Source organism: Listeria tempestatis (assembly GCF_963575625.1).
In the GTDB taxonomy this organism is placed as follows: Bacteria; Bacillota; Bacilli; order Lactobacillales; family Listeriaceae; genus Listeria; species Listeria tempestatis.
This window is the reverse complement of sequence record NZ_CAUYTK010000007.1, coordinates 1-57,671: the sequence shown is the minus strand read 5'-3', so window position 1 is coordinate 57,671 and position 57,671 is coordinate 1. Positions and strand designations below refer to the sequence as shown.

56 protein-coding genes (1 of these 56 running past the window's edge) are annotated in these 57,671 nt (G+C 37.8%); 34 read left to right on the top strand and 22 right to left on the bottom strand.

Annotated features, from left to right (window positions below):
• The 3 genes in view from addB to R8923_RS09690 are tightly spaced (at most 48 nt apart) and all read left to right on the top strand, a layout consistent with a single transcriptional unit that may run on beyond the window.
• Window positions 1–1,461: the 3' portion of a helicase-exonuclease AddAB subunit AddB gene (gene addB, locus R8923_RS09700; RefSeq protein WP_485872580.1), read on the top strand. It extends 2,019 nt beyond the left edge of the window; only the last 1,461 of its 3,480 coding nucleotides appear in the window; its start codon lies off the left edge, out of view; it ends in the stop codon at window positions 1,459–1,461.
• Window positions 1,458–5,141 carry a helicase-exonuclease AddAB subunit AddA gene (addA, locus tag R8923_RS09695; RefSeq protein WP_485872579.1) on the top strand — a complete coding sequence of 1,228 codons (3,684 nt, stop codon included), beginning with the start codon at window positions 1,458–1,460 and terminating at the stop codon, window positions 5,139–5,141. The genes addB and addA overlap by 4 nt, the downstream gene beginning before the upstream one ends.
• A gap of 48 nt (window positions 5,142–5,189) precedes the next feature.
• A complete protein-coding gene (locus R8923_RS09690; protein ID WP_485872578.1) occupies window positions 5,190–5,552 on the top strand; it encodes a YisL family protein in 363 nt (120 codons plus the stop codon).
• Between the two features lie 49 nt (window positions 5,553–5,601).
• Here the strand turns inward: R8923_RS09690 and R8923_RS09685 are convergent, their stop codons facing one another.
• Window positions 5,602–6,408, bottom strand: coding sequence for a Cof-type HAD-IIB family hydrolase (locus tag R8923_RS09685; RefSeq protein ID WP_485872577.1), 807 nt, complete (start codon window positions 6,406–6,408; stop codon window positions 5,602–5,604).
• 133 nt (window positions 6,409–6,541) lie between these two features.
• Here R8923_RS09685 and yjfP point away from each other — a divergent pair, with 133 nt between their 5' ends.
• Window positions 6,542–7,294, top strand: coding sequence for an esterase (gene yjfP / locus R8923_RS09680; RefSeq protein ID WP_485872576.1), 753 nt, complete (start codon window positions 6,542–6,544; stop codon window positions 7,292–7,294).
• Between the two features lie 74 nt (window positions 7,295–7,368).
• Window positions 7,369–7,677 (top strand): metal-sulfur cluster assembly factor, encoded by a 309-nt coding sequence (locus R8923_RS09675; RefSeq protein ID WP_007476542.1) that lies wholly within the window; start codon window positions 7,369–7,371, stop codon window positions 7,675–7,677.
• A 37-nt stretch (window positions 7,678–7,714) separates the two neighbouring features.
• On the opposite strand, the gene R8923_RS09670 is transcribed toward R8923_RS09675, so the two are convergent.
• Window positions 7,715–8,065, bottom strand: coding sequence for a PTS lactose/cellobiose transporter subunit IIA (locus tag R8923_RS09670; RefSeq protein ID WP_485872575.1), 351 nt, complete (start codon window positions 8,063–8,065; stop codon window positions 7,715–7,717).
• 126 nt (window positions 8,066–8,191) lie between these two features.
• Between R8923_RS09670 and R8923_RS09665 the strand changes: the two genes are divergently transcribed.
• Window positions 8,192–8,383: a hypothetical protein gene (locus R8923_RS09665; protein ID WP_485872574.1), complete on the top strand. Its 192-nt coding sequence runs from the start codon at window positions 8,192–8,194 to the stop codon at window positions 8,381–8,383.
• Window positions 8,384–8,840: 457 nt separating this feature from the next.
• Here R8923_RS09665 and R8923_RS09660 read toward each other — a convergent pair whose 3' ends face one another.
• Both R8923_RS09660 and R8923_RS09655 read right to left on the bottom strand, forming a co-directional pair.
• On the bottom strand, window positions 8,841–9,107 hold the full coding sequence (locus tag R8923_RS09660) for a hypothetical protein (RefSeq protein ID WP_485872573.1): 267 nt from the start codon (window positions 9,105–9,107) through the stop codon (window positions 8,841–8,843).
• Window positions 9,108–9,217: 110 nt separating this feature from the next.
• Complete coding sequence (locus tag R8923_RS09655) at window positions 9,218–10,510, bottom strand: NCS2 family permease (protein WP_485872572.1); 1,293 nt, start codon at window positions 10,508–10,510, stop codon at window positions 9,218–9,220.
• 175 nt (window positions 10,511–10,685) lie between these two features.
• Between R8923_RS09655 and R8923_RS09650 the strand changes: the two genes are divergently transcribed.
• The 6 genes from R8923_RS09650 to R8923_RS09625 all read left to right on the top strand — a co-directional run bounded on the left by R8923_RS09650 (window position 10,686) and on the right by R8923_RS09625 (window position 16,957).
• Window positions 10,686–11,327: an HAD family hydrolase gene (locus R8923_RS09650; protein ID WP_485872571.1), complete on the top strand. Its 642-nt coding sequence runs from the start codon at window positions 10,686–10,688 to the stop codon at window positions 11,325–11,327.
• 282 nt (window positions 11,328–11,609) lie between these two features.
• Window positions 11,610–11,918 (top strand): PTS sugar transporter subunit IIB, encoded by a 309-nt coding sequence (locus R8923_RS09645; protein WP_485872570.1) that lies wholly within the window; start codon window positions 11,610–11,612, stop codon window positions 11,916–11,918.
• The gene (locus R8923_RS09640) at window positions 11,919–13,163 is read left to right on the top strand and encodes a PTS sugar transporter subunit IIC (RefSeq protein WP_485872569.1); all 1,245 of its coding nucleotides are present in this window, start codon (window positions 11,919–11,921) and stop codon (window positions 13,161–13,163) included. It begins immediately after the preceding gene.
• Between the two features lie 25 nt (window positions 13,164–13,188).
• Window positions 13,189–13,515 (top strand): PTS lactose/cellobiose transporter subunit IIA, encoded by a 327-nt coding sequence (locus R8923_RS09635; protein ID WP_485872568.1) that lies wholly within the window; start codon window positions 13,189–13,191, stop codon window positions 13,513–13,515.
• Window positions 13,516–13,530: 15 nt separating this feature from the next.
• Window positions 13,531–14,973 (top strand): glycoside hydrolase family 1 protein, encoded by a 1,443-nt coding sequence (locus R8923_RS09630; protein WP_485872567.1) that lies wholly within the window; start codon window positions 13,531–13,533, stop codon window positions 14,971–14,973.
• Between the two features lie 73 nt (window positions 14,974–15,046).
• Complete coding sequence (locus R8923_RS09625; RefSeq protein WP_485872566.1) at window positions 15,047–16,957, top strand: BglG family transcription antiterminator; 1,911 nt, start codon at window positions 15,047–15,049, stop codon at window positions 16,955–16,957.
• Here R8923_RS09625 and R8923_RS09620 read toward each other — a convergent pair.
• The 6 genes from R8923_RS09620 to R8923_RS09595 all read right to left on the bottom strand — a co-directional run bounded on the left by R8923_RS09620 (window position 16,944) and on the right by R8923_RS09595 (window position 22,752).
• Window positions 16,944–18,095 (bottom strand): pyridoxal phosphate-dependent aminotransferase, encoded by a 1,152-nt coding sequence (locus R8923_RS09620; protein WP_485872565.1) that lies wholly within the window; start codon window positions 18,093–18,095, stop codon window positions 16,944–16,946. The two genes, R8923_RS09625 and R8923_RS09620, sit on opposite strands and share 14 nt — an antisense overlap.
• Window positions 18,096–18,156: 61 nt before the next feature.
• Window positions 18,157–18,882 (bottom strand): amino acid ABC transporter ATP-binding protein, encoded by a 726-nt coding sequence (locus R8923_RS09615; RefSeq protein WP_485872564.1) that lies wholly within the window; start codon window positions 18,880–18,882, stop codon window positions 18,157–18,159.
• Window positions 18,875–20,332: an ABC transporter substrate-binding protein/permease gene (locus tag R8923_RS09610; RefSeq protein WP_485872563.1), complete on the bottom strand. Its 1,458-nt coding sequence runs from the start codon at window positions 20,330–20,332 to the stop codon at window positions 18,875–18,877. Before R8923_RS09610 ends, R8923_RS09615 begins: the two co-directional genes overlap by 8 nt.
• 194 nt (window positions 20,333–20,526) lie before the next feature.
• Window positions 20,527–21,033 (bottom strand): hypothetical protein, encoded by a 507-nt coding sequence (locus tag R8923_RS09605; protein WP_485872562.1) that lies wholly within the window; start codon window positions 21,031–21,033, stop codon window positions 20,527–20,529.
• Window positions 21,034–21,121: 88 nt separating this feature from the next.
• On the bottom strand, window positions 21,122–22,120 hold the full coding sequence (locus R8923_RS09600; RefSeq protein ID WP_485872561.1) for an anion permease: 999 nt from the start codon (window positions 22,118–22,120) through the stop codon (window positions 21,122–21,124).
• Window positions 22,121–22,131: 11 nt separating this feature from the next.
• Window positions 22,132–22,752, bottom strand: coding sequence for a DUF47 domain-containing protein (locus R8923_RS09595; protein WP_485872560.1), 621 nt, complete (start codon window positions 22,750–22,752; stop codon window positions 22,132–22,134).
• A 415-nt stretch (window positions 22,753–23,167) separates the two neighbouring features.
• Between R8923_RS09595 and R8923_RS09590 the strand changes: the two genes are divergently transcribed.
• Together R8923_RS09590 and R8923_RS09585 are read left to right on the top strand one after the other, a co-directional pair.
• Window positions 23,168–24,031 (top strand): aldo/keto reductase, encoded by an 864-nt coding sequence (locus R8923_RS09590; RefSeq protein ID WP_485872640.1) that lies wholly within the window; start codon window positions 23,168–23,170, stop codon window positions 24,029–24,031.
• Window positions 24,028–24,696 (top strand): DNA alkylation repair protein, encoded by a 669-nt coding sequence (locus R8923_RS09585; protein ID WP_485872559.1) that lies wholly within the window; start codon window positions 24,028–24,030, stop codon window positions 24,694–24,696. Before R8923_RS09590 ends, R8923_RS09585 begins: the two co-directional genes overlap by 4 nt.
• Before the next feature lie 123 nt (window positions 24,697–24,819).
• Here the strand turns inward: R8923_RS09585 and R8923_RS09580 are convergent, their stop codons facing one another.
• The 5 genes from R8923_RS09580 to R8923_RS09560 form a co-directional block, all read right to left on the bottom strand.
• On the bottom strand, window positions 24,820–25,704 hold the full coding sequence (locus tag R8923_RS09580; RefSeq protein ID WP_485872558.1) for a class I SAM-dependent methyltransferase: 885 nt from the start codon (window positions 25,702–25,704) through the stop codon (window positions 24,820–24,822).
• Between the two features lie 53 nt (window positions 25,705–25,757).
• Entirely contained in the window at window positions 25,758–26,609 is an 852-nt protein-coding gene (locus R8923_RS09575) for an RluA family pseudouridine synthase (RefSeq protein WP_485872557.1), read from the bottom strand.
• 40 nt (window positions 26,610–26,649) lie between these two features.
• The gene (locus R8923_RS09570; RefSeq protein ID WP_485872639.1) at window positions 26,650–27,954 is read right to left on the bottom strand and encodes a hemolysin family protein; all 1,305 of its coding nucleotides are present in this window, start codon (window positions 27,952–27,954) and stop codon (window positions 26,650–26,652) included.
• A gap of 222 nt (window positions 27,955–28,176) precedes the next feature.
• Window positions 28,177–29,049 carry a cation diffusion facilitator family transporter gene (locus R8923_RS09565; RefSeq protein WP_485872556.1) on the bottom strand — a complete coding sequence of 291 codons (873 nt, stop codon included), beginning with the start codon at window positions 29,047–29,049 and terminating at the stop codon, window positions 28,177–28,179.
• A 50-nt stretch (window positions 29,050–29,099) separates the two neighbouring features.
• A complete protein-coding gene (locus R8923_RS09560) occupies window positions 29,100–29,525 on the bottom strand; it encodes a low molecular weight phosphatase family protein (protein ID WP_485872555.1) in 426 nt (141 codons plus the stop codon).
• Between the two features lie 256 nt (window positions 29,526–29,781).
• Between R8923_RS09560 and R8923_RS09555 the strand changes: the two genes are divergently transcribed.
• The 7 genes from R8923_RS09555 (at window position 29,782) to R8923_RS09525 (ending at window position 36,973) form a co-directional block, all read left to right on the top strand.
• Window positions 29,782–31,923 carry a transglycosylase domain-containing protein gene (locus tag R8923_RS09555; RefSeq protein WP_485872554.1) on the top strand — a complete coding sequence of 714 codons (2,142 nt, stop codon included), beginning with the start codon at window positions 29,782–29,784 and terminating at the stop codon, window positions 31,921–31,923.
• A 100-nt stretch (window positions 31,924–32,023) separates the two neighbouring features.
• Window positions 32,024–32,227, top strand: a complete 204-nt coding sequence (locus tag R8923_RS09550; protein ID WP_485872553.1) for a PLD nuclease N-terminal domain-containing protein — start codon at window positions 32,024–32,026, stop codon at window positions 32,225–32,227.
• Window positions 32,224–33,129, top strand: coding sequence for an ABC transporter ATP-binding protein (locus R8923_RS09545; protein WP_485872552.1), 906 nt, complete (start codon window positions 32,224–32,226; stop codon window positions 33,127–33,129). Before R8923_RS09550 ends, R8923_RS09545 begins: the two co-directional genes overlap by 4 nt.
• On the top strand, window positions 33,126–33,914 hold the full coding sequence (locus tag R8923_RS09540; RefSeq protein ID WP_485872551.1) for an ABC transporter permease: 789 nt from the start codon (window positions 33,126–33,128) through the stop codon (window positions 33,912–33,914). Before R8923_RS09545 ends, R8923_RS09540 begins: the two co-directional genes overlap by 4 nt.
• 61 nt (window positions 33,915–33,975) lie before the next feature.
• The gene (gene fumC / locus R8923_RS09535; RefSeq protein ID WP_485872550.1) at window positions 33,976–35,337 is read left to right on the top strand and encodes a class II fumarate hydratase; all 1,362 of its coding nucleotides are present in this window, start codon (window positions 33,976–33,978) and stop codon (window positions 35,335–35,337) included.
• Window positions 35,338–35,425: 88 nt separating this feature from the next.
• Window positions 35,426–36,559, top strand: a complete 1,134-nt coding sequence (locus R8923_RS09530) for a DUF445 domain-containing protein (protein ID WP_485872549.1) — start codon at window positions 35,426–35,428, stop codon at window positions 36,557–36,559.
• Window positions 36,560–36,622: 63 nt separating this feature from the next.
• Window positions 36,623–36,973, top strand: coding sequence for a YlbF/YmcA family competence regulator (locus R8923_RS09525; protein ID WP_485872548.1), 351 nt, complete (start codon window positions 36,623–36,625; stop codon window positions 36,971–36,973).
• 37 nt (window positions 36,974–37,010) lie between these two features.
• Here R8923_RS09525 and R8923_RS09520 read toward each other — a convergent pair whose 3' ends face one another.
• Entirely contained in the window at window positions 37,011–37,466 is a 456-nt protein-coding gene (locus tag R8923_RS09520; RefSeq protein ID WP_485872547.1) for an NUDIX hydrolase, read from the bottom strand.
• 143 nt (window positions 37,467–37,609) lie between these two features.
• Here R8923_RS09520 and R8923_RS09515 point away from each other — a divergent pair, with 143 nt between their 5' ends.
• Genes R8923_RS09515 through yhaM form a run of 3 tightly spaced genes read left to right on the top strand, consistent with a single transcriptional unit; the run spans window position 37,610 to window position 42,522 of the window.
• Complete coding sequence (locus R8923_RS09515; protein WP_485872546.1) at window positions 37,610–38,830, top strand: metallophosphoesterase family protein; 1,221 nt, start codon at window positions 37,610–37,612, stop codon at window positions 38,828–38,830.
• Window positions 38,827–41,535 (top strand): ATP-binding protein, encoded by a 2,709-nt coding sequence (locus R8923_RS09510; protein ID WP_485872545.1) that lies wholly within the window; start codon window positions 38,827–38,829, stop codon window positions 41,533–41,535. Before R8923_RS09515 ends, R8923_RS09510 begins: the two co-directional genes overlap by 4 nt.
• 39 nt (window positions 41,536–41,574) lie before the next feature.
• Entirely contained in the window at window positions 41,575–42,522 is a 948-nt protein-coding gene (gene yhaM / locus R8923_RS09505; protein ID WP_485872544.1) for a 3'-5' exoribonuclease YhaM, read from the top strand.
• A 36-nt stretch (window positions 42,523–42,558) separates the two neighbouring features.
• Here yhaM and R8923_RS09500 read toward each other — a convergent pair whose 3' ends face one another.
• The 4 genes from R8923_RS09500 to R8923_RS09485 form a co-directional block, all read right to left on the bottom strand.
• The gene (locus R8923_RS09500; protein ID WP_485872638.1) at window positions 42,559–43,437 is read right to left on the bottom strand and encodes a peptidylprolyl isomerase; all 879 of its coding nucleotides are present in this window, start codon (window positions 43,435–43,437) and stop codon (window positions 42,559–42,561) included.
• Window positions 43,438–43,569: 132 nt separating this feature from the next.
• The gene (locus R8923_RS09495) at window positions 43,570–44,109 is read right to left on the bottom strand and encodes a DUF3267 domain-containing protein (protein ID WP_485872543.1); all 540 of its coding nucleotides are present in this window, start codon (window positions 44,107–44,109) and stop codon (window positions 43,570–43,572) included.
• Between the two features lie 153 nt (window positions 44,110–44,262).
• Window positions 44,263–44,625 (bottom strand): YtxH domain-containing protein, encoded by a 363-nt coding sequence (locus tag R8923_RS09490; RefSeq protein ID WP_485872542.1) that lies wholly within the window; start codon window positions 44,623–44,625, stop codon window positions 44,263–44,265.
• Window positions 44,626–44,660: 35 nt separating this feature from the next.
• Entirely contained in the window at window positions 44,661–45,089 is a 429-nt protein-coding gene (locus R8923_RS09485) for an HIT family protein (protein ID WP_485872541.1), read from the bottom strand.
• A gap of 180 nt (window positions 45,090–45,269) precedes the next feature.
• Between R8923_RS09485 and R8923_RS09480 the strand changes: the two genes are divergently transcribed.
• A complete protein-coding gene (locus tag R8923_RS09480) occupies window positions 45,270–46,022 on the top strand; it encodes an ABC transporter ATP-binding protein (RefSeq protein ID WP_485872540.1) in 753 nt (250 codons plus the stop codon).
• Entirely contained in the window at window positions 46,006–47,229 is a 1,224-nt protein-coding gene (locus tag R8923_RS09475; RefSeq protein WP_485872539.1) for an ABC transporter permease, read from the top strand. The genes R8923_RS09480 and R8923_RS09475 overlap by 17 nt, the downstream gene beginning before the upstream one ends.
• Before the next feature lie 42 nt (window positions 47,230–47,271).
• On the opposite strand, the gene R8923_RS09470 is transcribed toward R8923_RS09475, so the two are convergent.
• Window positions 47,272–47,775 (bottom strand): antibiotic biosynthesis monooxygenase family protein, encoded by a 504-nt coding sequence (locus R8923_RS09470; RefSeq protein WP_485872538.1) that lies wholly within the window; start codon window positions 47,773–47,775, stop codon window positions 47,272–47,274.
• Between the two features lie 161 nt (window positions 47,776–47,936).
• Here R8923_RS09470 and hemE point away from each other — a divergent pair, with 161 nt between their 5' ends.
• The 7 genes from hemE to gpmA all read left to right on the top strand — a co-directional run bounded on the left by hemE (window position 47,937) and on the right by gpmA (window position 55,857).
• Window positions 47,937–48,998 (top strand): uroporphyrinogen decarboxylase, encoded by a 1,062-nt coding sequence (gene hemE, locus R8923_RS09465; protein WP_485872537.1) that lies wholly within the window; start codon window positions 47,937–47,939, stop codon window positions 48,996–48,998.
• Window positions 48,995–49,924 (top strand): ferrochelatase, encoded by a 930-nt coding sequence (hemH, locus tag R8923_RS09460; RefSeq protein ID WP_485872536.1) that lies wholly within the window; start codon window positions 48,995–48,997, stop codon window positions 49,922–49,924. Before hemE ends, hemH begins: the two co-directional genes overlap by 4 nt.
• Window positions 49,925–50,065: 141 nt before the next feature.
• Window positions 50,066–50,413, top strand: a complete 348-nt coding sequence (locus R8923_RS09455) for a hypothetical protein (RefSeq protein WP_485872637.1) — start codon at window positions 50,066–50,068, stop codon at window positions 50,411–50,413.
• A gap of 297 nt (window positions 50,414–50,710) precedes the next feature.
• Window positions 50,711–51,499, top strand: coding sequence for a GNAT family N-acetyltransferase (locus tag R8923_RS09450; protein ID WP_485872535.1), 789 nt, complete (start codon window positions 50,711–50,713; stop codon window positions 51,497–51,499).
• 99 nt (window positions 51,500–51,598) lie between these two features.
• Entirely contained in the window at window positions 51,599–52,270 is a 672-nt protein-coding gene (locus R8923_RS09445; RefSeq protein ID WP_485872636.1) for a Bax inhibitor-1/YccA family protein, read from the top strand.
• A 139-nt stretch (window positions 52,271–52,409) separates the two neighbouring features.
• A complete protein-coding gene (gene clpB, locus R8923_RS09440) occupies window positions 52,410–55,004 on the top strand; it encodes an ATP-dependent chaperone ClpB (protein ID WP_485872534.1) in 2,595 nt (864 codons plus the stop codon).
• Window positions 55,005–55,167: 163 nt separating this feature from the next.
• Window positions 55,168–55,857 (top strand): 2,3-diphosphoglycerate-dependent phosphoglycerate mutase, encoded by a 690-nt coding sequence (gene gpmA, locus R8923_RS09435; RefSeq protein ID WP_485872533.1) that lies wholly within the window; start codon window positions 55,168–55,170, stop codon window positions 55,855–55,857.
• A gap of 30 nt (window positions 55,858–55,887) precedes the next feature.
• Here gpmA and R8923_RS09430 read toward each other — a convergent pair whose 3' ends face one another.
• A complete protein-coding gene (locus tag R8923_RS09430; RefSeq protein ID WP_007474606.1) occupies window positions 55,888–56,076 on the bottom strand; it encodes a YjzD family protein in 189 nt (62 codons plus the stop codon).
• Window positions 56,077–56,363: 287 nt separating this feature from the next.
• Here R8923_RS09430 and R8923_RS09425 point away from each other — a divergent pair, with 287 nt between their 5' ends.
• On the top strand, window positions 56,364–57,455 hold the full coding sequence (locus R8923_RS09425) for a glucosaminidase domain-containing protein (protein ID WP_485872532.1): 1,092 nt from the start codon (window positions 56,364–56,366) through the stop codon (window positions 57,453–57,455).
• Window positions 57,456–57,671 lie beyond the last annotated feature (216 nt).

Here is a 57,671-nt window from a genome sequence, read left to right as displayed (position 1 = left end):
CTTCCCGCTTCTAATTATGTACGTAAAATAAAAACGGTATTCCCAGCTTTAAAAGAAGAACTATATTTAAGTGACCCATCACTTTTATCAGAAAAAGAGCAAATGGGTTACATTACGGATGAAGTGAGTGTGCTTGGCTTCCTTACGACTCAACTACAAATGTATAAACAAGGATATAAGATTGCGCCCATTTGGTGGGATGTTTATAACTTTTTTATTAAAAGTAAAAATAAACTAGCACTACAAGTACTGGCAAGTTTAAACTATCGAAATAATACAACAAGCTTGAGTGAAGAGACAGCCGCAGAATTATTTGGTGATAAAATTCATGCTAGTGTCTCACGTATGGAGAAATTTTTTAGTTGTGAGTTTCAGCATTTTGCTCAGTATGGTTTGAAGCTTGAAGAAAGAAAAACATATCAGTTGCAGGCTGTAGATATGGGAGAAATTTTTCATGGAGCGATGGAATGGATATCCATTCAGTTAAAAGAACGTGGATTAGATTGGGGTTCCCTTTCTGAAAATGATTGCCAAGTGTTAGCGAATCAGGCGATGGCTTACTTAGCACCAAAACTACAACATGAAATACTTCTTAGCTCAAACAGAATGGCGTATATCCAATATAAATTACTGGCCATTATTTTGCGTGCGACAAATGTTCTAAATGAACAAGCAAAGCAAAGTTCATTCCGACCACTTGGCTTAGAAGTCGATTTTGGTATCGGGAAGAGTATCCCAGCAATGAAGATTCCACTAGAAAAAGAGCGTGAGTTGCTCTTGCAAGGACGCATTGATCGAATTGATTATGCGAGTACTGACGAACGAAATTATCTTCGAATCATTGACTATAAATCTAGCGCCCGAGACTTGCAACTTCCAGAAATTTATTACGGGCTTGCATTACAAATGCTAACGTATTTAGATATTGTTGTCACAAATGCTAAAAAATTAGTAGGAAGCGATGCCGACCCAGCAGGTGTTCTTTATTTTCACATGCATAATAAGCTTGTTAGTACTGACAATCCATTAGCTGATGAGGCGCTTGCTAAAGAATTACAGAAAAGCTTTAAGATGAAAGGACTTATTTTAGGAGACCCGCTTGCTGTGTCACTTATGGATAACTCGGTTAAGGACGGAGGAGCATCTTTAATTGTTCCTGCTGAAATAAAAAAAGATAATACACTTAGCGCACGATCAAAAACAGCTTCTAAAGAAGACTTTGAAGCCATGCGTCATTTTGTTCGTCATAAGTATAAAGAAGCTGGGAATAAGATTTTAAATGGTGAGGTAACGATTAACCCTTATCACTTGAAAGAAGTAACACCGTGTAACTTTTGTCCGTTTCGTTCAGTATGCCAATTCGATCCAGGTTCGCAAAGTGATAAGTATCGATATTTATCGTCTGAAAAACCAGAAGTAATGATTCAAAAAATGAGAGAAGAAGGAGGGGGAAGTCAATGAATCAATTGCCGGCTAAGCCAAAAAATACAACATGGACAGATGAACAGTGGCAAGCCATCCACGCGCGCGGACAAAATGTTCTAGTAGCTGCAGCAGCAGGATCAGGGAAAACGGCTGTTTTAGTAAATAGAATTATTGAACGGCTACAAGATGAAGAAAACCCATGTAATGTTGATGAATTACTTGTTGTCACATTTACTAATGCTTCAGCTGCTGAAATGAAGCACAGAGTAGGGCAAGCGCTAGAGAATGCTTTAACACAAAATCCAGATTCATTACATTTGAAGAAGCAACTTGCACTTTTGAATCATGCATCGATCCAAACTCTCCATTCATTTTGTTTAGATTTAATTCGTAAATATTATTATATTGCAAGCGTTGACCCAGATTTCAGGTTGATGGATAGCATTGAAAGTATGATGTTACGAGATGAAGTAATAGACAAGCTACTTGAGGAAGAATATGCGAAGTCGAACAATGAAGATTTTTTTCATCTTGTGGATAGTTTAACTGACGACAGATCGGATAAAAATTTAACAGAGGTCATTTCGAAACTATACGATTTCTCAAGAGCGAATCCAGACCCTAAAAGTTGGTTAAAAGCACTCGTTAATTTTTATGAAACGAAGGATTTGCAAGGAATAGCTGATTTACCATTTTATGCTGAAATCAAAAACTATATTCAGCTCTCCATTCAACAAGCTTTAGATGCGCTCGAGCAAGGGATAAGTATTTCGAAAATGGCTGGGGGACCAGAAAGCTATATAACAAACTTCACTGAAGATATTGCTGAACTAGAAGCGTTAACGGCGCTACTTGATGGGGACTGGGCCGAACTGCGCGAGGGGTTTTCAAAAGTCGCTTTTGGTCGTTTAAAGCCGATTAAAAATAAAGAGGAAGTCGATGAACAGCTAGTTAAACAAGCCAAAAAAGCTAGAGATCGCGCTAAAAAATATATTCAAGATACAACAGTAGATTGGTTTAAACGTGAAGAAAAAGCATATTTAAACGATTTAGAGCAGATGAAACCAGACATTGCTACACTCATTCAACTTGTCGAGCATTTTTCCGAACAGTTTTTTCAAGAAAAAGAAAGAAAAGGTGTTCTTGACTTTAATGATTTGGAACATTTGGCACTTGCGATTTTATCTGAAAATGGTAAACCATCCTTTGTGGCAAAAGAGCTTCAAACCCGCTATCAAGAAGTATTAATTGATGAGTATCAAGATACTAACCTAGTGCAAGAAACCATTTTGCAATATGTAACCTATTCTGGCGAAGCAGATGGAAATTTATTTATGGTAGGGGATGTAAAACAATCAATATATCGCTTTCGTCTTGCTGAACCTACATTATTCATGCGGAAATATGAAAAGTATCGACTAGACGGAAAAGATACCGGTTTACGCATTGATCTAGCTAAAAACTTTAGAAGTCGAGCTGAAGTTCTAAATGCTACAAACTTTATTTTTAAGCAAATTATGGATAAAAAAGTCGGCGAAATTGAATATGATTCGGCGGCAGAACTTGTGCTTGGTGCCAATTTTGAAGAACATAAGAATGCTGAAACAGAACTTATAGTGGTGGATATGAAGAAAAAATCACTCGAAACAGAAGAAGAGGCTTTATCGAAAGATGAGTTGCAGAAAAATCAGCTGGAAGCACGTGCAATTGCTCGGAAGATTAAACAAATGATAGATGAAAGATTTCCTATCTTTGATAAGGAAATGAAGCAATTTAGACCAATCCGCTACCAAGATATAGTTATTTTATCAAGAGCTATGACTAGCGCACCTGACATTGAAGAAGCTATGAGAGAACAAGATATTCCTTTCTATGCATCCAGTCAGCGTGGCTATTTCGAGGCGATTGAAGTGTCCATTATGATTTCAGTACTTAAAATTATAGATAATCCTTATCAAGATATTCCACTAGCCTCTGTTTTACGCTCACCAATTATTGGATTATCAGAAGAAGAACTTGCCGCTGTCAGGCTGACAAGAAAACGCAGCTATTTTTTCGATGCATTAGAAGAATATGCGAAACAACCTGACCAAACTGCTGAAAAGATACAGACTTTTTTAGGAAAACTAGTAAAATGGCGAGAACTTTCTATTCGCGAGAATCTAACAACGCTTATTTGGCAAATTTATGAAGAAACTGGCTTTTTTGAGTTTGTTGGTGGACTTCCAGGTGGTAAAGTGAGACAAGCCAATTTACTAGCGCTTTATGAGCGGGCAGGACAATATGAAAAAACAGCCTTTCGTGGTCTATTTCGTTTTGTCCGTTTCGTAGAACGTCTAAAGCTTCGTGGCGATGATTTTGGTACAGCGAAGGTATTAGGCGAAAAAGAGGACGTTGTAAGAATGATGACGATTCATTCAAGTAAAGGCTTGGAATTTCCAGTTGTCATTTTGGCAGGAGTGGGACGCAAGTTTAACATGCGTGACATTAATAGTAAAGTATTGCTGGATAAAGATTTTGGATTTGCATCAAGTTTTACAGATATTGAGAAACGAATTACTTATCCGACAATCATGCAACAAGTCTTTCGTAAGAAAAAAATAAATGAGATGATTGCGGAAGAAATGCGTGTCCTATATGTTGCCATGACTAGGGCAGAGGAGAAGTTGATTATTATTGGAACCATTCCAGAATGGGAAGAAACACTAGAAAATACTTTTCAAATTGCAGAAACTGCTGACTGGACTTTGCCACCAAGCGTTAGAGTTCAGGCAAGAACTTATCTCGATTGGATACTGCAGACGTTAGTGCGCCATCCTGATTTCGCAGAACAAGTCAATAAAACTGCTGGAACAAAACTGCCAACAGATATGAAATTGCGTGTTACAATTATTGAGAAAGAAAGTCTAACAGATGATTTCGTTAATGAACAAGCCCAAGCCTATTTGCAGTCACTAGAAACGCTTGAAGAAGTCCCGCTTTCTGGCGGAGCAGAAAGACAAATTGCTGAGATTTTCTCCTTTAAATATGATAAGCAAGTGGCAACTGAAACCCGTTCGAAGCAGTCAGTTACGGAATTAAAGAGGCAATTTCAAATTCAAGATAGTTTTAGTGATGATCGCTTTTTGAAAACGTTAAAACAGTCTTCACTCAAGCGACCAAAATTTATGCAGGAAAATAAATTGAGTAGTACCGAAATTGGAACGGCAATGCATTCGGTTATGCAAGCGATATCGTTTGAAATGGTACCTGATGAAGAAGAGTTAAATCAACTTTTAGATGAAATGGTGGCAGATTACAAATTAACGGAAGCCGAAAGAAAAGCAATTCGAAAACAACAAATTCTTGCTTTTTTTGAAACAGCACTGGGTAAAAAAATGGTTGAGGGTGTGGATCAATTAGCTAAGGAAGTACCTTTTGTGTATCAGCTTCCTGCTAAGCGGGTGTCTGAAGGTGCAGACGATGCGGACACCATTTTAATCCAAGGTGTAGTGGATTGTATGTTGGTAGAAGAGGATGGCATTGTTTTAATTGACTTTAAGACGGATCGTACTAAGGGGAAGTATGCGTCGAAGGATCAATTAGAAAAAACGATGCGTAGTCGTTATCATACTCAACTAGAATTGTATCGCGAAGCTGTGCAAGCTATTACTGGTTTGCCTGTGAAACAAGCTTCATTATATTTCTTTGATTCAGGGGAAATACTGGATTTTTGAGGAGCTTGTGTGGGATAAAAAATAATTTAAAAGAGAAGAGGAATTTGTATGTGGGGATATCTACATTTAATATCTTGGGTGGCTATTTTTGTGTTGACGATTGCAGCATTTATTGTGTATCCAAAGTCAGAGAAAAATTTCACAATGCTTGCCATGATTAATCGTATTTTCTATTTACTTGTTATTTTTAGTGGTATTATGATGATTCAATTTAGTGTTGAAAAAGGTTGGCTTATTGCGATTTTTAAAATTTTAATGGGGCTTCTTACCATTGGAGTGATTGAAATGTTGCTTAGTTACCGTAAAAAGCAAAAACCAACAGGAATGTTTTTTGCGCTGTTCTTTGTGGCAGTTATTGTAACGGTATCGCTTGGTTTTTATCTGTCTGGCGGGGCGCCGCTATTTAATTAGAATAAAAAGGGACTAATGAATACTTTTTAAAGTTTCATTAGTCCAGTGATTATAGAATATTTTCTTCTAAATAAACAGCGATACCATCTTCTTCGTTAGAAAGTGTAACGGTGTTGGCTGCGTTTTTGGCAGCTGGGACTGCATTTCCCATTGCAACACCGATGCCAGCATAGTCCAACATTTGTAAATCATTTGCTTCATCACCAAAGGCAATAATGTTTTTTTGTGAGATACCAAGTGATTTTGCTGCTTTTTGGATTCCGACGGCTTTATGAATGCCGTATTTTACAATTTCAACAGCTGGCCAGCTTGCGCCCCATGTGTGATAGGAAATGACATCTGACAATTGCTCATCGAGATGTTTACCAATTAAAGTTAGTTCTTCGCTTTTTCCAAAGAAAAGGAGTGAAGTTGCGTTGGCGTTAATCGCGTTCCGGATATTTCCGACGATCATGTTATGGACACCTAAATGAAATGTTTCAGGTACGGTATCATCACTACGCTCCAAAAACACGCTATCTTGAACTTCGGCAGCAATATTTGCGAGTGGTAGTTGGTAAGAATAGTCAAGAATCTCTCTAACGATGTTTAAGTCGATAGCTTCGTGGTAGCCATCTTGAAAATTTGCGTTTAGTGGGTGATGTAAGACAGCACCATTAAAATTAACGATAGGTGTTGTAAGTTCTAGTTCGCTATAATAAAAGCTACTCAAACGGTAAGGACGGCCGGTTGCAATCATCACTTCATGGCCAAGCTTCCGTGCTGATTCAAGGGCTATCTTTGTTCGGTTTGAGATGGTTTGATCATCTTTTAAGGTTGTGCCATCTAAATCAAGTACAATTAATTTTTTATCCATAGTTAGCTCCTTTAATTAAGTTGGATATTTTTGTTAAAGTAATCTACTATCATGATAGACTGTAAAAGAATCTTTGTAAATGAAAGAAATTTGATAATCGATAGGAAAAACAAATAGAAATGAGGCTACACAATTGATTCAAGTATTTCATGAAAAAATAAAAGATATTCCGGTTTTACATATTGTGGATAAAAAACATAGTATAGAAGAGGTTAGAACTGTAGTTTTTTATCATGGTTTTCAATCCCAAAAAGAGCTGTATCTTCAATATGGTTATTTTTTGGCTGAAAAAGGAATTCGAGTAATTTTGCCTGATGCGAAGTTTCACGGGGAACGAAAAGGAAAAATTAGCGAGGAAGATCAAGCGATGTATTTTTGGGATACAGTACAGGCGAACATTGAAGAACTAGATGGAATAGTTCATGAGTTTGTCCGAAGAGGGCTTACGAATAAGGAAAAGATTGGTGTTGGTGGTGTATCTATGGGTGCCATTACTTCTCTTGGGATACTTACGAAATATGACTGGGTAAAAGTCGTTGTAAGCTTGATGGGAAGTGCTTATTATGGTCATTTTGCCAAAGCGCTTGTCAAACAATCTGTAGAGTACGGATTAGAGTTTCCTTTTGATGTTGAAAGCAGAATTGCTGCGCTGAACCCATATGATTTAAGTGAGCAGCTTGAAAAAATTAAGAATCGCCCATTACTTTTGTGGCATGGGAAAAAAGATGATGTTGTTCCATTTGCTTATAGTGAAAGGTTGTTTCAAACATTAGTGGAACAACAACTAAATCAAAATGTAGAATTTATTGTTGACCAAAAAGCAAAACATAAAGTTAGTATTGAAGGAATAGAGGCTGGTGTAGCATTTTTCGAAAAGCATCTTTAGAACAATGATAGTGAAAATGATTCTCATGTATGATACAATAATTTTACAAACAGCTAAAAGGAGGTTCATACCTAGTGGATGAGGAACTAAAAGAAAATATCATGGGCGCACTTGAACAAGTAATTGACCCTGAACTTGGAATTGATATTGTCAATATTGGTTTAGTTTATGATGTAGATTTAGATGAGGACGGTCTATGCACGGTCACCATGACACTGACGACAATGGGCTGCCCGCTTGCTGGTGTACTGACAGATCAAGTACATGCAGCATTAAGTGATATTCCAGAAGTTAAAGATACAAATGTTGATATCGTTTGGAATCCACCTTGGACGAAGGACCGGATGTCGCGTTATGCTAAAATTGCACTGGGCATCCGTTAAATAATAAAAAGTCAAAGCTAGCATTCATTACGGAATGCTAGCTTTGGTTTTTTTCAAGCTGTTCAATTCGTTTTACGAGAGCAGACTCACGTTCATAAACATTAACTAGCTTTTTAGCGAGGCTTAATTCGGTGTTTGCAGTCATTAAATGGTCTTGAGCGTGAATTAATAAAAAGCTAGGCGCGGTGTTTTCGGTTTCTTTTTGTGAAACTAATTTGACTTGCCAGCTATGGCCGTTTTGGTATTCAATAAAACCCGCTTTTAAGTGTGCGTTGGCAGATGCAAAATCGTATTTTTCGGCTGCATCAATTGCATTAAAGGCTTCTTTTCGTGTGTTTCCACCATGGAAAATCATTTTAACAACGGCTTCCTCAGTTTTAATCCCCATAATCTCACCTCAACATGTACTTTCTTTTATTTTAGCAGAATAAAGTGAATAAATCAGCCTATAGATGGATTTAGTGAGGCGTTTTTTTGTCTATAATGAAGATATCTTGAGAAGGAGGGGTTTTTCGTGGAGGAGCGTTTATATGAGCTAGAGGATAAGGTTCAAGATCTAGAGCTTGAAATTTTCGAATTGAAAAAACAAGTCCATGAGTTGGAAAGCCATCCGAATGAAAACAGAGGATTACTTGGCGGACAAGTATGGGTTTTGATTCCTATTGTCGCTATTATTGGCGGCGTTTTGATTACTATTTTTGATTAACAAAAAAATTTTTATAAAAAAATAAGGGTTTTTACTCGATTTTTTTTCCATTTTTAGATAATATATAAAAAGGTGCTATTTTTACAAAAGAATTATTCAAATTGGTCACAAAGTTTACACAGTTTGTTCCCTTGATTTTTTTGAGAAGAATAGTACAATGAAAGTATAGAGTTTTATCCTGATGAAAGTAAAATTATATATTTTGTTTTCATGGGGATAAGACCCTATCATGGTTATAATGGCTTTCGGTGTATCCATCTTCCAATAGATTAACGTTTGTTAATCATCTGTTTTGACACCGAACCATTATTTGTTTTCATTCATCTCATTTGCCGTGTAGTTCTGTTTATGCCTCATCCCGTTATGCATAAACTGATGAACATGATGGCGACGCTGAATTTTCATTCAGCGTATTTTTTTTGCTATAAAAAAGAGAAGGGCTAAGAACCTTCTCTCTTTAAAAGTAATAACTAATAATAAAGCCAATAAAATTTGGAACTGCTGCAATGGCGAACATGATGCTCCATTGCATTTGTTTTTGTCGTTTTTGCTTGCCGTCTCGCCCACCTAAAGAAACGAAGGCCGAACAGAAAATGGAAGCGAACACAAGAAGTGCTGCAATAAATGAAAATAAGGTTGAAAGTGTATAATTGGGTAAAAGAAAGCTAGCTAAAAAGATAAGTAAAGCTAAACCAGTGCCAGCTAAAAATGATTTTAAGTACAAAGTAGTCATCCTTTTCTAAATTAAGATTACTTTCTTTATAGCAAATGTAGCTTTTTTTGTCTAGTAAAAGAAGCCAAAAGTCTCGGTAGAAACTGTTGGCTTCTTTCGAATTAATGAGGTAAGAAAGCTACTAAAATGAAGAATAGCACAGCGATAACGATAAGAAATACGTTAAGTTCGCGCCATTTACCAGTGAATACTTTTAAAATCGGATAAGAAATGAAACCAAATGCAAGTCCAATGGCAATACTTGAAGTAAGTGGCATTGCTAGAATAACAAGAAAGGCAGGGAAGGCCTCATCAAGCGTATCCCAATCAATTTCTCTGACTGCACCAATCATCATGCTTCCGACAATAATAAGAGCGGGAGCTGTGATAGCTGAGATGCCTGAAACAGCGCCAACTAGTGGTGCGAAAAAGGCGGAAATAACGAACAAAATCGAAACTGTTAGCGTCGTTAAACCAGTGCGTCCGCCAGTTGCCACGCCTGCTGTCGATTCAATGTATGCACTTGTTGGGGTTGTTCCGAAAACAGAGCCGACTGTAGTTGCGACCGCATCCGCCATAAGAGCTTGTTTAGCATTTGGCAATGATTCGCCTTTCATTAAACCTGCACGTTTGGCTACGCCGATCATTGTACCAGTTGTATCAAAAATGGTAATAAGTAAAAATGATAAGATGACCGCGTATAGGCTGTGTGTAATAACATCTGAAAATGCATTAAGCGGGTTTGTAAATACAAATTCAGGCATCGGTGGCAATTTTACAAAGCCATCTGTGAATTTTAGTTCGCCTGTGAAAAAGGCGATGATACCTGTTGCAATCATACCGATGAATAAAGCTCCTTTTACATTTAAAGCAAGGAAGATTAAGGTGATAAGTAAACCTACGATAGCAAGCAGAGCTTCTGGCGAGTGTAGGTTTCCAAGACCGACCAAGTTTGAATCGTTTTGTACGATAATGCCAGTCATTCGAAAGCCAAGAAAGGCGATGAATAAGCCAATTCCGGCGGTAATACCAGCTTTTAGGTTGTGCGGAATAGACGTAATAATTTTCTCCCGAAACGGTGTCAGTGAAAGAAGTAAGAAAATAAGGCCTGCGACAAAAACGGCCGCGAATGCTACGGAATAGTCGAGTTTTTGAGTGGTTACGACAGTGACGAAGTAGGCGTTCATGCCGAGTCCTGGTGCAATTGCAATAGGATAGTTGGCGAATAGAGCCATCCATAAGGTACCTACAACAGCAGAAATAATGGTTGCCATAAACACTGTATTAAACGGCACACCCGCGGCAGATAAGATAGCGGGGTTAACAACGATAATATACACCATTGTTAAAAAAGTTGTAAAACCGGAGATGATTTCGGTTCTGGCGTCGGTTCCGTTAGCTTTTAATTGAAACATAAAATAGTGACACTCCCTTTAATTAATGTTATTTACGAACAATAACTATTACACATACAATAATATTCGTTTTTTAGTAAAAAAGCAAGTGTAGTTTGGTGATTTTTTCCACTCTACCGCCCAAAAGTGAAATATGATACAATGAAAGGGATTCCAAAAACAAGGAGGGCACAATTTGAAGGCAATTGTATTTGATTTTGATGGAACGATGATTGATACGGAAAATTTATGGCATGAGGAAACAATGCGTTATGTAAAGGAGAAGTATGGTATCGCGATTCCCACGCATATTTATCAAGCTATAATTGGGACATCAGAAGAACCATTACATGAGTATTTGTTAGAGAAAACAGCTGGACAATTTGATGTAGAAAAATTTACATCTCATATTGCAGAACGCTTGCACAGCGGCGTAGATGATTTAGAACTTAGAGAAGGATTCCTATATATTTTTGATTATGCGGTTCAAAATAACTTTAAAATTGGTCTAGCAACCAGCTCTGGTCGCGATTGGGTCATTCCCGTTTTAGAAAAATTTAATTTATTAAAGCATTTTTCTAGCATCCAAACGGCTGATGATGTAACAAATATTAAACCGCATCCTGAACTTTACATAAAGGCGATAGAAGAATTAGGGGCGGGAAGTGAGCATACTTACGCTGTTGAAGACTCATTAAACGGCACGCTAGCTGCAAAAGAAGCTGGCATAAAAGTCATCGTTGTCCCAAATGAAGCAACACGTGAAATTACATTTCCAGCAGGTGTGAAAACCTATGCTCGGTTTGAGGATATCCCTCTTCCAGATGTATTTCGGTAGTAAAAAAGCACTGTTTTCTTTTGCCATACTCTAACTACTATATGGGCAAAATAATTGGAAAAATCAAGTATTATCTAGGCTTCGCTAATTTGGTGTTAATATTTAGTTGGAAAGAGAGAATTTAAAAAATGAAATGGCGGGAATCTTCGTATAAAATCATTCAAATGAATGAGTATACAAGATTCTTGCTTTTTTATTTTCCTATATATAGGAAAATAAAAAAATTGAAAGCGTTTCCGCTAGAGCGTAAATTGAAGGTATCAAAAGAAAGGGAGTGAGGAAATGAAAAGTATATTATTGATTTGCGGTTCAGGGGCATCAAGTGGTTTTATGGCAGCGGCAATTAGAAAGGCAGCGAAAAAAAATGGAACAGCAGTTTCGGTGAAGGCCATTAGTGAGGCACAGTTAGATGAATATATCGACACAACAGATATTTTACTTATCGGACCGCATTTGGCGTATATGTTGGAGGATTTGAAGGATAAGACGACAGACAAGACGATTTTAGTAGATATTATTCCACAAAGTATTTATGGTGCTTTAAACGGGGGAGCTGCTTTAGAACTTATTACAAAAATGGAGGAAGCGTAGATGAAAAAAGTAATGGATTTTATGACCAATCGTTTTGCACCTAAAGTCAATAAAATAGTTAAAAATCCTTGGATAGCCGCTATTCAGGACTCAATTATGACAGCACTACCGCTTGTTTTTGTAGGTTCACTCATTACGATTATTTCCCTTTTGAAAAATATTTTTAAAAAGATGCCAGATTTCTCCTTGATTAGTACGTTCTCGTTTGGGATGTTTGGCTTGGTTGTCGCATTTTTAATTCCTTATTATTTAATGGAAAAGAAGGGAAACAATGCGGGGAAATTGATTTCAGGTGCGACCTCACTCGTTTTATTTTTAATGCTTATTAGTCCATCTTTTGTAAACGAGGGGGAAATCATTTTTACGTTGTCAAGATTCGGAGCATCAGGAATGTTTCTATCCATTATTACAGGCCTCTTTGTTGCAGCGGTTATGAATTTTGCAGCAAAACATTCCCTGTTTAAAGAAGATACACCAATACCTGATTTTGTGGTCGGTTGGTTTAACAGCTTGTTGCCAATTACTTTTATTTTACTTGTGGGTTGGCTTATCACATTTCAATTCCAAATTGACTTTTTTGAAGTTGTAATCTGGGTGTTTAGTCCGCTGGCTAAAATTGTTCAATCTTATCCTGGTTTTGTTCTATCGGTCTTTATTCCAGTTTTTCTCTATACATTTGGTATTTCTGGCTGGGTCATGATGCCGGTGGTTTATCCCGTTTATATGGCAGGACTTGCGGCGAATTCGGAGCTTGTGGATAAAGGGCTTGCTGCAACGAATATCGCTACACAAGAAACGTGTTACGCCTTTTCTTCAATGGGAGGGATTGGTACGACATTAGCGCTCGCTGTAATGATGGTTTTTCTAACAAAATCAGCTCAACTAAAAGCAATTGGAAAGGCGACGATTATTCCTTCTATTTTTAATATAAATGAACCACTCGTTTTTGGAGCACCGATAGCTTTTAATCCGTATTTAATGATTCCGATGTGGATTAATGCGTTACTTGTCCCTTCAATTGCCTATGGTGCGATGTATTTCGGATTTGTAAACATTCCTTCTGAGACATTTTTACTCTGGTATATGCCCTATCCGTTTACCTCTTACCTAGCTACGCAAGACTTCCGAGCGGTTATTTTAGCCATCGTTATTTTTATAATCACATGGTTTATATTTTTACCATTTCTTAAGGCGTATGACAACTCACTGCTTAAAAAAAAGCAAGACGAAAGCCTTTCATTATAAGTAAGAAAAGACGGGAGAGAATAAAATGGTGCCAGAAAATGATGAGCTAAATACATTATCAATGAATATTTTAGTCCATGCAGGAAGTGCGCGTGACTTTTTTGTAAAAGCGCTTGCTGAGATAGAAAAGAAAGAATTTAATGAAGCAAAAGAAACGATTCAAAAAGCAAAAGAAGAAGTTGTTATTGCACATGGGCTTCAAACGGAGACGCTGCAAAAAGAAGCTTCTGGGGAACAAGTTCGTTATTCAACCTTGTTTTGCCATGCGCAAGACACACTAATGACCGTTCAAAGTGAAATTTTAATCGGGGAACATCTTGTGAAATTATTTGAAAGTTTATCAAAAAAATAGAAAGGTGGAGTTAGGATGAAAAAATATCAAATGCCAAAAGACTTTTTGTGGGGAGGCGCTATTGCTGCCAATCAAGCGGAAGGTGCATATCAAGTAGATGGTAAAGGAATAAGTTTAGCTGATGTTCATCGATATTTTCCGGATAAAACAAACGCCGAAATTGGAGAGAAGCAACATGCTGGGATGTCACTTGCCGAAGTCAAAGCAAATATAGCTGACCAAGCGGGGTACTATCCAAAGCGAGTAGGTATTGATTTTTATCACACCTACCCAGAAGATTTAGAATTGCTTCATGAAATGGGGTTTAAAACATTTCGTACATCGATTGATTGGACAAGAATTTTTCCAACTGGGGAAGAAAGCGAACCTAATGAAGCTGGTTTAAAGTATTATGATGCTTTGATTGATAAGATTCTCTCACTTGGTATGGAACCGATTATTACGCTTCTTCACTACGAGACACCGGTAGATATTACATTAAATTACGGGGGATGGCACCATCGCAAGGTGATTGATTTATTTGTGAAGTACGGTAAAGTGGTATTAAATCGCTATCAAGATAAAGTGAAGTATTGGATTTTGATTAACCAAATCAATTTAATTCATTTTGAGCCTTTTAATTCAACGGCGATTCCAAATGATATAGTGACCGATTATGAGTCTGCAAGTTACCAAGCTGTGCACAATCAATTTGTAGCTAGCGCTCTACTTGTACAATATGCAAGAGAAATAAATCCAAAGATGCAAATGGGAACAATGGTTGCAGACTCGACAGCCTATCCTTATTCATGTAAACCAGATGATGTCATTTTGGCGCTTAAACGTAACCGTATGCAATATTTTTATACGGATGTGCAGTTTAAAGGCTACTATCCGCAGTATGCACTGCATTACTTTGAACAAGCAGGTATTCATGTTGACATCACAGAAACAGATAAGGCAATTTTAAAAGCAAATACAATGGATTATCTCGCTATTTCCTATTATTATTCACAAATGGTTAACTCAGAAAATAATAGTTTAAAACCAGATTCTGTTTCAAAAAATCCTAATTTGAAGGCAAATCCTTGGGGATGGGCAGTTGACTCTTTAGGGTTGTACAATTCGCTTTCAGAGTATTGGGATAGGTATGAGAAACCAATTATTATCGCAGAGAATGGATTTGGGATGTATGATGAAATTCAAGATGGACAAATCCATGATGATTACCGGATTACCTATTTAAGTGAACATATTAGACAAATGAAAAATGCGATGGCAGACGGGGCTGACGTAATTGCTTACTGTGCATGGGGACCGATTGATATTGTGAGCTGTTCTTCTGCTCAAATGGAAAAAAGATACGGGTTTATTTATGTAGATCTTGATAATGAGGGAAATGGAACAGGTAAGCGCATGAAAAAGGATAGCTTCGCATGGTATAAAAATGTCATCGAAACAAATGGCGAAAGTTTATAACGAAAGGAAAGAGGTCTAAAAATTCTTATGAATGCTAGACCTCTTTAGGGTTTTTGAAAGGGGAGAGGATGTCGTGAGGAAAATTTTAGTAGAAACACTACTTCATAACTCAGGGAAGTGGATGAAAGCTGCGGAACTAGCGAGCGTTTGCGAATGTACGACACGCACAATCCGAAATCATGTGGCGAAAATGAACAAAGAAACAGCTAACTTCATTATTTCAAGCGACAAGGGGTATCAAATTAATCTCGCCCAATACCCGGCCTATTTAAATGCGAAAAGTGCAGAAGAGCTTACAAAAAGAAACCGAGCGATTTATATTATTCGTGAACTCCTTGAAAATTCTGGGGAAGGGGTTGATATTTTTGATTTGGCCGAGCAATTATATATTTCAGAGTCTACACTTAAAACGGATATTCAGCAGCTTAAAAAAGAACTAGCAAAAAGTAATTTACTTGTTAAAACATTAGGTGATGTGTTCTTTTTAAAAGGTTCTGAACAAGCAAAACGCAAATTTATGATTTCAGTTTTATATGAGGAGGGAAGCGCACAAAATGACTTAAAGAAAAATATTCAGGAAATGATTGGTCATATTTCATTGCTAGATTTAGAAACGGATATTAAAGAAACCGCACTGGAATATGGGCTTAAAATGAATCAATATTCCTTAAATAATTTAGTTATGCATTTTGCAATCACAATTGAGCGGATTAGCGGGGGATACATACTAAAAAATCGACTTTCAACAGCCTTAAAAAGGGATGCATTAGAGTATCAAATCGCAAAAAAAATCACACGAAAATTAGAAAAAAAATATGCCATCTTATTTTCAGAAGGTGAAATCGAGCAACTTTCCATTATGTTTGTTGGTTTACGGCAGGAAGGGGAACTAAATACAAGTTCTATTCATCAATTTGTAGATGAAAAAATCATACTTATCTTAAAAGAAGTTATTCAAAAAGTAGAAGAAACCTATTTAATTAAATTTGATAACGAGGATTTCTTAAATAAACTCGCCCTACACGTTCAAAATTTGTACGAACGATCTAAAGTCAATAATTACACTCGAAATAGTAGTTTACTCGATATTAAAATGTCATATCCGCTCATTTATGATATCTCGGTATTTATTTCTTCGCATATTACAGAACAACTTGACATAGGATTAAATGACGACGAAATCTCCTTTATCGCTTTACACATTGGCGCCTATTTTGAAGCTGAATTAAACAATAAAGCGGAGCTACAGGTCATTTTGATTTCTTATGAATATCCCGAGATTGTGAAGCAATTACACAAGAAAATCGAAAAACTTTATGTAGATGAAATTGAAATTACTAGTAATACGGACCAAATAGAAGTAGGGAAGCCTCACTTTATAATTACAACAGATCGTAACATATTAATAAAACACCCAGGTGCCGTTTTAGTTCATCCCTTTTTAACGAAAAAAGATGAAGAAAAAATTCGACACCGAGTAACTGCTATAAAAAAATTTCAGCACCAAGAAAAAATGTTTCGTTATATCGATAAGTATTTTGACGAAGCGCTTTTCTTTGGTCAAATTGATCCAACCTCCTACACAAAAGAAGGTATTATCAAACAACTTGTATCAAAAATGGCTTTACAAAATTATGTGGACTTAGATTTTAAAAGTCTCGTTCTTGAACGTGAGGAAATGTCACCAACAAGTTTCCCATCTGGAGCTGCTGTACCTCATGCAATGAAAATGGTTGCACAAAAAAGCTGTGTGGGCGTGATGACACTACAAGAACCAATTAAATGGGCAAAACAAGAGGTACATTTAATCTTTTTAATTGCAATAAGCAAACCAGATGTAAGTGAATTCAATGATTTTCTGGAGAAAATTGTAGAACTTATTTCTGAAAAGCGCTATGTTCGTGAACTAACCAAAACAGAAACGTTTGAAAACTTTATTTTAAAATTAAAAATGCTGTCAGAACATGCCTTTAATGAAATGTAAGTTTTTCCATGCGACGAAAGGCTTCCTCCAGTGTTTTTAGGTCTTGGGTTGCGGCTAACCTGACATAATTGTCGCCCCCATCACCAAATGCGCGTCCCGGAATAACGAGAACCTGCGTTTTTTTCAACAAATATTCACTAAAAGTTACCGAATCCATCCCTGTCTTTGTAATATTTAAAAACGCATAAATCGAGCCTTTCACAGGATGAAGAGACAAGTAGGGAATATCTTCTACCCGTTTTGCTACATATTCTAGCCTTTCTTGGAAGACCTTTGAGACCTCAGGAATGAGTTCTTCAGCGTGATTTAGCGCGTAAATCGCCGCACGCTGTGAAGGAGTGGGCGCAGAATAGGTAATCCCCTCATTAACCAGTTTGGCGGCTTCATTAATATAGCTTGGCGCAATCATATAGCCAAGGCGAAAGCCCGTCATCGCAAAGTTTTTCGACATGCTACCAAATGTAATCGTATTTTCCGGAGCAAGGCGTGCTACTGGTGTGAAAGGTTCATAAAAACTAAAACCGTCATACACTTCGTCAGAAAGGATATAAAAATTATGTTTCTTAGCAAGCTCCGCAATTTTCTCAAGCGTTTCATGTGAAAAAACAGCGCCAGTTGGGTTGTTCGGCGAATTTAGAATAAGCGCCTTCGTTTTATCAGTGATGGCCGCCTCTAAAATATCCATATGAATCATGAAATCGTCTTTTTCAAAAGTAGGAATGATGACCGGTACGCCAAGAGCAGCTAAAACCTGATCTTTATACGGTGAAAAATAAGGTTCGTGGATGATGATTTCATCGCCTGGGTTTGTGATTACTTGTAGTGCCAAATACATACCATGTAAGGCACCTACAGTTGCACGAACTTGATTGCGTTCAAAAGAAAGATCGTATGTACGCTTGAAAAAAGCACGAATGGCATCAATTAATTCGACATCACCGCCAGATTCGGTATATTTCGTATGTCCCGCCATAACATCTGTAAAAGCCGCTTCGATAATTGCTTGATTTGTAATTAAATCCGGATCCCCAATGGAAAGGTCCAAAATGTTCGGCGTTGTTTTTGCGAGTGTACCAATATCGGCTAAAATATTAACAGGTGTTTCCTGCCATTTTGCACTAATGAAACTTTTATCCATTATGTCATCTCCCTAACGAAAAAGGAACGCATATCGCATCCCTTTTTCTTGTATTGTAGCATTAAGCGAGTACTTTTCCTAGAAAATCTTTTGTTCTTTCATTTTGTGGATTGCCAAAAATTTCTTCTGGCGTGCCAATTTCTTGAACGATACCAGCATCCATAAAGACAACACGGTCTGCCACTTCACGGGCAAAGCCCATTTCATGGGTTACAACGACCATTGTCATTCCTTCTTTTGCAAGAGATTTCATAACACTTAGCACTTCGCCGACCATTTCAGGATCGAGTGCGGAAGTAGGTTCATCAAATAACATAACATCTGGATCCATTGCAAGCGCTCTAGCGATAGCCACACGTTGCTGTTGACCACCAGAAAGGCTTGACGGATAGCTAGCTGCTTTTTCTGCTAGCCCTACTTTAGTTAAAAGCTCAGTTGCGTGTTTTTTTGCTTTATCTGCGCTCTCTTCCTTGACCTTTAAAGGTGCAAGCATTAAATTCTCAAGTACCGTTTTATGCGGAAATAAATTGAAGTTTTGAAAGACCATGCCCATCCTTTGGCGTAAATTGTTGATATTAGTTCCCTTTGCAAGTAAATTTTTTCCTTCGAATAAAATATCACCGCTAGTCGGTGTTTCGAGCAAATTTAAGCAGCGAAGGAAAGTACTTTTGCCGCTTCCAGAGGGGCCAATGACCACCACCACTTCTCCGGCTTGAATAGTTAAATCGATTCCTTTTAAAACCTCATTTTTCCCAAAATATTTGTGTAAATCATTGACTTTAATCACTAGTTTTCATTCTCCTTTCAGCAACGCCAAGCAGTCTTGATAAGCTGAACGTTAAAACAAAGTAGATGAGCGATGTGATGATAAGCGGAATGAATGGTTTGAAGCTTGCGCCTTGAACCACGCCGGTCATAAACATTAGCTCGCTGACACCGATGATAGAAACAACGGAAGATTCTTTAATGACGGTTACAAACTCATTTCCAAGTGCAGGAAGAATATTTTTAATTGCTTGCGGAAGTATAATGTAACGCATTGCCGCACCTTGTGTCATGCCAAGTGAGCGAGCGGCTTCCATTTGTCCTTTATTCACAGCTGAAATACCTGCACGGATAATTTCGGCTACATAGGCAGCACTGTTCAAGGATAATGCGATACAACCGGAAATAAAGGCAGTTAAATTCAGTCCAAAAACTTGTGTACCAAAAAAGACAATGAAAATTTGTACAAGTAGCGGGGTACCACGAACAAATTCGATGTACCAAGTGGCTGGCCAGCGCAACCATCTTGTTTTTGCGAGTTTAAGGAGTGCAAGAAATGCCCCAAAGATAGCCCCGAAAAATACGCCAATCGCAGCAAGTGCAATCGTGTAAAGTGTTCCTTTTACGAAATAACTTCCGTACTGTTCAAAAAAGCCACCCTTTTGAAACATTAACTCATTTGCTTCTTTTTGATAGTCTTTTAAAAGACCTTTATCATTAATCGTTTGAATAGATGAGTTTACTTGATTTTTGAGCGAGGCTGCTCCTTTTTGCATTGCAATCGCTGTTTCTTTTTCGCCATTTACAAATGTAATATCAGAAATGGCAAGTGCCTTATCTTGACTAACATAAGCCTCTGCAACAGGTCCCTCAAGCACAACACCGTCTACTTTATTGCTCTTTAAGTTTAAAATCAGGTCAGGTACTTTTTGAAGTGAAACGACCGAAGATCCCGTCAACTCGTTTTGAGCCAGCTCTTCTTGTGTGGTTTGCTTCTGTGCCCCGACTTTCTTGCCATTAAAGTCTTGTGTGGACGTAAATTTATCCACATCGGCTTTTCGAACAACAACTTTTTGCTGTACGGTCATATATGGATTTGAGAAATCAACTTCTTTCAGACGTTCAGGTGTTGGTGACATACCCGAAATGATTAAATCAATTTTTCCAGTTTTTAAAGCCCCTAAAAGACTATCAAAGCCCATTTCATTGATGTCGAGTTCAACACCCATATCATCTGCAATTTTTTGTGCGATGCTAATATCGAAGCCAACTACTTTATCTTTCCCTTTAATTGTTTGGTGGAATTCATAAGGTGGATAGTCGGCAGATAAGCCAACGACAAGCGTCCCTTTATCTTTAATTGCTTGCAAAGAATTGTCTGAAGCTGCTTGTGCAGGAATAAAACTTGAAAAAATAAAAAGAAAAATCAGTCCAATAACTGCGAGCTTCTGCCAAATATTTTTCTGTACCATGTGCATAACTCCTTTTTTGTCTTAATGATGTAATAATAATACATTAAAATGTTTAAATATGCAACGGTTTTTTATGTTTTTTCTGAAATTATTTTAATCTCAAAAGCTCGGAAAAATTTAGAAAGCGATATTAGAATAGAAGAGTCAATATAGAAATTTTGAAAAAAACCGTAGACGCATAATGATGTCTACGGTTAGGACTCTTCATTCATCAACTTTTGAATAAAATAGACAAGGAAGAAAAAATGGTCAGGGATATTTGTATTATCGGATAGGAATTCGAATTCAACCATCTTTTTATTTTCCAAAATGACCGCACTTTCTTGTCCGTGGAATAAAATAATAATGGGGACATCCTTCTGCTTTCGGATAATTTCAATTGGGAATTCGGCGTCCGTAGAAATAATATGTAGGGGATAGTTTGGTAAGTCTTTTTCTACAAAAGAGATAGCTTTATTATTTTGTTTGTCGTGATATACAATAGAAACACCATCTTCTCCAAGCCAACCAATTTCGAGAGTAATCGAGCCGAGCTCTTGGTCCGTTGCGGAGTTGTGGGCGAAAATATCGTGATTTTTAGAAAAAGTAATTTTCGAAGCAAGTTTGACAAGTTGCCCAATGATTTCATCTTTTTCATTTTTCACCTCAATGGGTCGATTTTTAGTAGCATAAAGTGGCTTTTCATAATAAAACCGAGACATCAAAAAACTCCTTTCCGCATTTTGTATAGGTATTCCCTTTTTTAAAACAAAAAAACCATTACCTAAAAGGGTAACGGTTTGAAATATTTTATAAGAATAAACGTAAAATAAAGAAAGTAAGTGCCGCAATTGCAGCAGAAATTGGGAGTGTGATAATCCAAGTAATAATCATACGTTGTGCGGTATCCCATTTTACCCCTTTAACGCGGTGCGCGGTACCAACACCAAGAATTGAGGAGCTGATAACGTGCGTTGTACTAACCGGTAAATGAATGAAAGTAGCGCCGAAAATGACGATAACAGAGCCAAGGTCAGCTGCAACCCCGTTTACAGGTTTGATTTTCATGATTTTACCGCCGACCGTTTTGATGATTTTCCAACCACCAATACTTGTTCCTACAGCCATCGCGATCGCACAGGAAACTTGTACCCATAATTGTACTTCATCATCCGTTTGGAAGCCGTTTGCAATGAGCGCCATCGTGATGATACCCATTGATTTTTGTGCATCATTTGTTCCGTGTGTATAAGACTGGAGGGCTGCTGTTCCGACTTGAATCATGCGGAAGCGGCGGTTTGTCGCAGCTAAATTTAAGTTTTTTAAGAAAATCTTAAATAACGTATAGAGCGTATACCCAACAGCAAATGCTAAGAACGGAGAAGCGATAAGACCAATCAATATTTTTGTAAACCCACCGTATTCAATAGCAGAAAATCCTGCGGAAGCAATCGCAGCTCCTGCAATGGAACCGATTAAGGCATGCGAAGAACTACTTGGAATACCATAATACCAAGTGAGTAGGTTCCAGAAAATAGCGGCTAAAAGGGCGGCTAGAATAACGATTTCGCCATGTGGCACACTAAATGGATCTACAATATCTTTTGTAATCGTTTTGGCAACACCAGTAAATGAAATTGCACCAACGAAGTTCATAATAGCAGCTAAAATAATCGCATGTTTTGGCTTAAGGGCCTTGGTGGAAACACTCGTCGCAATGGCGTTAGCTGTATCATGAAACCCATTAATTAGGTCAAATGCAAGCGCGGCCAGTACGATGACTACAGTAATTAGTAACATTCCTTCCATCTGGTTGCTCCTTACGCGTTTTTCATGACAATTGATTCAAGCGTATTTGCAACGCTTTGACAGTTGTCAGCGATTTCTTCTAGGTTTTCATAAACTTCTTTTTTGCGGATAATTTTAACGGCATCCGTTTCTTCTTGGAAAAGTTTAATTAATGATTCGCGGTAAACTTCATCACATTTAGACTCATAATCTTTAATTTGAATAGCAAGTTTGCGTACATCTTTAAGTTTTTTATCGAAAACTAAATCTACAGCTTTCTCGATTTCAACCGTACTTTTTTGAATTGCTTCAATAAATTTAAGCATGTAATCGTCATAATGCGTGATTTGACAGATTTCAAGTGAAAAAGCGGTTTGCTCAAGGCCGTCCATAACATCGTCTAGACGATTGGTAAGCTCCAGCATATCCTCACGTTCAATTGGCGTGATAAAAGCATCATTTAGCTCCATAATCATTTTATGAACCATCGTATCACCAGTTGTTTCATACTCTTTCATTTTATCAGAGAAAGTATGTAAATCTTCCACTGAATTGATGTTGTAAGATGCGAAAAAGTTAGCCCCTTCATGCAAATTTACTGCAATATCATGAAGTAAAGATGCAAAACGGTCTTTTTTGTTTTTAAAAGCCATTTTTTTCAATTCCCCCGATCTTTTTAGTAAGTCATTTTGGTCATTTTAAGCAGCCCTTCAAGATGAAAAAAGAAGGGTTCTCTCTTTACAATTTGCTTACAAAAAAATAAAAAACTTTTACTTGAAATTTACCACAAGTTAATACTAACATATTGATGCTCTAAATAGTAACTTTTTTTTAAGGATAAAGATACAAAAATCAGTCGTAAACGCTTCCATTGTTAAAAATAAAACGTTATTTAACTTCTGCTAAGAAATAATTTTTTTAAGTTTATTTCTTTTGGGCATTTGCTCACGAAAAATTATCCTTTTTATTGGGAAGAAAAGAATAAATTCGGTATACTGGGGGTATTATGTAGAATCTTTTTTGGATAGCTAAAGGAGGTTTGTCAAAGTGAGAACTTTAAAAGACAAAATGATACTTAAAAACGGGGAACAAATTCCATATATTGGTTTAGGTGTTTTCCAAATGAGCGAACCGAATTATATTATGCAAGCTGTTATGCAAGCAATTGAAAGTGGTTATCGCCTATTTGATACGGCGGCTGTTTATAATAATGAGAAACAAGTTGGGGATGCGATTCATGCGTGTAATGTAAATCGAGATGAGCTATTTATTAGTTCAAAAATATGGAATGGCAACCAAGGCTATGATGAAACACTTTTTGCGTTTGAACGCACACTAAATAACTTACAGCAGGATTATTTAGATTTATATTTAGTTCATTGGCCGATTTCCGGGAAATATCTTGACACGTGGCGGGCTTTTGAGCGCCTACTAAGTGAAGGGGCTGTGAAATCAATTGGGGTCGCGAATTTTAAACAGCATCACCTCAAAAAATTATTTCAGGTGGCCAATGAAAAACCCGTTTTAAACCAAGTAGAGACGCACCCATTACTGCCGCAAAATGAGCTGCGCGAATTTTTGAAGAAACATAATATTGCGCATGCCGCATGGTCGCCACTTGCCAAAGGTACGCTAATGCAACACCCGGTCATTGTTGATATCGCGAAAAAGCACGGAGCATTTGTGGATCAAGTGATTTTACAGTGGCATTTAAATCGAAATACGATTATTATACCGAAATCAATTACCTCAAGTAGAATTCGTGAAAATGCTAATTTGGCATATTTTAAATTGGATGATGAAGATATGCGTAAGTTAAACAAGTTGGAGACAGGAAAATATGTCGGCCCTGACCCAGATGATTTGGACTATTTTTTGAGCAGTGTAGAGCGAGAGCGAGAATTCATTGAATCAGGGAGTAAGAAGTCATGAGTGACTTACAAAAAATTAAAGAGTCACTTCAAAAGCTTGCTAATCCAGAAAATCAGCCCAAAATGGAAGCCTATATGAAAAATCAGTTTGCTTTTTTAGGAATAAAAGCGGGTCCGCGCAAGGAATTTGTACGCGACTATATCAAAACAAATGGCGCTCCTACGAACCTTGAATTGCTAGCAGAAAAACTATATCAGGAACCATACCGTGAATATCAATATGTGGCGATTGATTTATTGATACGCTATATGAAAAAAGCGGATAAAAATGTAATTTCGGTCTATGAAAAACTTATTCAGGAAAAATCTTGGTGGGACACGGTTGATTTCCTTTCCGGCACACTTATCGGTCATTATTTTTTGAAATTCCCCGAACAAATGGAAACTTACAATCATAAATGGGTAACAAGCGATAATATATGGCTTGTTAGAACGGCGATTTTATTCCAATTAAAATATAAGACCCAAACGAATGAAGCGATTCTTTTTGGAAATTGTGACAAGTGGCTGCATTCTAAGGAATTTTTTATCCAAAAAGCAATTGGTTGGGCTCTGCGCGAATATGCGAAAACAGAGCCTTTGAAGGTAAAACAATATGTACTTCGCTCAAATCTTGCCCCGCTTAGTAGGCGAGAAGCGTTGAAACATTTTAAGGAAAAGTGCTAAAGGTAAGTCATGATTGGGATTTAGAGGCGTCGCGGGAATTTTGGCTGTTTTTGGAGTTTGAAAACTCGCTTTTTAAAAGTGGAGAAGGGGTTTGTTGAATCATAATAAAGAAAAACGAACTTTTCACAGAGGCGAAAGTTCGTTTTTTTGATATTCGATGACTTGCATTGTTGGATAATCTACGGAGATTCCGAATTGTTCTTTAATTTTTTTATAATACATCTCATCATGTTCTATAACGGAAAAAGTAAGCTGCCCAGGGATACTTGTCTCTAGCTGCTGCACTAATTGGGTTTGTGTTGAAAAATAGTTCCGTTCCATTTTTTCTCGTTTCCAGGCCTCTTTTCCCCAATTTAATGTGAAAATGAGTTCTTGAAAAATCTCATCTGTTGTAGAAATAATAACAGTTTGTGTCTCTTTTCCCTGAGTGTATTTGAATTTTTTGCTTTGATAGTAGCGTTTAAAAGCTTTTAAATTATCTTGCTCAAATTCAGCAAGCATCTGTATTAGTTCTATTACAGAAATTTTTTGCGGGAATAGAGTAAATGACTTTTCATGAAGCGCTTGCCTAGTTTGAATGCCGTCGCGTATTAAGAGCTTTCCACCAGGTTTCATGAGGCGATTGATGTTCTCAAAAAATACATGATGCAATCGTTTGTCCTCACTATAGGATAAGATTTCATGGAGAACGGCTGAAAGAATAATGGAATCAAACTGCATGTTTTTTTCACCAGATAGAGCTTGGTTTAAATGCGAAAGGTCCGCCTGAATGAAATGGACACCTGCTTCTTCCATATGTTCCTTGCCTGCAGTACTTAAATCCACCGCATAAACGTCTGAATTTGGATATTGTTCTTTTAATGAAATCGCTATTGTACCATCGCCCGTCCCTAAATCGAGGATGTTGCCTTCTTTCGCCCGTTTGATTAATTCTTTCTTTCCGCCGCTAATAACGGAGTTTTTCATGCGTTTATAATATTCTGGTGTATGTTTTGTTACATCAATCATTTTGTCACCTCATATACGTTTATTTTCTAGCTAGATGTCAGTATAATAACAATTTAATTGTAGTACCAATCTCGTCCTGGTGCCGCCTCAAATGACATTTTTTCTTCGGTGAAAGGATGGATGAGCTGTAAGTTTTTAGCGTGCAATAAGACACGCCTTGCTCGCTTTGAACCGCCGTAAAGTGTATCGCCAACAATTGGGTGGCGGATACTAGAAGTGTGGACGCGAATTTGGTGAGTGCGCCCGGTCTTAAGCGTGCAGCGGACGAGCGTAACACCGCACGTTTTGTCGGCTTTTAAAACGTGAATGTGCGTTTCGGCAGCTTGCCCGTTTGGACTCACACGTTTTTTACCAGAATGATGCCGGTCTTTTCCAATAGGCCGGTTAATAATGCGGTCGCCGTTTAAAATGCCATCAAGAACAGCTATATATGCGCGTTTAATTTGCCGCATTTCAAGTTTGTACGAAAGAGCCGCTAGGCAAAGCGAATGTTTCGCGAAAAGGATGAGTCCTGATGTAGTTTGATCGAGACGATGGACAGGAAAAGCGGTGCCGCCACTCGTTTCATCCAAATAAAATTGAACGAAATTTGCGAGTGTATTCGTTTCATCTGGCAAATTTGGATGCGTTTTTACACCGACAGCTTTGTTTACAACAAGTAGATGCGCATCTTCAAACACAACATCAAGCGGCGCTTTAGTCGCATAAATGGGTTTATCTTGCAGCGGAAAAGTCAAAATGCCACCAGCAGCTAGGGGTTTGTCAAAGTCAGCTAAAACGCCATTAAGCAGTACATTACTAGCCATACGCAACTCATGGCGCGCTTTTTTTCCTAGATGAAAAAAATCTTTTAGCACCGATGCAAGCGTCATCCCGTCCCAACTCGGTAAAATTTGAATATCCATGACTTCCTCCTTATAAAAGAAGAAAGAATAAGCACAAAGCCTATTCTTCCCATTTTTTAAAAATTTCTAGGTACTCAATATGATGTGGTTCTGCCTCTTTTACGCGGAAAATAAATCCGCCATATTCAATTTCGTCTCCGACTTCAACTTCGTAGTTTTGCGTTAGGAACCAGCCACCAATTGTGTCGACTTCATCTTCCTCGAGATCTGTACCTAAAATATTATTTACTTCGTCAATTAGAAGTTTTGCGTCTACAATATAATGTCCATCTTTAATCTTTCTAATCTCAGGAATTTCATCAGCATCAAATTCATCTCGAATATCACCAACAATTTCCTCAACAATATCTTCTACCGTAACAAGTCCAGAAGTTCCGCCGTATTCATCTAAAAGAATCGCAATATGTGACCGCTCTTTTTGCATGCGGATTAAAAGTTCCTTAATCGGAATGGTTTCAATTACACGAATAATCGGTTTCACAAACATATCGATTGGGAACGGCTTATTCGATTCATGTTCAACGTAAGCGGACAAAATTTCCTTTAAGTTTAAAACTCCGATAATATGGTCTTTATCACCTTCAATGACAGGATAACGCGTGTAGCGCTCGTTTTTCATGATGTTAGAAAGTCCTGTAATATCAGAACCAGAATCAACAGTTACAATCTCTGTACGTGGAATCATGATTTCTTTAGCCATTCGTTCATCAAAATCGAAAATCTTATTCACGTAGCGGAATTCCGACTGATTAATTTCACCACTCTTGTAGCTCTCGCCAACAATAATGCGAAGTTCTTCTTCCGTGTGGGCAATTTCATGTTCACTTGCAGGCTCCAAGCCAAACAATTTCGAGATGAGAACAGAAGATTCATTGAGCAACCAAATGAACGGAAACATAATTTTATAAAAATAATGTAGCGGTCTTGCAACTGCAAGCGCAACAGCTTCCGTTTTATCAATGGCAAGCGTTTTTGGAACAAGTTCCCCAACCACAACATGTAAAAACGTGATGAATATAAAAGCAATCACAAAGGAAAGAATTGTGACAGCCGAACTTGGGATTGCAAGCATATCAAAAAGCGGATGTAATGCCGCCTCAACCGTCGATTCCCCGAGCCAACCAAGACCGAGTGAACTAATCGTAATACCAAGCTGACAGGCGGATAAGTATGCATTCAAATGGTTATAAATGTATCGTGCTAGTTTAGCGCGTTTGTTTCCTTCTGAAATAAGTTGATCCAATCTACTCGGTCGCATTTTTACAATTGCAAATTCTGTTGCCACGAAGAATGCGGAAACAGCAATTAATAATGCAATAATTAAAAACTTAATCGTTAATATCAATCGCATGCCATTTATAGAACACTATAAATGGCTAACACCTCCTAAAAATATCTGTTTTTTTTATAAAAGCAGGTGTGAGCTTAATTTCCAAGAGGAAATACTAGAAGCATCGCCCTGCGTGAATCGATTTAGTTTCTCTGCCCCATCGGTATATTCCCTCCCAACCTTAAAAAGCTATACATACCCAAATTATACTGGACTTCAGAGAAGAAAACAACGAATTTATTCTTTAGAGAAAGGTTCGATATGTACGAGTGTGTAAGCATTTGGAAATTCCGCACGAATAACGCTTTCGATGCGCTCAGTGATGGCATGGCTTTCGGTCACATTTAGCGCTGCATCAACCGAGATAGTGGCGTCAATCCAAATACGGTTACCGTTAAAACGTGCTTTAATATCCTTCACCTCTTTGACCTCATTTACACCCGCAATTAGTTTATGGATTTCTTCAAGTTTTGAGACATCAAATCCGTCAGTCAAACTATGTGCGGCATCAAAGAAGATTTTGACGGCGGTGTAGCCGATTAGAACGCCAACAAGAAGGGCGGTGACGGAATCGAGCCATGGCAACCCAATAATGGCGCCTAAAATCCCAAGGCAAGCACCAAAGCTGACCAAAGCGTCGGAACGATTATCATATGCGGCAGCACGGATTGCTTGACTGTCGATTTTTTTCGAAAGCCGGATGTTAAAAAGGTAAATGATGTACATAAACACACCAGAAAAGAAAGCAACAATAGCTGTGAGCATGCTCGGTGTACTATAATTTTTTTGAATTAAGTTGATAATAGATTCAAAAACAACTTGTAAACTGACGAGCAACATGATAAACGAGGCAACGAGTGAACTGATGGTTTCAGTCCGACGATGCCCGTATGCATGATCTTTATCAGGTGGGATGCGCGAAATTCTAAGACCGATTAAAAGAGCGATAATCGCGATGACATCGGTTGTATTATTTAAACCGTCTGCTAGAAGTGCATCAGAATCTCCAAAAAGTCCCACTGTTACTTTTAATGCAGCGACAAAGATGTAGGCAAACATGCTTAGGAAAGCGGCTTTTTCTGCTTTTTTTATATCTTGATAGGCTTCCACTTTTCATTCCTCATTTCATTACAAAAATCTCTCCGAATATTTTCGGAGAGCTAAACTTCTATAAAAGCTTTTTTTAACTGTTTTACCGAAAGTGCGATTGTATCACACACTTCTTGGTAATGTGCCCACTTTGCTGGCAATTCATCAATATGTTCTGGGTCTTCAATATCCCAGTAAACGATTTTTTTGTTAAAAGTATCTGGGAAATTTGGTGCTAGTTCATTTGTAGAATCGTAAATCGTCACAATTAAATCTGCATCTTCAAGCAATTTTTGGCTAGGTGTGTAAGAGAAGCTGCTCGGGGCCTCCATTGAAAATTCATGAAGGACATCATTTACAAAAGGGGTTTCTCGCGCTTTTGACCAAGAACCGCTGATGAAAGTGACATCACGAAGCGGTAGTTTCTTTGCCCAGGCAAGCGCAATGCTGCTACGAATATGCGATTGTGACAAAAAATAAATAAGCTTGTGAGTCATATTCCAAATCCTTTCTAAATCAATCTGAAAAAATAATTTAGCAATACTGTAGAAGTACCCGTTTTTCACGTTTAGAAACATAATTTTCCGGAAAAATTTTATCGAAATTGTGACAATATTAAGGTAAGGAGTTACTTTACCTAAAAATAAGTCTTAAGAAGGTAGAAAAAAATTCTGATTTAGCGTAAAATAATCATATTCCCGTGTGTTTTTATACCCGCGGCGAAAACTAATTAGAGAAAGCTAGGAGATAAATTTGGAAAATTTTAAGCAGCGAATTGTGAAGTATTTCAAACAATTTTTCAGCTTTATCTGGAACTGGATTGGCATTGGGTGGCGCAAATTTAGGCGCTTTTTAAGAAATCGTCACGTGATTAAAATTATTATTTTAGCAGTTTTGTTAGTGATATTAGGATTTATTCTATACTTGACGATTGTTGCCAAATCAGCAGATATTGACGCGCTTAAAAAGGGACTTGAAACAGCTACCATTATTTATGATAAAGACGGGGACAAAGCAGGGGAACTTTCGTCTACGGATGCTACATTTGTTAAAATTGATAAAATTTCCCAAAACTTACAAGATGCAGTTGTTTCAATTGAAGATCGTAAATTTTATGAACATAATGGTTTTGATGTAAAAGGGATTATGCGTTCTGCAGTTGGACTTGTATCCACAGGCGAAATAACCGGCGGAGGAAGTACGATTACGCAGCAACTCGCTAAAAATGCTCTATTGACGCAAGAACAGACTTTTACACGTAAAGCGAAAGAATTATTTATGGCGCGTGAAATTGAACGAACTTATTCAAAAGATGAAATTTTAGAGATGTATTTAAACCGGTCGTATTTTGGTAACGGGGAATGGGGCGTAGAAAATGCTTCTAAAAAATATTTCGGCAAATCAGCAGCCGATCTAAACGTTCCAGAAGCCGCTACAATTGCGGGTTTACTTCAGGCGCCTAGTGCGTATGACCCTTACAAGCATTTAGACAAAGCAACGAACCGTAGAAATATGGTTTTAAAAGCAATGCAGGAAAATGGGAAGATTACAGAAGCGCAGTATAAAACATATAGTGATACAAAAATTGTGTTGACGAACAAAGCTCAAGATCCACTTGCGAATAAATATCCGTGGTATGTTGATGCGGTTATTAATGAAGCAGTGAATGAGGCAGATGTGACGCAAGATGAAATTATGAAAAAAGGTTATAAAATTTATACAGAGTTGGATCAAAACTACCAAACTTCGCTTGAGGGAACGTATAGTGATGATAGTTTATTTCCAAAAAATGCAGCAGACGGAACGCTCGTTCAATCTGGTGCGGTATTAATGGATCCAGCAACGGGTGGGATACGCGCGTTAGTTGGCGGACGCGGTGAGCATACTTTTAGGGGCTTTAACCGAGCAACACAAATGAAAGCTCAACCAGGCTCTACAATGAAACCTCTAGCTGTATATGTTCCAGCACTTGAAGCAGGCTGGAAAGTAGATGATATGCTAAAAGATGAAAAGACAACCTATAAAGGTAACTATACTCCAACTAATGTTGGCGGTTATTATCAAGGTGAGGTGCCTATGTATGAGGCTGTGGCAAAATCAATTAATGCTCCTGCTGTATGGCTACTTGATCAAATAGGAATCAAAAAAGGAATTAAATCTTCGAAGGAATTTGGTATTCCACTTGAAGAAAGTGATGATACGCTTGGACTTGCACTTGGTGGGTTAAGTAAAGGAGCTTCGCCAGTCGATATGGCAACAGCTTACGCAACATTTGCGAACAAGGGCATCAAACCTGAAAAAGGCTATATCATCAGTAAGATTGTCGATCCTGCAGGTAACACCATTTACGAACACGTGCCAGAAACGAAACGCATCATTTCGGAGAAAACGTCGAATTCGATGACATCGATGCTTTTAGATGTTGTAAACACTGGAACAGGTACAAACGCTGCTGTAGCAGGGTATGAAATGGCTGGGAAAACAGGTTCTACTCAAGTTCCTTTTGATGATAAAAATGGTACGAAAGATCAGTGGTTTGTAGGTTACACACCTGACTTGGTCGGTGCCGTGTGGATTGGTTTTGATAAAACAGATGAGGCACACTATTTAAAGACAACGAGTTCGCAAGGTGTTGCTAATTTAGCGCACTACGTCATGAAAAGCGGCTTGCGTTATCAAACGCCAAAAGATTTCGATACTAAGAGTGCTCAACAAGAGACACAAGCAAAGAAAAAAGAAGAAGAACAAAAAGCAGCTGAAAAAGATGATTTCTGGAACACTGTAAAAGAAAAAGCAAATGATGCTGGTGATGCAATCGAAAAAGGTGCTGATAAAGTCGTGGAATTCGGCGGAAAAGTGAAAGATGGCATCGGAGATTGGATAGGATCATGGTAAAAATCGTTTAAGCTGGGGCGCTTTGCTCCAGCTTTTTTATATTATTGACTATGAGTGTTATCTGTTATACAATATATATAACAGAAAAGGAGTGTTTGATATGGAAATTGCAGGAATTAATCTTGCCCTCATTTTACCTATTTTAATTTTAAATCTTATTCTACTTATCACAGCGCTTGTCGACCTAATTAGACACTGGAACGTGCGTAAAAATGCAATTATTTGGCTAGTTGTTATTTGCTTCATTAATACAATTGGTCCAGTCATTTACTTTATTTTTGGAAGAAAAGAGGAGTTTAAATGACAGAGCTCCGCATTCAAAATTTGTCCAAGTGTTTTGGGGCGCAAAAAGCAGTTCAACATGTGGATTTAGTTGTGCCAGACGGGGCGTGTCTCGCTTTAATTGGACCAAATGGAGCTGGGAAAACGACGCTAATTAATATGTTGGTGCAAATTTTAAAACCAGATAGTGGCGAGATATTACTAGACGGGCAACCAATTCGGCATTTGAAAAACTTGATTGGCTACTTGCCTCAGTATCCGCATTTTTATGGCTGGATGACGGCGAAAGAATGCCTGAATTTTATGGGAAAGCTATCTAAAATGAATCAAGCCGATTTAAATGTGCGTATTCCAGAAGTTTTAGCACTCGTCGGTTTAGAGAAAGAAGAAAATAAACGAATTGGTGGGTTTTCAGGCGGTATGCGGCAGCGTTTAGGCATAGCACAAGCAATTTTACATCGCCCGAAATTGCTCGTCATGGATGAACCAGTCTCGGCGCTTGACCCAATTGGACGCATGGAAGTCATCCGTTTAGTTGAGAAGTTGAAGTCAGAGACGACGATTTTGTTTTCTACGCATATTTTAGCGGATGCAGCTGAAATTTGTGACCATATTACGATGATTAAAAAAGGGGAAGTCGTACTGGATAAGCCACTTCAGACGCTTTTAAAAGAAGCGAGTACGAATGTTTTTGAGGTGGAACTTCTAGGCGAAAACGCGGCGTGGTATGCGGAAGTAAGCAAGCATCCAAACGTTTTGTTTTCTGAAAAGAAAGGCACAGTTTATAGGTTTGAAGTCCAAAATAAAGCAGAAATGAGTGTTTTTTTGTTGCAGTCGCTTGCATCAATGAATATCGAAGTGGTTCGGTTTATGAATGTGCATGAAACGCTGGAGCAAATTTTTATGAAGAAGGTGAGCGAATGAATGCATTACTTGTGAAAGAATGGCTTGAAATGAAGCGCAATTTGAAAATTTTATGGTTGCCAATTGTTTTTGCGATTCTTGGTTTAACGCAGCCGCTCATTGTGAAATTTTTGCCAGAAATTCTAAAAGCAGTGGGAGGCATTCAAAACGCAGATGCACTCACACAAATGATGGGGCCAAAAACGCCAGAAGTTATTCTCGGTCAAACGCTCGCTTCACAATTTGACCAGCTCGGCATCATTATTTTTGCTGTTGCTGCAATGGGTACCATCTTGGCTGACAGAACAAGCGGCATGCTTGCTTTCATTATGACGCGTCCTGTTGAACTCAGCACTTATATTGGCACAAAATGGCTTAGCCAGCTAACTACCGCATTTTGCGCACTACTATTTGGCTATGCGCTATCTGCTTATTACACGATTCTTTTATTCGGTCATTTAAGTTTAAAGCGAGTCATCATTGCCTTTTTGATTTATTTTGTCTGGTTTTGTTTTGTGGTCGGAATTGTCATCTTGGCCAGTGCCTTTTTCAAAAGCAGTGCGGCTGTTGCAAGTATTGCCGTCGTACTCGCGATTGTTTTCACTGCGCTTAATGCGGTGGACTCAAAATGGCTCGCACTAAATCCGGCCTATTTAAGTAAAAATGCGGTTGCCTTTTTAGCTAATGGTAAAGTTTTAGAATGGTTTTATGTATCTTTAGTCCTTACGGTAATTTATCTTGTCGCATTATTCATTTTAACGCTTTTTGTAATGCGAAAAAAACCATTACAAGTTGAAAACCATTAAAAGACAGGTGGGAAACCATCTGTCTTTTTAAATATGCTATACTATTTTTGAGGTGAGGTTAGTGGAACGAATTGAAAAGGATTCATTTGGTGAGATTTCTGTTGATGCAAGTAAATTTTGGGGGGCACAAACCGAGCGAAGTCGGCAAAATTTTAAAATTGGCGAAAGACGAATGCCACTTGAAATTATCGACGCCTTCGCCTTTTTGAAAAAGGCTTGCGCGAATGTAAATGCCGCTAAAGGGAATCTTACAGCAGAGAAAGCGCAAGCAATTGGTCGCGCCTGTGACCGTATTTTAAGCGGAGAACTAGACGAGCATTTTCCGCTTGTTGTGTTCCAAACTGGGAGCGGAACGCAGACGAATATGAATGTCAATGAAGTAATCGCCTTTGTTTCAAAAGAAAACGGAATAAAGGTGCATCCTAACGATGATGTGAACATGTCGCAAAGTTCAAATGACACGTTTCCGACTGCGATGCATATTGCCGCATACAAAGTAATTCATCAAAATTTATTGCCTGAACTTGATAAATTTCAAGCCATTTTAAAAGAAAAGAAAGAAGCTTACATGCAAGTTGTAAAAATTGGACGGACACATTTACAAGATGCAACGCCGCTCACGCTCGGACAAGAAATTAGCGGATATGAGGCGATGATTAAAAATGCCAAACGCTTTATTGAAGAAAGCAGCCGTTCACTTTGTGCGTTAGCAATTGGTGGCACTGCAGTTGGAACGGGCATTAATGCATCTAAAGATTTTGGTGAACAGGTCGCTTCCGAACTAAAAAAAATGACTGGAAACCCGTTCACATCGGATGAAAATAAGTTTTTTGCGCTTTCGAGCCATAGCCCCATCAATTATGTGCACGGAGCCATTCGAGCTCTTGCGTCTGATCTCATGAAAATAGCAAACGACATTCGCTTTTTAGCCAGCGGGCCAAGAAGTGGGATTGGTGAAATTAGCATTCCTGAAAACGAACCTGGTAGCTCTATTATGCCAGGAAAAGTTAATCCGACGCAGTGTGAGGCGCTTACGATGGTAGCAGCACAAGTCATGGGTAACGATACAACTATCAATGTGGCGAGCAGTCAAGGTAACTTGGAATTAAACGTCTATAAGCCTGTCATTATTGACAACTTTTTAGAGTCAGTGCGTTTGTTAACAGATGGGATGAAGTCATTTCGTATCCACTGTTTAACAGGACTTGTTGCAAATGAATCCGCCATTCAAGAAAAACTTACGAACTCGCTCATGCTCGTGACAGCTTTGAATCCGCATATCGGCTATGAAAAAGCTGCAGAAATTGCGAAGGCGGCACACCAAAACGGGACGAGTTTACGCGTTGCTGCGGTTGCTTCTGGCTATGTGACTACGGAACAGTTTGATGCTTGGATTAACCCGCTTAACATGACGAATCTTTAATCATACTTTAGAATGAAATTCCCTAAGAAGCATTGTCGCTTGGGGAATTTTCGCGTATAATGAAACCACTTTAGAGGGTGGTGCAAATATGCAAACGATAGTGACAATCGCATTAATGGCGCTAATTGGTGCTTTTATTGGAGCAATGACGAATTTTATTGCGATTCGCATGCTTTTTAGACCATTTGAAGCGAAATATATAGGGAAATGGCGTGTCCCATTTACGCCAGGATTAATTCCTAAAAGACGGGACGAACTTGCCAAAAAAATTGGTGAAGTTATTGTGGAACATTTATTAACTGGCGATATGATACAGCGCAAACTGGAAGATGCGGCGCTTCAAAAAGAAGTCATTAAAACCGCCCAGCAATTATTTGAAGAAAAAATGGCGCTACAAACGACGCCAGAGGAGCTTGCTGAATTAGCGGGCTTTAAAGACGGCAAGGAGAGACTGATTCACTGGATTTCGGACAAGATTGAACAAGAACTAACCCGTTTTTTGAAAGAAAAACAGGATGTGGAATTGCAGCAATTTGTTCCCACCGCCTTAAAAGACAGCGTGAAAAAACATTTACCTGACATGACAAAAATAGGTATTGAACGTGTTGAAGCTTACATTTTAAGCGAAGCTGGCGCCACACAAATTGCCACCATGCTAAATAAATTTTTCTCAGAACATGGCAAGATGGGAAGCTTTGCAAAGCTCGTTTTAAATGTGGAATCCTTAACTGAAAAGGCGCAAAAAGAATTGAAAAAAATGCTTGTGCAACCTGAAACGGAACAAATGATTTTAAATTTATGCGAGACGGAGCTTGACCATTTGTTTGCACAAAAATTAGATGACATGTTAACAGCAGAGAAAAGGCAACAATTTGTTTCGCAAATCAAACGTGAAAGTGAACACTTTTTACGTTCTGAAAAATGGTTGAATCAGCCGCTTCAAGATAATTTGAGGAAGTATGAAACACATATTTTAGAGCAAATCATTCCGTATGCAACACTGCGCATACTTGATTTTGTCGCAGATTATAGCGCTGACATAATGAAGCGACTCGATATTTCAGGCCTTGTCGCAAAACAAATCGAGACATTTTCCTTAGAAGAAGTGGAAGCGATTGTGATCGATATTTCTGGGCGTGAGTTAAAAATGATTACGTATCTTGGTGGCGCCTTAGGTGGTTTTATCGGAATTGTTCAAGGGATTCTAGCGATTTGGGTGTGACAAGCGTTAAGACTTTTGTTATAGTTAGTTAGGAAGAAATAAACTATTTTGGAGGACTTACTAATGAGCGAAAATATTTATGATTTAGCACATGGTTTAGACAAAGGAATTCGCGAAACAAACGAATTTAAGAGTTTACAAGAAGCATACAAAAATGTGAATGCGGATGAGGAAGCGAAAACAAAGTTCAATCGTTTTCGTGAAATTCAAGTTACAATTCAAGAAAAACAAATGACGGGTCAGCCGATTGATGATGAAACGGTTCAAATTGCACAAGAAGTTGCTGAAGATGTACAACAAAATGAATTAATTATTGCTTTAATGGAAAAAGAGCAAGCGATGAGCACAATCATTAACGATTTAAATCGCATAATCATGACGCCGCTTCAAGACTTATACGACGTACAACAATAATAAAAAACCGCGCCAGAAAATTGGTGCGGTTTTTTATTTATAGAAAGGACTGCGCTTCAAGTTCAAGAGCGAGCGCCTTAGCTTTGTTTAAAATGGGGGAGGAGGTTTGCTCGTTTATTTTTTCAAATGAGAGCAACTTATATTTCTCTGGCTCCTCTTTAACCCCTTCAAAAATGAGTGGTACAACCGTATCCTTTGAAAAATTTAAATCGACTAGATAAAGCGCACAAATTTGGTGAAGTAGCCGTTTTCCGTCCATCTCGTAACCAATTAGAAAATCGTATGTACCAAGTGTTCTTTTTGCTTCAGGGAAAGCGTGATACAAACTCAGATGACGTTTTAAGGCATCAAAAAGCATTTCATCCTCCAAAAGACTTCCGCCTGGTAAATCATATTTTTGTTTAAATGGACCATTTTCGCGCATAACGACCAGGATATGTTGTTCATGAATATATAAGCCATATGTGCAAAAAATACGGTTCCAGTTCCCCATATTATCAAATCCCTTCCGTTAACAATCTATAGTTTATTGTAGCATAACTTTAGATGATTAAAATAGGGCTCTGGCAGGACTTGCGAAAAAAGACCATTCTCGGTATAATTAGAACATACATTCGTTTTTGGGGGTGGATAAAAATGAAAGAAGTAAAATTTTTACATATTGCGGATCTGCATTTAGATAGTCCTTTTACCGGTTTGAAGTCCCTTCCTAAACCGATTTACGAAAAAATTAAAGAAGCAAGTTTTCATTCATTTCAAGAGACAATCAAGCGGGCAATAGCCGAGCAGGTGGATTTTGTTTTAATTGCAGGAGATGTTTATGATAAAGAAGAGCGTAGCATTAAGGCGCAGGTGCAATTTTACAAAGAGATGAAGCGGCTAGAAGAAGCTAAAATTGACGTGTTCCTAATTCACGGAAACCATGATTTTTTGGAAAAAGGAAAAGATTTAATTGCCTTGCCCAAAAATGTGCATACATTTGGCGAGGAAGTAAGCGATATGGTTTGGCAAAATGGTGATAAAAAAGTAAAATTATACGGTTTTAGTTATCCAGCACGACACGTTTTAGAGGACAAGACGGCGTTTTATCAAAAAAGTGGTGATGCGGACTTCCATATTGCGCTCTTACACGGGTCGGAGCTTACGACATCAAGTGACCACGATGTTTATGCACCATTTCGCTTGGAAGAAATTATTCGAAAAGGTTTTGACTACTGGGCGCTAGGGCATATCCATAAACGTGAAATTTTATCTGAAACTCCAGGCATTTATTACCCAGGCGTTATTCAAGGACGGAACCGAAAAGAAGTGGGCGAAAAAGGTGGAACGATTGTCACGTTGAATGAGCTGGGCGCGCAATTTGAATTTTTTGCAACGGCTCCTATTGTTTGGGAATCAATCCGTTTGAAATTTAAAGACGAAATCACGAATAACAGCCTTTTCCGCAAATTAGAAGATACTCTTTTGAAATTTGAAAATCGGGGAGCTTCATATATTTTGGATATTGAAGTCTCTACAAATAAAGATATCGCGCACGAAGAATGGCTCAGCGTGTTGCAAGATGGTCGCGCGAATGAAACGCCTTTTGTATGGGTGAATCGTCTAAGCTTTATAAAAGAAGAAACTTTGTCTAAAGATTTTTTTCATGAAGGACTTTTGCAAAGCGAATTGACACGTTCCGCCGAGGAATTAAGCAAGGAAGAGGTATTTTTTCAAAACATTGAGCCGCTCTATTTTCATAACGGTATTCGAAAGTTTTTACCGGATATTACGGAAGATAAGCGTATACAAGTTATGCGGCAGGCCACAAAAAAAGTGGATGAAATCCTGAACCAGGTGGAAGGAGCGCGCAAATGAAAATAACTTCCATTATGATTTTAGGTTATGGTAAGTGGTCGAATGTGACATTTTCTGATTTTGCAGATTTTCAACTTGTGTATGGTGGTAATGAAGCTGGAAAATCAACCATTATGGCTTTTATTCATAGTATTTTATTTGGTTTTCCAACGAAGCAAAGTTCAATTCCCCGAATGGAGCCGAAAAATAAAGGGCCATATGGAGGGAAAATAACGCTTGCGAATACGAAATTTGGTATTGTTACGATTGAAAGATTGCGCGGAAAAGCAACAGGAGATGTGACGGTTCACTTAGAAAGTGGGGAAGTGTTTGGTGAGGAAAAACTATCAGACATTATAGGAGAAATGGATCGTCAAACGTATGAAGCAATTTTTTCTTTTGATATCCATGGTTTGCAGCAAGTTCAACAGATGAAACAAACAGAATTTGAAAAGCAACTACTGGTTGCTGGAACGGCAGGTTCAGATGCGCTTTTACAAGCGATTGCTCAGTTAGAGAAGCAAATGGAACTTCTGTTTAAACCGAACGGGCGAAATCCGAAAATTAATCAAGCAATTCAAGAAACAAATAAAGTATATGAATCTTATCTTTCAGCTAAGCAAAACAATGATAATTATACTAGGCTACTTACAAAATTGACTGAGCTAGACAACGCGTCAGCAGAAAGATTGAACGAAAGAAAAGTATTAACAGGCGAGCTTTCAAAACTTGAATGGCTGAAAGAAAAATGGCCAGTTTATACGGAATGGCATGCCTTACAAGAGAAAATCAAGCCAGTAGCAGATGAATTTCCTGTAGATGGAAGCATTCGCTTAGAGCATTTTTTAAATCGGATTCGCGAACGTGAAAATGAATTGCTACAACTGAAAGAACGAAAAAAAGCACTAGAAGAGAGCGGCATTCAAAACGGAGTCACTGCGGATAAGTCACAAATTGGAAAAATCGAATCGCTTCTCAACATGTGGCCGATTTATCAGGAACGCAAAGCGGCGTTTTTAGAGCTGTCATTTGAAGAGAAAAAACAATTGGAACAAGTGACTATGAAGTTTGACGGAGTGCTACCTAATTGGACAGCAGAAACTGAGCGAGAAGTGAATCAAATTGTACGTGAGCAGGGAGAGCTTGACCATGCTATTCAGACGGAAGAATTGACACTTGCTTTTCTTCAAAAAGAAGAGGACGGGGTGCAGGAAGAAATTGATGCACTAGAAGGAGTAATGTGGAAAGCTGAGGAATGGAAGAAAAATACGGAGAGTCATCAAAAGGTAAGTAAATCGCGTGAATTTATGTGGCCAATTTCAATGCTTTTAACCTTATTTTCTGTCGTACTAGCGATGATTGTTTCCTCATTTTGGATATACGGACTAGCTGTGTTATTCGCTTCAAGCTCGCTCTTCTTTTATATAAAAAGACCAGTGCAAAATGTGGAAGCGCAGTTTAGGTTTGAGGAGCAGAATAAATATCGCAATAAATGGCAACAACTCTACATGAAAATGGATAATATCGCTCATAAAAAAGCACAGAGTGAAATGATTCTTCAAGATGAGGCAGAGAAAAAATCATATTTGGAGCAAAAAAAAGCTTTTCTTTATGAAAAATGGAATCTGCCACCTAAAAATGATTTTTCTCTAGATATGGCAGAACTAAAAGCCCAAATTGAATTGCAAAATAAACTGACGGAAACTAGACACCAAATGGCTGAAAAGGAAACATTCATCAAGGAATGGGAAATGAATTTGTTTGCCCTGCCTGGTGATGCAAATTCACCTGAAGAACGCATCGCTTATTTGCGTCAAAGTTTAGTTTCTTACCGGGAGAACCAAACGGATTTTGCGAAGCGTGAGGAAAAACTAGATCAGCTTGCAAACCAAATTGACTTATTAAACCGAGATTTGCGGGACTTAAAACTGGAAAAAGACAACTTGATGGCGCAAGCTGGTGCGCATTCGGAGGACGATTTTAGACAAAAGGGGCTTGAAGCAAAAGCGTATCAAGAGGCGAAAGCGCGATTACTACTTTTAGAAGCTGAATTGCCGGTGCGAGAAAGTTTTTTGGACTATCATGATTTATCTACACTAAAGGAGCAGGAGTTTTTAGTGAAGCAAAAAATAGCTGATTTGGAAACGGAAGCGCGCGAATTTGAGCGGCAACGTGCTGAGTTGAAACATGAAATTGAAAGGCTTGAAGAGGGTGGTCTGTATGCGGAACAAAAGCAGTTATTTTATTTAGCAGAGACGGATTTAGTAGAACTTGCTGACGAATGGCTCGTTTTAAAGACCGCTCATGAAATTTTGAAGCAAACTGCCATCCAGTTACAGGAGGAAAAATTTCCGAAAGCATTGCAGTTTGCCTCGACTTATTTTGAAAAGTTGACCCACGGGAGATACAAGCGGATTTACTTTAAGAATAATCGGATACATGTTGAAAATACGGAACAAGTAATATTTTTGCCAGAAGAACTCAGTCAGGCGACAAAAGAGCAACTTTATTTATCGCTACGTTTTGCTTTAATTGAATCCATTAATACAGACTACCCGTTTCCGATTCTGATTGATGATGGATTTGTTAATTTTGATAAGTCGCGTCTTGATTTGATGATGGAGCTCTTGCGTTATAAGAAAACTAGTAATCAAGTTATTTTCTTTACATGTCATGAGGAAACTAACGAATATTTTTCACCTAACGATAGACTCATGCTATACTAAACATAAGAAAAATGCATAGACGGAAAGTAGGCGAAATGATTGGGAAAAAAATTATTAGAATTTGATGTCGGGGAAAGCGTAGAGTTATTTTTACTCATAAAATCCAGTGTGAAAGGAACCGCGAGCAATGGGAAGCCGTTTCTAAGTCTAGTTTTACAAGATAAATCTGGAGAACTTGAAGCGAAACTTTGGGATGTTTCAGAAACTGATGAGGTTGCTTATGCTGCGGAACATATTGTTCATATTGCTGGTGATATTCAAAATTACCGGGGAAGAAAGCAACTTAAAATTCGTCAAATTCGTCAGGCTACGCCTTTAGACAATGTGAGTGCAGGAGAATTTATGGAAACTGCTCCAGTCAATAAAGATGAAATGGCCGAAGAGATTACACAATATATTTTTGAGATGAAAAATGCTAATTTACAACGTATCACGCGTTCACTTTTGAAAAAGTATCAAGATAAATTTTATGATTACCCTGCAGCTGTTAGACATCACCATGAGTTTGTGTCTGGTTTAAGTTATCATGTTGTTTCCATGCTGCGGCTTGCTAAATCTATTAGTGATCTTTATCCAAGTGTTAATCGTGATTTACTTTATTCGGGCGTTATTTTACATGATTTAGGAAAAGTCATTGAATTGTCTGGGCCAGTTTCCACAACATATACGCTAGAAGGCAATTTGATTGGTCACATTTCGATAGTCGCAGAAGAAGTGAGTAAAATGGCCGAGGAATTGCATATTGAAGGAGAAGAAGTGATTGTTTTAAAACATATCCTACTCGCCCATCATGGAAAAGGTGAATGGGGAAGCCCCAAGCCACCACTTGTCCGAGAAGCGGAAATTTTACATCAAATCGATTTGATGGATGCTTCTATGAACATGATGGAAAAAGCGCTACGTCATACGAAACCAGGAGAATTTTCAGAACGAATCTTTGGTTTGGATAACCGCTCCTTTTATCGTCCAACTTTTGATGACAAATAAAAAAGATAGCCTAAAATCGGGCTATCTTTTTTTCTATTATTTTTTAGAGTCATCACTAGATTTTGAAGAGGAGTAATCTTTAAAAGCATTTTCTAGATCTTTATCTTCAATTTTTACGCCAGCATCTTTGTACTCTTCTTTAAGTGCTTTTTGCATATTTTCTTGAGTTACTTGAGAAGCAACATAAGCATCTTTCACTTGTTTTTTATCTTTTTCAAAAGTAGTTTTGCTTGCTGGTGCATCCATTTGGATAATATGGTAACCATATTGTGTTTTTACAGGAGCGCTAACGTCACCTTTGTTTTTAAGAGCGTAAGCAGCTTTTTCAAATGCTGGATCCATTTTTCCAGGACCGAATGGCTCAAGTTGACCGCCGTTATCTTTTGTTGAAGTATCAGTAGAATATTCTTTCGCTAAGTCAGCAAATTTTGCACCATCTTTAAGTTTTTTCTCTACTTCATTAGCCGTTTTCTCATCATTAACAAGAATGTGGCTTACAGTAATATCAGGTTGCCAAGTTTTGTAGTATTCTTTTAGCGTTTTATCATCTGTTTTAACATTTGCTTCAGTAGCTTTTGTTACAAGCATGTTGTACTTGATGTTTTCTTTGAAGCTTTCTTCAGTTAAACCGCTTTGTGCAAGAACAGCTGAAAATTGATCACCATATTGGTCTTTATATTTTTGAACTTCAGCATCAATTTCTTTGTCCGACACTTTATACTTATCTTCCAGAATTTTCTCGAAAGTAAGTTGTTGAACAGTTTGATCACCGTATTTATCTTTCATTGCTTCATAAAGTTCATCTTTTGTAACGTCTCCGTTATCCGTTTTGACAACATCGCCGCCGTTACCACATGCTGTTAAACCAATTACTGCCATTGCAGAAACGATTCCTAAAGTCATTTTCTTTTTAATCTTCATTAAACTAAACACTCTCCTTGATTGATTGTCACTATCTCCTGTTTACGAATACTATCATAACACATTTTATTCCACAATTTAGGAATATGTCAAAAATTTAATGGTATTCTCATGAAATTTTTGTACTCACTCCGCAATTAATATAGAAAAACCACGTTTCCCGTCTTCAACATAGCAATTTTTCGGACATTTACGAATGCGGTTGACGTGAATAAAGTCAGGGCAACACATGCCAATATGAATCGATAATAAAATGAGAAAAACAGGTGAATTCCAAATTGGAACTAATAGCGCAATGCCAAAAAATATAAATAGGATGAAAAGGAACGGGAAAAGTAGTGAAAAGATATATCGCTTTCGTGGAACCATTTGTTTAATACGAACATGAAGACAAGGTAATAAATAAAAATGCTTTTTAATACCAACTTGCAGTCCCGAGTGATAACGAAAAAGAGCTATCACATGGAGCATCTTATGAATAGGGTAGATTAAAATAATTCCTAAAAAAGATACCAAGTTATAAGTAGTTTCAAAATTGCTAGAAACTAAAAAATTATGACCTAAAAACAACACACAAAGTGCAATAAACGAAACCAGTGCACCTTTCAAAATAATGCGGTTATATTCATCGCGGCGCTCTGTATTTACAGATCTAAAACAGCGCATTTTAACGCCCTCCAATATATTCATCTTCGTACATACCATAGTATTGTATGCTCTCTAGTTTGGTATTTCAAGTCTTTTTAAAAAATAATGGAAGAAATATGGCGGAAAATTGACAGAAAAATCCCTCTACGCACTGAATAGAGGGATTTGGACTTACTTAGTATCTTTTTTTAATGTTTTTTCTAAATCGGAAATTGTTTTTTGCATATCTTTAATTTCATCTTTTAAACGTTTTTTCTCTGGTTCCATTTCTTCATTCCATTTTGAAACAGACTCCATGATATCACTTGAAACATCTTTTAAAAGCGCACTTCCTTCTGTGCCTAAAACTTGGACGGACTGAATCAATTCATTCGCATTATACGCAAGCTCTTTTAAAATAACCGAGGCTTCACCAGATTTTTCAGCAATGTTTTGACGCAATTCACGACCAGATTTTGGTGCAAATAAAATGGATGTCGCAGCACCAGTAACAGCTCCCGCGAGTATACCAAATATCAAAGATTTTTTATCCAAAATAATCACTCCTTAGCAAGTTAGGTACCCAAAAACTATAAACTAATTAAAGCGCTAATTTTTTTGGCGCGTTCGAGAAATTCCTCTTGGGTATATGTATTTGAGTTCTCTTTCCATTTAAGACCGAAATCATCATTATTTTTCGAATAACGTGGTATTAAATGTACGTGGCAATGAAAAACTGTTTGTGAAGCAATTTCTTCATTATTATTTAAAATATTTAGCCCGTCCGCATTGTAAACTTCTTTTACAGCTTTTGCGATTTTAGGCATACGTCTGAAAAGTTCTGCAGCCGTATCTTCATCTAAATCAAGCATGTTACGGGCATGTTTTTTCGGAACAACAAGTGTGTGACCTTTTGTCACTTGTCCTAAATCTAAAAAGGCATAAACAGCATCATCTTCATAAACTTTTGCAGAGGGAATATCTCCGTTTATAATTTTGCAGAAAATACAATCTTCCACGTGCAATACCACCTTTCATTAGTTTGATTGTCTCTACATACTAATTTACCATAAAAAAATTGGAAAAGCATGTTTCAGGGCTAGATAATTATGAGAAGTTTAGTTATAAATATGCTATTATTAAAAGTAAGCAAAAAATCAGATTAAAGACAGAAATTATTTAAGGAGGATTCTAAAACAATGCCCTTACTTGAAGTAGAACACTTAACTGGCGGCTATACAAAGCGACCGGTATTAAAAGATATTTCATTTAAAATTGAAGAAAAACAAATTATTGGACTTATTGGATTGAACGGAGCGGGGAAAAGTACAACGATAAAACACATAACTGGATTAATGCAACCTAAAATGGGGCAAATTCGAATTAATAACCACAAGCTAACGGAAGATGTTGAAAAATATCGCTCGCAGTTTTCGTATATTCCAGAAACGCCAATTTTATATGAAGAGCTGACTTTACTTGAGCATTTAGAACTTACAGCAATGGCTTACGGTTTGACACAAGAAGAGTTCGAGGCTCGGATGAAACCATTACTAAAAGAATTTCGTTTAGAAAAAAAATTAAATTGGTTCCCCGCACACTTTTCAAAAGGGATGAAACAAAAAGTAATGATTATGTCTGCTTTCTTAGTAGAACCCAAACTATACATTATTGATGAACCTTTTGTTGGTTTGGATCCGCTTGGAATCCAATCTTTACTTGGTTGGATTCGAGAAATGCGAGATAAAGGCGCCAGCATTTTAATGTCGACGCATATTTTGGCAACAGCTGAAAAGTATTGCGATCGTTTTATCATCTTACACCACGGCGAAGTAAGAGCAGAAGGGACGCTTCAAGATTTGCAAGAACAATTTGGGATGAGCGGAGCATCTCTGGATGAAATTTATGTCCAATTAACAAAGGAAGAAGCTTTCGATGAAGAAGAAATTTGATAGCCTAAATCTATTTCGTGAAAGATTTAGTTCTTATACAGATGAGTTAAATAAATATCTCCGTTATATGTTTAACGACCATCTGCTTTTTGTATTAATTATCGGAATAGGTGCGGGTATCTTTTATTATGCGGATTGGGTAAAACATATTTCACCTAGCTTTCCTGCAGTGCCGCTCATGGTTGTACTATTGACGTGTTCGGTTTGCTTTTCGAGCATTGCTACACTTTTAAAACGACCAGATGCTGTATACTTAATTGTTCAAGAAAAAGAAATGAAGCGCTATTTTAAAAAAGCAAAATGGACGTCTGCTTTCATGCAAAGCTATCTTTTTGCCATTGTCTTACTTGCCGCAATGCCAATGTATGTGGCGGTAACAGGCTATAGCTATACACGTTTTATGCCATTATTCATCATGATTCTTGGAATTAAATTTTGGAACACATATATGCAGTTTGAAGTAGCCAAGCTGGATAACCCAGACACAACATGGATGTTCTTTCGTGTCTTAATTACTGCATTTAGTTTATATGTACTACTGGCATTTTCGCTATTTTGGACAATCCCACTTGTTATCGTTTTGTTTGCAGGAAGCTTTTATTTTATCCGTTTAAAAGTTATAGAAAAAATACTTCGTTGGGATTATCTAATTGAGAAGGAAGAGGCGCGAATGAACCGCTTTTATCGTCTAGTAAATCTCTTTACAGATGTGCCGCATTTGAAAGGTACTGTTAGACGAAGAAGTTATTTGGACTTTTTATACAAACCGATTCCTTATGCGAAACGAAAAACATTCGCCTATTTATTCAGTAGGACTTTTGTAAGAACAAACGAATATATAGGGCTATATATACGCTTGACAGCAATTGCGTTGTTGCTTCTTATTTTTATCCAAGGTTTTTATATCAATATTATTGTCTCACTACTTTTTCTATATTTAACAGGCTTTCAATTTATTCCAATGCTCAAACATTTCGATGGACAAATGATGCTTCAACTTTATCCTATCCAAGATGCGTACCGAACTCGGAGCTTCATTCACTTCATACGCATTCTACTTGTCGCACAAGCAGTCCTATTTGGAATTATCGGAATCGCTCAAAATGATACAATTGGCGGGATAGCCATTTTAAGTGCAAACTTGGCCTTTGTTGTTCTCTTTTCTTATATATATATCCCGTTTCGTGTCAAGAAAATGTATGCATGAAAAAAGCATTGTAAGCTAGCTACCCGCTTACAATGCTTTTTCTTATTTTGAATCATGTGAGAATTCCGGGAAATGATACGTATCAATGTGTGAGAAACCAATTTGTGTATTATTATTCTCCATCACTTTAATAACTTGTGCATGGTGGGGTGTCGTTTTCCAGGCTTGGTAATACATTTCAGAATCCCAAAACGTTAAAATTAAGTATTTATTTTGTGTCAGTGATTGGCCAAGTTGAACACATTGCAAACCGGTTGTATTAGCTAAAATAGAAGCGATATTTTGATACATTTTAAGGAAAATAGGGATTTCTTCATCACGTACCATAATATATTCGAAGGTAACAGAACCGAAACCTTTTATTTCACCGTAAGATTGCATTAAACGGTACGTGGATGCTTCTTTTAAAACAGTTGGATTTTTCGATTCTTCCATTAAGACTGCATTGTTATAGTTCTGTAGAAGAATAAGCGCTTCATTTGGATGATTTGCTAGAACTTGCCGCAAATAATGCTCAGTTCCAGATGTAATGTAAATATTTTTCATGTTTTCAACCAGCTTTCTGTTTTTAAAATGTTTTGTCAAAATTTATTTTCCACCTTTAGAAAGTTTTAAACAAGTGTTAAGCAATTTGTTTGGTTTTAAACATAATTTTTAGTATTCTTGTGTGGGAATGTAAATATTATATGTGAGGGGCAGACAACGGGATGAAAAAAATCGAGAATGACTTATTTTTACGAGCGGCAAGAAAAGAAGCCGTTGATGCGATACCAGTTTGGTATATGCGGCAGGCTGGGCGTTCTCAACCTGAATATCGAAAACTAAAAGAAAAGTACTCACTTTTTGAAATTACACATAATCCGGAATTATGTGCGTATGTGACGCGTCTACCTGTAGAAAATTATGGCGTAGATGCGGCAATCTTGTATAAAGATATTATGACACCACTCGTCGGGATGGGTGTAGAAGTCGAGATTAAAAGCGGAATTGGTCCAGTCATTCACAATCCAATTCGAGGCATTCAAGATGTTGAAAAATTAGATCTGCTTTCGCCGGAAAATGATGTGCCTTATATTTTAGATACAATAAAATTACTAACAGAAGAACAGCTGACAGTGCCACTCATTGGTTTTTCAGGTGCGCCATTTACACTAGCAAGTTATATGGTAGAAGGTGGTCCTTCTAAAAGTTATCATAAAACGAAAAGTTTGATGTACCGCGAACCAGAACTCTGGCTTTTGCTAATGGAGAAACTTGGAAAAATGACGGCAGATTATTTAATCGCGCAAATTGAGGCTGGTGCAAGTGCGGTGCAAATTTTTGATTCATGGGTTGGTGCAGTCAGTCGCGCCGATTACGTGCAGTACATAAAACCTGCGATGCGAGAAATCATTCGGACAGTGAAAGCAGTGCATCCAGATGTGCCAATCATTATGCAAGCAGTCGCTGCGGCACACCTTGTCGCTGAATTTAGCGATTTAAACGTAGATGTTGTGGGTGTTGACTGGCGTATGACGGTTCAAGAAGCACAGGAAAGGCTACCGAATATGGCATTACAAGGGAACCTAGACCCTTCCATGCTTCTCGCAAAAGAAAAGTGTTTTGAACAAACAAATGAAATTCTTGTACAGGGAACGAAAAAGCCGGGCTTTATTTTCAATCTAGGTCATGGGGTTTTCCCAGAAGTTGAGCCCGAAATGTTGAAAGAATTGACACGATTTATTCATGAACGCAGCAAAATTTTACTAGGGAGTGACAAAAAAGCATGAAACAAGTGGGATTATTAGTTATGGCTTACGGAACCCCGTATAAAGATGAAGATATTGAACGGTATTACACTGATATTCGGCACGGAAGAAAGCCGACAGACGAAATGGTGGCGGACTTGCGTGGCAGGTACCATGCGATTGGCGGGTTGTCACCACTCGCAAAAATAACGGAGGAGCAAGCTTACGGGCTAGAACATACGCTAAATGAGTTTCAAGACGAAGTGAAATTTAAAGCCTATATTGGATTAAAGCATATTGAGCCTTTCATCGAAGACGCTGTTTCAAAGATGCACGAGGATGGAATTGATGAGGCGATATCAATTGTTTTAGCACCACACTATTCAAGTTTTAGCGTCGCTGCTTATAATGAGCGCGCACAAGATGCGGCAGACAAGTTTGGCGGTCCAAAGATAATAAACATTAACGACTGGTATAAGGAAACGAAATTTATTCAAATGTGGGCGGACCGTATTAACGCCACTACAAATGAATTTCCAAAAAATGAATTAGCTGATAGCATTTTAATTGTATCCGCACACAGTTTGCCTGAGAAAATTAAAGCGCACGGAGATCCGTACCCCGACCAATTGGCTGAAACTGCAAAATTGATTTTTGATAAAGTAAATGTGCCACACTACGCGCTCGGCTGGCAAAGTGAAGGGAAAACTGGCGAGCCGTGGCTTGGTCCAGATGTACAAGATTTAACACGCGAATTGTTCCGTGAAAAAGCGTATAAACATTTCATTTACGCACCCGTTGGCTTTGTCGCAGAGCATCTCGAAGTACTTTATGACAATGATTATGAATGTAAAGTTGTGACAGATGAAATAGGTGCAACCTATCACCGTCCACCAATGCCAAATGCAGATACTGAATTTTTAGAAGTTCTAAAAACAGTTGTTTGGGATAAGTATAAAGCGAAATAAGAAGAGCACATTTTCGTGCTTCTTTTCAAAAAAATGAAAACGCTTTCGATATTTTTACCATAATACTATAAAGTTTTAATCGGATTCTCATTTTTATGGGGCATAATGAATTAAGGTTAAGGTTCATAGGAGGTTTAAATGATGAATAATACAAAAGAGAAAAAACGAATTGCTGATAATGTAGCGTTTTATATGACGATGAATGGATATACGAAACGAACTTTCGCCAAAGCAGTTGGTGTCAGTCAAAATACTATCACGGCAGTTATAACAGGAAAGATGAGGAATCAAAAGAAATTTGATAAATACATACATGAAATGAGTGAAAAACTACAATTAGAAAAAGATTATTTTAAAAAGGATCAAGCAGAAATTGCAGCTGAACCAATTAAATTCCAAGATGAAAATAAACTTCATTTAGGTGACGAAAAATTCAATACATTAAGTTTAATGCTAAAAATTGGCGAAATACATTACGAGTGGGAATAAAATGACAAGAACCAACCTGGTGTCTCACACAATCAGATTGCTGACAAATGATGGAATTCTAGGCAAAGTCGAGCATTGAAATAGAGCATACTCAAGTACGTAATGACTGAAAACAAGGAAGATTGCCGTTTGCTAGCAGTATAAAACACCTTATTTCAAAAGAAATAAGGTGTTTTATTTGTTTTAAATAATGAGGAGACAGGGCTCTTTTATGTCCAACTTGTTGACTAATTTTGTTTTATCAACTAAAATGAAAGCACTTTTTGATGAGCTATTTTGGATAGGGAGTGGAAGAACTTGATTAAAAAACTGACATCAGCAAATGAACAAGAACTGAACGAACTACTTAAACCAGAAGCACTTTTAAATTTGTTTATTTTAGGGGACATCGAGAATTTCGGCTATGATAGTGACCTTATTGACATTTGGGGCGAATATAATGAAGATTCTTCGGAATTAATTGCTTGTCTGTTACGGTTTGAGCGAAATTTCTTACCTTATTCAAAAACAGAAAACTTTAATACGCAAGGTTTTGCGGAAATCATTAAAGAATATGAAAATTTTAATATTAGCGGGATACCGCGTGTGACGAAACAATTTGAGAAATATATACCAGATTTAATCGAAAAGCGTCATGATTCTTTCTTTGGAAAATGTAATAATGCGAGCATGATGAATGCGAATCGAGAAGTGATTATCCGGTCGGCGAAAGCTGAAGATGTTGCAGAAATTATTACTATGCGTACAGAAATTAAAGAATTTGGTGAGCGTGAGGAAAGTGAAGAACTTGTTATTCGTCAATTAGAGCAAGGGTCAAAACGGATTTATTATATTGAACAAGATAATCGCGTTGTATCCGTTGTGGAGTCGTCGGCTGAAAATTCGTTTTCAGCGATGATTACAGGTGTAGCAACGCTTGATGAATACAGAGGAAATGGTTTTGCGAGTACATTGATGAAACGAATTTGTTGTGATTTACTTGCAGAAGGGAAGACACCATGTTTATTTTATGATAATCCAGTTGCTGGAAAAATTTATCATAAAATTGGTTTTGAAGATGTGAGCGATTTTGCGCTGTACAGATAAGTTATAGTCGGATATGAAAACCATACGCAGGTCTGATGGGGATTATTTTGAAACTATGCTATACTTTTTTTATGAGTTTAGAGACGGGGGAGATTTATGATGAGTGAAGTAAAACAAAATGAGCGGATACGCGCCGAAGAAATGACAAATAAGCAGGTAATTATGCAAAAAACTTTGAATTGGTTTGTGATTTCACTACTAGTTGCGACACTTGGTGCGGCAGTGGGGAATTCACTTAATCCAGCTTGGTTTATCCCACTTGTTGTTTTAGAATTTGCTCTTTTAATCGCAGCAATTGTTGTTCGCAGAAAAAAAGCGCTAAGTCGCACATGGGGCTTTCCAATTTTAATTGCTTTTGCGTTTGTAACGGGCTTGATGCTTGGTCCAACGTTAACGTATTATTTCAATGCTGGAGCAGGAACAGCCGTTTTACTAGCGTTTGTGACGGCATCAGTTACATTTACAGTTCTAGGCTTTGTCGGGGCAAAAATGAAAACAGACTTACACTTTTTGGGGAAAGCTTTGTTTGCGGGACTAATTATTTTAGTGTTATTCTCGCTTTTCGGATTGTTTATTCCGCTAGGCGGATTTTCAATGATTATAGCAGGAGCAGGGACGCTGATTTTCTCACTCTACATTTTGTTTGATTTCAACCAAATTATGAAACGAGATGTAACACTTGATGATGTTCCAATGCTTGCACTTAGCTTATATTTAGATTTTCTAAACCTATTTTTATACTTGCTCCAATTATTTACTGGACGCGATTAATAATCAAAACTCATCGGGGGATATCTTCGGTGAGTTTTTTTGAAAAAAAGAATACTTTCATTGGACAAAGAAGGTCAAACATTCTATAATATTACTAAGGTCAAAATTGGTCAAAGTGAATTTTAAAGGAGGCCATATGATGGAAATGCAGAAATTTACAACGCAAGTTCAGGAAACAATTGGGGAGGCGCAGAAATTAGCGCAAGGATATAGGCACCAGGCGATTGACGTGGTGCATATTTTTAAAGTGCTGCTAGATGAAAGTGATTTTACAAAACGCGTGTATGAGATTGCGGAAGTCCGCGCGAACGCGCTTAGTGAGAAGTTAACGAATGCTTTAGACAAAATTCCTGTTGTAAGTGGGACAAACATTGAGTACGGGAGTTCGATGAGTCAGGAGCTATATACGTTAATGGTAGATGCTGAAAAGGAAGAAAAAGAGTTGAATGATGAATTTATTTCAACGGAACATTTACTTTTAGCGGTGATGAATCAAAAGAAAACGGTTGTGGCAGAGGAAATTATGTCACAAGGTAAAGATAAAAAAGCAATTTTAGATGCTGTGATGCAGATTCGAGGAGGTAAGCGTGTGACTAGTCAAAATGCAGAAGAAAACTATGAGGCTTTAACGAAATATGGGCGTGATTTAGTTGCGGAGGTGCGAAGCGGGAAGCTTGATCCGGTTATTGGGCGTGACACGGAAATTCGGAATGTAATTCGAATTTTGTCGCGAAAAACGAAAAATAATCCGGTATTAATTGGAGAACCTGGTGTCGGGAAAACGGCGATTGTGGAAGGGCTTGCGCAGCGAATTGTACGTAAAGACGTCCCAGAAGGCTTAAAAGATAAAACAATTATTTCGCTTGATCTTGGGGCACTCATTGCTGGCGCGAAATATCGCGGGGAATTTGAGGAGCGTCTGAAGGCTGTTCTTCAAGAAGTGAAAGAATCAGAAGGGCAAATACTGCTTTTCATCGATGAAATTCATACAATCGTTGGGGCCGGCAAGACGGATGGCGCAATGGATGCTGGGAACATGTTAAAGCCGATGCTTGCTCGCGGAGAGCTCCACTGTATTGGCGCGACAACGCTCGATGAATACCGGCAATACATCGAAAAAGATGCTGCACTAGAGCGCCGTTTTCAAAAAGTATTAGTCCCTGAGCCAACTGTTGAGGATACGGTTTCTATTTTACGGGGATTAAAGGAGCGATTTGAAATCCACCACGGGGTTAACATTCATGATAACGCGCTTGTAGCAGCCGCAACACTTTCGAACCGCTACATTACTGACCGCTTCTTGCCGGATAAGGCGATTGACCTGATTGACGAGGCGTGTGCGACAATTCGTGTGGAAATTGACTCGATGCCAAGCGAGCTTGATGAAGTGACACGTAAAGTTATGCAACTCGAAATTGAAGAGGCAGCATTGAAAGAAGAAAAAGATCCAGCAAGCTTAAGGCGTCTCGAGATGCTACAAAAAGAATTAGCGGATTATAAAGAAGAAGCAAATAAAATGAAATCGAAATGGGAATCTGAAAAGAGTGAAATTGGTAAGATTCGCGAAGTGCGTGAGCAAATTGATGAAGCAAGGCATGCGCTTACAGATGCTGAAAATAATTATGATTTAGCGAAAGCGGCTGAACTGCGCCACGGAAAGATTCCAGAATTTGAAAAAGAGTTAGCAAAACTTGAAGCGGAAAATCATGCGAAGGCGCAAAATGAGGACCGTTTATTGCAAGAAGAAGTGACTGAAAATGAAATCGCTGAAATTATTGGGCGCTGGACGGGTATTCCGGTGACAAAACTTGTTGAAGGCGAACGAGAAAAGCTATTAAAGCTCGCGGATGCACTTCATGAAAAGGTAATTGGACAAGACAATGCTGTCGATTTAGTCAGCGATGCGGTGTTACGTGCGCGTGCTGGAATTAAAGACCCAAATCGTCCGATTGGTTCGTTTATTTTCTTAGGACCGACTGGTGTAGGGAAGACCGAACTTGCAAAGGCTTTGGCTTACAACATGTTTGACTCAGAAGATCATATGATTCGCATTGATATGTCGGAATATATGGAGAAACATGCGGTTTCAAGGCTCGTCGGGGCACCTCCTGGTTATGTTGGCTATGAGGAAGGTGGGCAACTGACAGAAGCTGTGCGGCGCAATCCGTATTCAATTGTGCTACTTGATGAAATCGAAAAGGCGCATCCAGATGTGTTTAATATTTTGCTGCAAGTATTAGATGACGGTCGCATCACAGATTCGCAAGGAAGACTTGTAGACTTTAAAAACACAGTTATTATTATGACGAGTAATATTGGTTCGACCATGTTACTTGAACGCACAGAAAATAATGAAATTTCTGCTGAGCTAGAGCAAGATGTACAAAAAGTGCTACAAGCATCATTTAAGCCAGAATTTTTAAATCGTGTAGATGATATTGTTTTATTTAAACCACTTACACTTGAAAATGTATCGGGTATTGTGGAAAAATTAGTTGCCGAACTGCAAGTGCGACTTCAAACGCAAGAAATTCACATTTCGATGACAGATGAAGCTAAACAATTTGTTGCTAAGGAAGCCTATGATCCAGTTTATGGCGCACGACCATTAAAACGCTATTTAGTTCGCCATGTGGAAACGCCTCTTGCACGCGAAATTGTTTCTGGTGCTGTAATGCCTCACTCGACTGTTGAAATTGGTCTTGAAAACGGGGAATTCACATTCAATGTGTAAACAAAGGAGCGATTTTCGCTCTTTTGTTTAATTTTCATCAATGAAAAACGAGGAGTCGACTAGCTAAAAGGAGTGAGATGACTGCTTTTAAGGTTTATTTCTACTTAAAAAGGGAAAAATTTGATGTTAAGGTATATAGTAGGAGTAGAGAGGATGATAGAGTATGAAATTAGTTTTAATTCGTCATGGTCAAAGTGAATGGAATAAACTGAATTTATTTACTGGTTGGCACGATGTGGACCTATCAGAAGAAGGTGTTTTGGAAGCAAAAACGGCTGGAAAACGCATTAAAGAAGCTGGCTTAGAATTTGATGTTGCTTTTACTTCCGTTTTAACGCGCGCGATTAAAACGCTTAATTTTGCGCTAGAAGAATCGAATCAAATGTGGGTGCCCGTACATAAATCTTGGCGTTTAAACGAACGGCATTACGGGGCTTTGCAAGGGCTGAATAAACAAGAAACAGCTGATAAATATGGTGCGGACCAGGTGCAAAAATGGCGCCGAAGCTATGATACATTGCCACCACTTTTAGATGAAAACGATGAAAGACAAGCGAAAAATGATCGCCGCTATCAACTTCTTGATACACATGCAATTCCTTCTGGGGAAAATTTGAAGGTTACACTTGAACGGGTAATCCCGTATTGGATGGACACGATTGCACCGGAAATTAAATCAGGAAATCGCGTTGTGATTGCTGCTCACGGAAATAGTTTGCGCGCGCTCGTAAAATTTCTAGAAGGTATTAGTGATGATGATATTATGGAACTAGAAATCCCAACAGGCGTTCCGCTTGTTTATGAACTTGATAGTGAGCTTAAGCCGCTAAACAAATATTATCTCGACAAATAAAAAGAAGCGTCCCAGGCGGGGCGCTTCTTTTTATTTGATATCGTAAATTTCACTATCTTTCGGCATGAGAAGTGGAATGACAAGTACAAAAAATGAAATTCCAACTGTCAAAATAAGTCCTCTTGTGAAATCGAATGGCACATAAAGCATGGAAGAAAGTACAAATTCAGCCATCATCGAAAGGAAAAATACCCAAATGATTGTTACGATATAACGCATAGCGGACACCTCGATTCACATTATTACTTGATTAATTTTAGCATAAAGAAAGAAACTATTCCAGTTTTAGCAAAGTTATAAAGAAAAAAGTGTCATTATATTGTCACATTTTACTGAAAAACAGTTTAAAGCAGATAATAGCAATGTTTCTATTTATGTGTATGAATGATGCAATAAAACTGTTATATTTTTCACATCTATTTATCATAAAGTGCTGTTAAACTAAATTTTGCAATTAAGATTTATAGCAAGACAACTTTAAAGAATAGGATGTGCAATAAAGAAAAATGAAAAAAATGAAACATGCTGTTATAGCGTCAGTTATTGCTACCTCTGCTTTACTGCCGTTTGCTACTGTGCAAGCGGAGGCTGCTGATAAATCGGGTGTAACAGCTTCACTTCAAGGTATGACCGTGTCACAACAACAATTTGTTCAAGATATAGCGCCAAAAGCGCAAGAAATGCAAAAAAAATATGGCGTTTTATCAAGTGTGACGATTGCTCAAGCTATCGTAGAATCTAATTGGGGAAACAGTGGACTGTCTACTCAAGCAAATAATTTATTTGGCATTAAAGGATCCTATAATGGGGATTCTATCACCATGCAAACCACAGAATATGTTGGAAATGACCCGTATAAAACAGATGCAGCATTTCGCGCTTACCCTGACCGCGCGGCTTCTGTTGAAGATCATACGATGTTATTTGTAAATGGAATTAGTAGTGATTCAACTTTATATCATGATGTATTAAATGAAACGGATTATAAAGAGGCCTCAAAAGCCATTCAAGAAGCAGGATATGCAACAGATCCAAACTATGCGGATGTTTTAATCCAAACGATTGAACGTTATCATTTAACCGCTTATGATGATATTTATGACACAATTCAAAAATCGGAATATATGCTTGCTTACGGAAAAATGGAAGATCCGAAACATGCCGCAATATGGACCTCTCCGTACGGGACAAAAGGGTCTCAAAAAGTAGCAGATGCTTCCGCTTATAAAGATAAAAGTTTACGTATTGGAAAGAAAGTAACAACCGAAAGCGGAGATTGGTACGAAGTTTTTGAAAATGGAAAACGCCTTGGCTATGTTGATACAGATGTAGTAGAAGTTTTCTATACACCAAAAAATGAAGTGAAAAAAGAAATGAAAAAATATATCGTTGAAAACGATCAAAAAATTTATGCGTATCCAGTTGAAGATAGCTCCAAGGTAAAAGGTAACCTTAATGATTTAAAAGGTAAAAAAGTTACCATCGATAAACGTGCTGATGTCAACAATGAATATTGGTATCGCATCACTGATGAAGACGGCAAGCCAGTCGGTTGGTCAAAAGCACCTGGTTTTTCGGACAACAATCCTAATAAATAATGAACAAAAAAATCGCCTCGCGCGATTTTTTTGTCTATATATTAATAAAGCAAAGAAAACAGATAACACTGACCAACGCTTATAGAGCGATTTCGAAATAGATAAGCTACCTAAAAAGAAGGGTGAAAAAACGCTCTTTTTTATCATGTCCATTTTTCCAAAAAATTTACAAAATCTACATGGACGGTAAAATAGTAGTATGTTATATTATAATTG

Bases quoted from the DNA above. Each gene is read 5' to 3' on its own strand.
- R8923_RS09600 (WP_485872561.1), bottom strand. From the start codon at position 22,120: ATGGAAGGAATGTTACTAATTACTGTAGTCATCGTACTGGCCGCGCTT.
- hemH (WP_485872536.1), top strand. From the start codon at position 48,995: ATGAAACAAGTGGGATTATTAGTTATGGCTTACGGAACCCCGTATAAA.
- R8923_RS09605 (WP_485872562.1), bottom strand. From the start codon at position 21,033: ATGTCTCGGTTTTATTATGAAAAGCCACTTTATGCTACTAAAAATCGA.
- R8923_RS09575 (WP_485872557.1), bottom strand. From the start codon at position 26,609: ATGGATATTCAAATTTTACCGAGTTGGGACGGGATGACGCTTGCATCG.
- R8923_RS09670 (WP_485872575.1), bottom strand. From the start codon at position 8,065: ATGGGGATTAAAACTGAGGAAGCCGTTGTTAAAATGATTTTCCATGGT.
- R8923_RS09685 (WP_485872577.1), bottom strand. From the start codon at position 6,408: ATGGATAAAAAATTAATTGTACTTGATTTAGATGGCACAACCTTAAAA.
- R8923_RS09445 (WP_485872636.1), top strand. From the start codon at position 51,599: ATGAGTGAAGTAAAACAAAATGAGCGGATACGCGCCGAAGAAATGACA.
- R8923_RS09590 (WP_485872640.1), top strand. From the start codon at position 23,168: ATGATACTTAAAAACGGGGAACAAATTCCATATATTGGTTTAGGTGTT.
- R8923_RS09475 (WP_485872539.1), top strand. From the start codon at position 46,006: ATGAAGAAGAAATTTGATAGCCTAAATCTATTTCGTGAAAGATTTAGT.
- R8923_RS09515 (WP_485872546.1), top strand. From the start codon at position 37,610: ATGAAAGAAGTAAAATTTTTACATATTGCGGATCTGCATTTAGATAGT.
- gpmA (WP_485872533.1), top strand. From the start codon at position 55,168: ATGAAATTAGTTTTAATTCGTCATGGTCAAAGTGAATGGAATAAACTG.
- R8923_RS09645 (WP_485872570.1), top strand. From the start codon at position 11,610: ATGAAAAGTATATTATTGATTTGCGGTTCAGGGGCATCAAGTGGTTTT.
- R8923_RS09630 (WP_485872567.1), top strand. From the start codon at position 13,531: ATGAAAAAATATCAAATGCCAAAAGACTTTTTGTGGGGAGGCGCTATT.
- R8923_RS09620 (WP_485872565.1), bottom strand. From the start codon at position 18,095: ATGGATAAAAGTTTCATTAGTGCAAAATGGCAGGAAACACCTGTTAAT.
- R8923_RS09480 (WP_485872540.1), top strand. From the start codon at position 45,270: ATGCCCTTACTTGAAGTAGAACACTTAACTGGCGGCTATACAAAGCGA.
- R8923_RS09640 (WP_485872569.1), top strand. From the start codon at position 11,919: ATGAAAAAAGTAATGGATTTTATGACCAATCGTTTTGCACCTAAAGTC.
- R8923_RS09595 (WP_485872560.1), bottom strand. From the start codon at position 22,752: ATGGCTTTTAAAAACAAAAAAGACCGTTTTGCATCTTTACTTCATGAT.
- R8923_RS09530 (WP_485872549.1), top strand. From the start codon at position 35,426: ATGCAAACGATAGTGACAATCGCATTAATGGCGCTAATTGGTGCTTTT.
- R8923_RS09585 (WP_485872559.1), top strand. From the start codon at position 24,028: ATGAGTGACTTACAAAAAATTAAAGAGTCACTTCAAAAGCTTGCTAAT.
- clpB (WP_485872534.1), top strand. From the start codon at position 52,410: ATGGAAATGCAGAAATTTACAACGCAAGTTCAGGAAACAATTGGGGAG.
- R8923_RS09655 (WP_485872572.1), bottom strand. From the start codon at position 10,510: ATGTTTCAATTAAAAGCTAACGGAACCGACGCCAGAACCGAAATCATC.
- addA (WP_485872579.1), top strand. From the start codon at position 1,458: ATGAATCAATTGCCGGCTAAGCCAAAAAATACAACATGGACAGATGAA.
- R8923_RS09525 (WP_485872548.1), top strand. From the start codon at position 36,623: ATGAGCGAAAATATTTATGATTTAGCACATGGTTTAGACAAAGGAATT.
- R8923_RS09690 (WP_485872578.1), top strand. From the start codon at position 5,190: ATGTGGGGATATCTACATTTAATATCTTGGGTGGCTATTTTTGTGTTG.
- R8923_RS09430 (WP_007474606.1), bottom strand. From the start codon at position 56,076: ATGCGTTATATCGTAACAATCATTTGGGTATTTTTCCTTTCGATGATG.
- R8923_RS09550 (WP_485872553.1), top strand. From the start codon at position 32,024: ATGGAAATTGCAGGAATTAATCTTGCCCTCATTTTACCTATTTTAATT.
- R8923_RS09540 (WP_485872551.1), top strand. From the start codon at position 33,126: ATGAATGCATTACTTGTGAAAGAATGGCTTGAAATGAAGCGCAATTTG.
- R8923_RS09455 (WP_485872637.1), top strand. From the start codon at position 50,066: ATGAATAATACAAAAGAGAAAAAACGAATTGCTGATAATGTAGCGTTT.
- R8923_RS09580 (WP_485872558.1), bottom strand. From the start codon at position 25,704: ATGATTGATGTAACAAAACATACACCAGAATATTATAAACGCATGAAA.
- R8923_RS09470 (WP_485872538.1), bottom strand. From the start codon at position 47,775: ATGAAAAATATTTACATTACATCTGGAACTGAGCATTATTTGCGGCAA.
- R8923_RS09495 (WP_485872543.1), bottom strand. From the start codon at position 44,109: ATGCGCTGTTTTAGATCTGTAAATACAGAGCGCCGCGATGAATATAAC.
- hemE (WP_485872537.1), top strand. From the start codon at position 47,937: ATGAAAAAAATCGAGAATGACTTATTTTTACGAGCGGCAAGAAAAGAA.
- R8923_RS09635 (WP_485872568.1), top strand. From the start codon at position 13,189: ATGGTGCCAGAAAATGATGAGCTAAATACATTATCAATGAATATTTTA.
- R8923_RS09425 (WP_485872532.1), top strand. From the start codon at position 56,364: ATGAAAAAAATGAAACATGCTGTTATAGCGTCAGTTATTGCTACCTCT.
- R8923_RS09560 (WP_485872555.1), bottom strand. From the start codon at position 29,525: ATGACTCACAAGCTTATTTATTTTTTGTCACAATCGCATATTCGTAGC.
- R8923_RS09545 (WP_485872552.1), top strand. From the start codon at position 32,224: ATGACAGAGCTCCGCATTCAAAATTTGTCCAAGTGTTTTGGGGCGCAA.
- R8923_RS09610 (WP_485872563.1), bottom strand. From the start codon at position 20,332: ATGGTACAGAAAAATATTTGGCAGAAGCTCGCAGTTATTGGACTGATT.
- R8923_RS09520 (WP_485872547.1), bottom strand. From the start codon at position 37,466: ATGGGGAACTGGAACCGTATTTTTTGCACATATGGCTTATATATTCAT.
- R8923_RS09510 (WP_485872545.1), top strand. From the start codon at position 38,827: ATGAAAATAACTTCCATTATGATTTTAGGTTATGGTAAGTGGTCGAAT.